This window comes from Curtobacterium sp. Csp1 (assembly GCF_013347185.1).
The window spans coordinates 2,122,694-2,178,659 of record NZ_CP054594.1 but is presented as its reverse complement, the minus strand read 5'-3'; the positions used below and the strand labels follow the sequence as shown (position 1 = coordinate 2,178,659).

Here is a 55,966-nt window from a genome sequence, read left to right as displayed (position 1 = left end):
GCATCGACTGGGTGTTCACACGCGGGGTGACCGGGGTGGACCGGGTCGTGATCGACCACGACGGGCCCGAGACCTGGGCGGCGAGCGACCACTTCCCGGTGGTCGCGACGATCCGGGTCTGACCCGGGGCGATCAGCCCGAGGGCTGGCGCTCGGCGGTCAGCAGGAGCGCTGCGCGTGCACCGGCATCGGGGAGCCGAGCACGCTCACGACGGTGCCGTTCGTCAGGGCGGAGACCCCGTTCGAGCCCGCGTCGTCGGCATCACCGCTGGCCGTGGTGTCGTCGTCCGCTGCGGTCTCGTCGCCGGTGTCGGCGTCGTCGTCCGTCGTCGGTGCCCATCCGGGTTCGAGCAGGAGCTGCCAGGCACGGGAGTCGCCCGAGCCGAAGGACACCTTGTCGGAGCGCGGCGCAGCGCGGAGTTCGTCCCCGATGTCGTCACCGACCTGGACGCCGTCGGGGCCGGACAGGGCGACCGGGTCGCCGGACCGCGAGCGGACGGTGTCCTTGAGCACGCGGATCTCGACGGCGTTGCCCGCCGCGGCCGGGGTCGTCATGGCCGCGACGCGCAGGGCCCCGCCCCACGTGTAGGTGGTCCCGGACGGGAAGCACGCGCCGCCCGAGCCGATCGCGGTCTGCGTCCGCGCGGGGGTGCCGAGCAGCCGGTTCAGCAGGTCCACCGTCGACCGCGAGTCGCGCATGGACACGTCGGCGACGGTCTTGTCCCCGCTGCGGAACACGAGGGACTCCGCGTCGAGCTCGACGGCGTCGACGCGCCGGAGCTTGGCCGTGGAGACGTCGACGGACGGCGTCGCGGACGGTGTGCCGTCACCCGGGAGCTCCGCCGCGGCGGCGGTCGGCACCCCGCCGAGCTGGCTCGGGCCGACGCCCAGCGAACCCGCCGTGACGGCGAGCGCGGCAGCGCCAAGCGCGAGCAGGGTCCGGGGAGTCACCAGCCGACCGTACGACGCCCGACCGGACAGAACGACAGGTGTTACCGAATCGCGTCCTCGTCGTCATGCGTTCGTGACATTCGGGGATGTGTCACGGAACCGCCACGGGGGACACCCCGCTGGACGGGCCCGGGTCCGGTCGTGCGTACCGTCGCCCCCATGACGGAGCAGCAGGGCGGCCGGACGGGTCGCGACCAGTACACGATGCAGGACCCCACGAAGCTCTACGCCGACAAGAAGCCGGACGAGCAGTACCTCCCGGGCGCCGGGACCGACGAGGAGATGGCGCAGAACGTCCCCGCGGACCACGGCGAGGACACCTACCGCGGCTCCGGGCGGCTCGAGGGGCGCAAGGCGCTCGTCACCGGCGGCGACTCGGGCATCGGAGCGGCGGTCGCGATCGCCTTCGCCCGCGAGGGTGCGGACGTCGCGATCGTGTACCTGCCCGAGGAGCAGGAGGACGCCGACCGCATCGTCGGGCTCATCGAGGACGCCGGGCGCACGGCCGTGGCCATCCCGGGCGACATCACGGAACTGGCGTTCTGCGAGGAGCTCGTGCAGCGGGCCGTTGACGGCCTGGGCGGTCTCGACATCCTGGTGAACAACGCCGGCAAGCAGCAGAACGTCGACGACATCACGAAGATCTCGGACGAGGAGTTCGACGAGACCTTCAAGACGAACGCCTACGCCACGTTCCGCATCACCAAGGCCGCGGTGCCGCACCTGCAGCCCGGCTCCACGATCATCAACACGACGTCGATCCAGGCGTACGCCCCCTCGCCGCACCTCGTGCACTACGCCGCGACGAAGGCGACCGTGAACAACATGGCGAAGGGGCTCGCCGCACAGCTCGCGCCGAAGGGCATCCGTGTGAACGCGGTCGCTCCCGGGCCGATCTGGACCCCGCTGCAGCCCGCCGGTGGACAGCCGCCGGAGGCCCTGCCGTCCGCCGGTGAGCAGACGTACCTCGGCCGCTGGGGGCAGCCGGCCGAGCTCGCGCCGGCCTTCGTGTTCCTGGCGAGCGGCGAGTCGTCCTACGTCGTGGGCGAGACGCTGCACGTCGACGGTGGCATGCCCACGCCGTAGTCGCCGCCTGTGACGGAGTGGAGGCGCGGTGCCGGCCGGCACCGCGCCTCCACTCCGTCACAGGGTCGCGTCAGCAGGCGACGGAACGTGCCATCCGCTCGAGCAGCTCCCGCGCCGACATCGCCGCCGTGAGCTCGACCTCGACCGGGTTGATCCCGACCGCGCGCTCGAAGGCCCGTCGACGTGCCTGGTCGGCGATCGGGACCTCGGGGCGCTGCGGGAGCCGGGCGATGGCGTCGGCCGCCGCCGCGAACGCACCGATCGGTGCACCGAGCTGCTGCCACATCGTCCGGACGTCGTGGGCCACCTGCTCGGCGTCGCTCCCGAACTCGAAGCCCGCCGACGCCATGGTCGCCAGTCCCTGTGCGACGGGGTCCTCCGGGGTCATCCCGGCATCGTCGCACGTCCCGTCCCCGAGCGCAGTGCACGTGGTGTAGGTCGATCCCTTGTCCCCCGACATGCCGACACCCGTTACGGGGATTCTGGTGGCCCCCGTGCAGGCGCTTGGATGGGGGTGCGGACAGGACGTCCGCGGCACGACGGAGGGCATGATGCTCGAACACACCAGTGCGGACACGCAGGCGGCTGCCGCTGCGGCCGCGACCCTGCACCTGCGGATCACGATCGTGGGTGCGACCGTCGACCTGCTCCGCGACGTCCCCTTCCACGAGGCGCACGTCGGGCTCGTCGCCGAGCGCCTCGACATCTCGGTCGCGGAGCTCCGACAGCACTTCCCGTCGTGGGACGGTCTCGTGCTCGCGGCGCTGGACCGCTGGAACGGCGCCCGGATGGACGAGGTCACGCGCGAGGTCGGGGACGGCTCGACCGTGGACCTGCTCCGCGCGATCGTCGCCTCGAACGCCGAGGACCCCGCGCTCATGCGACTCCTCGTCGCCCTGCTCTCCGTCGCGGGCAACCCCGCCCACCCGATGGCGACCTACCTGCGGTCCCGCTACCAGCTCTTCTACTCGCAGATCAAGCGGGGCCTGGAGCACGACGTCGCCGTGGGTCGGGCGCCGCACACCATGGACCCGCGCCGCGGAGCCGAGCAGCTGATCGCCCTGTACGAGGGGCTGCAGCTCCAGGCGCTCCTCCGCGCCGAGCTCGACCTGGTCGCGGCGTTCGACCGTGCGGTGGCGCGGCTCGAGCGTGGCTGGATGGAGCGGTACGAGCCGGCGGCGGCGCAGCGCTTCTCGGCGTGGAGCGACGGCGGCAGCTGGGAGATCTGAGCCGACGAGCGCGCGCCTCGGCCGCTGGACGCACTGACCGGCAGGGCGCCGAGGGGCGGCCGGGTAGTCAGTGGGTCTCGCGAACGAAGGAGATCGACATGGCAGCACCGAACCCGATCCAGGTCCAGAAGTACCTCAGCGGCATCGACTACCCGGCCTCGAAGGACGACATCGTCTCGAAGGCCGAGCAGGAGGGTGCCGACGGCGACGTGCTCGAGGCACTGCGGGGCATCCCGGACGGCGACTACGACGCCCCCACCGCGGTGTCGAAGGCCGTCTCGGACGCGGGCTGAGGCGCGCCGAGTCCCGGCGTGGGTGACGAGTCCCGCGGCCCCGTGCCCGGGACTCGTCGCCCAGCCCGAGGCTCGGGGCAGCGCAGCCGCCGGCAGCGACCGTCGCCGCGCGCATCAGCGCGGCCGGGACCCCCGCGGGACGCTCCCGTTGCCGGGGTCGTACCCGGTGTCCCGCAGGACCGGGATCGCCGTCGTGTCGCTGTGGACCGAGTGCACGGTCACCCGTCGCGCCCGCCGCAGTGCACGCCGCGCCCCGGGGGTCGCCACGAGTCCGCCGAGCACCAGGCCGGCGCCGATCCCGAGGGCGACCGACACCGCCGCCACGAAGTCGAGCGCGGCCCCGGACGAGCCGGACATGAAGTTGAGCAGTGCGTTCGACACCGCGACACCGGGCAGCAGCGCGCCGCAGAACGCCGGTACCGCGATCGCCGCCACCGCCGTGCGCATCCGGGCCGCCGCGATGGTGGACAGGACGCCGAGCAGCACCGACGCGACGAACGTGGCGCCGAGGAGCGGCATCCCGAGGTGCCGGAGCTCCCACAGGAACGCACCGGCGGCGACCGAGAACACCACCGCGACGGGGATCACCCGCGCGCTGGCCTGCTGCACGAAGCAGTTCGCCGCCGCGGACACCACCGTCAAGGACAGGGACGCCCAGAGCGGCAGCGGTCGCAGCACGATCCCGGACGGGTCGACCTCGATGCTCAGCCAGTGCAGCACCGCGATGCCGGCCGGCACCCCGACGACGATCGCGGCGATGACGAGCACGATGTAGAACGCCCGGGCGACGGCCATCGCCCGGAAGCCGGAGATGGCGTCCTGCGCCCAGGTGACGAGCGACACGTGCGGCAGGAGCAGCACGACGAGCGCGGCGACCATGGTGGCTGCCCCCGTCGGGGTGAGCACGTCGCCGAAGATCGCGAGGGTGCCGAGTGCCGAGGCGACGGCTGCCTGGGCACCGGAGACGAAGAACTGCGGGAAGCCCCGGCCGGTCAGCCAGCGACCGGACAGGATGATCCCGAGCATCAGGACGAAGGCGCCGAGGCCAGCTCGCCACCCACCGCCCGCCTGCATCGCGATCGAGGTCCCGAGGACCGACAGACCGACGTCCGCCAACCACGACGGCCACCGCGGCGGCAGGCGGAGCACCGCGACGAGGGCGCTCACCGCCGAGGTCATGTCCCGCTCGCCGTGCACGAGGTCGTCCACGATCTGGTTGGCGCGGGCCAGTCGGTCGAGGTCGGAGCCGTCCGACTGCACGGTCCGCACCTTCACGAGGGGCGGGTGGTCGGTCGGCGCGTACTGGATCGTCACCGAGCTGCCGGAGAAGTCGAGGTCGAGGGGCGCGAGGTTCCACTTCGTCGACACCGCGACGACGGCGGTCTCCACGCTGCGCGTGTCCGCCCCGGATGCGAGCATCACCTCGGCCAGGTCGAGGCAGAAGTCGACGATCTGGACCGGCGAGTACTGCTCGCGGGAGCGCGTGTCCGGCGTCACGTCCTCGTAGATGGTGCCGCGCAGCCGGGCGCGCGCGTCGCGGATGTCGTGCTGGGCGAGCTTGCGCACGCGGGGCCGCGGCGGACGCGGGGGCCGTGGGACACCGGGGAGGAACTGCTCGGCCATCCCGCCATGGTGCCAGCCGTCGGCCGCCGAGTCCGGACGTCGGCTGGACGCGGTCAGGGGCGGCGCTGTGCGCTCAGCCGGCCCACCACGAACGCGACGACCACCGCACCGACCGCGACGAGCGCCTGGCCGGCGCGTTCCTGCCACGGGTGCTGGTCCGGGACGAAGGTCGTGTCGGAGAGCGGCGCGTACGCGAACCAGCCGGCGGTCGGGTGCGGGGCCGTCGCGATCAGCAGGATCCCCACCAGGACGGCCGCCAGGCCGGCCCAGCCGGCGATGCGGGTGGGTGACGACACGAGACGACGGAGCACGCGACCCAGCGTATGCAGCAGACGGACGGGAGGCACGGTGCCAGCTGGCACCGTGCCTCCCGTCCGTCACTCGGTGACGTCCCGTGGGACGTGACCGCTACTGCTCGAAGGTCGCCTTGAGCTCGATGTCGACGCCGGTGAGCGCCTTGCTGACCGGGCAGGTCGCCTTGGCCTCGTCGGCGGCCTTGAGGAAGGCGGCCTCGTCGATGCCGGAGACCTCGCCGTTGACGGTCAGGACGATGCCGGTGAGCTTGAAGCCGCCGGCGCTGTCCGGGCCGAGCGAGACGTCGGCCTTGACGTCGAGGGCCTCGACGGTGCCGCCGGCCTCGCCGAGGATCGCGGAGAACTGCATCGCGTAGCAGGCGGAGTGCGCTGCGGCGATGAGCTCCTCGGGGCTGGTGGTGCCACCGGCCTCGTCCGCGGCGCGCTTCGGGAAGGAGACGTCGTAGGTGCCGACCTTGGAGCTGGAGAGCTCGACCTGACCGGAGCCGTCGTTCAGGCCGCCGTTCCAGGCGGTGCGTGCGGTGCGCGTGGGCATTCGCGTTCCTTTCGTGTGGGGGACGGACCCGACCGGGACCGCCGAAGCCGAGTCAATCGGAGAACGATCGTTCTCGCAACCGGCTCTCGGCAAGTGCGCAGGCGAACGCGCAGAACGGACCGGGGCCGTTCAGGCGACGGGCGGCACCGCACGCAGCGCGTCGGCCTGCGCCGGCGAGGTCCGCGCCGCGTACCCGATCCGGCTCTCGCGGACGTGCCACGCCATGCGCTCGGCGGCCTGGTCGACGTCTCCCGCGTCGATCGACGCCAGGATCCGGCGGTGGTCCGGCCACAGGCGCTTGCCACGGGACGAGGTGTCGAGCGCGTAGAGCCACTCGATCTTCCGGGACAGCTGGCGCAGGAGCGTCGCGAGCGTGCTGCTGCCGGACAGCTCGGCGACGAGCAGGTGGAAGCGCTCGTTCAGGTCGACGAGCAGGTCGAGCTCGTCGCGCGCCACGGCGGCGTCCCCGGCGTCGAGGACCTCGCCGAGCTCCCGGCGGACCCGCCACCAGTCCTCGGGCGGGGACGGTGCGTCGAACAGGGTGCGGGCGCGCGTGGCGGCGCGGCGGGCGGTGGCGGTCTCGAGGGACTCCCGGACGGCGAACAGGTCGTCGGCCTCGTCGAAGGGGATGTCGGCGATCCGGGAGCCCGCGTTCGGGCGGGACACCACGAAGCCCTCGCCCTCGAGGCCGCGCAGGGCCTCGCGCACGGGCACCCGGGAGACGCCGTGGCGCTCCGCGAGGAACGCCTCGGTCACCCGGGTCCCGGGCTGCAGCGCACCGGACACGATGTCGTGGCGGATGGCGTCGATGACGCTCGTCCCGTTCAGCACGGGGCCGATCGTCTCACACGGCCGCCTCGGCGAGGCTCCGACGCCCGCGGACCGAGCATCGCGTCGAGCAGGTCCGTCACACGGCCGTCTCGGCGAGGCTCCGACGCCCGCGGACCGAGCATCGCGTCGAGCAGGTCCGTCACACGGCCGCTTCCGCGAGGCTCCGACGCCCGCGGACCGAGCATCGTGTCGAGCAGGTCCGTCACGCGGCCGTCTCGGCGAGGCTCCGACGCCCGCGGACCGAGCATCGTGTCGAGCAGGTCCGTCACGCGGCCGTCTCGGCGAGGCTCCGACGCCCGCGGACCGAGCATCGTGTCGAGCAGGTCCGTCACGCGGCCGCCTCCGCGAGGCTCCGACGCCCGCGGACCGAGCATCGCGTCGAGCAGGTCCGTCACACGGCCGCTTCCGCGAGGCTCCGCCCCGGGATCGCGTCGAGCAGGTCCCGCGTGTACTGCTCCTGCGGGTCGTCGAACACCGCGGCCACCGACCCGCGTTCGACCACCTTCCCCCGTCGCATCACCACGACGTCGTCCGCGATCCGACGGACCACCCCGAGGTCGTGCGTGATGAACAGGTAGCTCAGCCCGAGCCGGTCCTGCAGGTCGTCGAGGAGCGTCAGGATCTGTTCCTGCACGAGCACGTCGAGCGCGGAGACCGCCTCGTCGAGGATGATCAGTTCCGGCTCGAGGGCCAGCGCCCGGGCGATCGCGACGCGCTGCCGCTGCCCGCCGGAGAGCTCGTTCGGTCGGAGCTGCGCGACCTCGCGGGGCAGGGCCACCTGGTCGAGGAGCGTCGCCACCCGCTCGGTCCTGGACGCCCGGTCGCCGACCCCGAACACGCGGAGGGGTTCGTCGATGATCCGCTCGATGGTCGACGTCGGGTCGAGCGACCCGTACGGGTCCTGGAACACCGGCTGCACGCGACGGCGGACGGCCCGGCGCTCCCGCCCCCGGGCGGCGCCGATCGAGAGGCCGTCGACGAGCGCCGTGCCGGACGTCGGGGTCTCGAGCCCGAGGACGATCCGCGCGACCGTGGTCTTGCCGGACCCGGACTCGCCGACCACCGCGGTGGTGGTGCCCCGGCGGACCGTGAACGACACCCCGTCGCTCGCCCGCAGGGTGCCGGCGCCACGGCCGCGCAGCCGGTACTCCTTCACCAGGTCGGACACGACGAGGATCGGTTCCCCGGGGGCGGTCGGCTCCGGCGCGACCCCCGACAGCGCCGGGGCGGCCGCGATGAGCCGCTTCGTGTACTCGTGCTGCGGGTCGCGGAGGATCGCCGCGGGGGCGCCCTGCTCGACGACCTCGCCGTCGAGCATCACCACGATGCGGTCGGTCCGGTCCGCCGCGACGCCGAGGTCGTGCGTCACGAACAGCAGCGTGGTGCCGTGCTGGTCCACCAGGGTCTGGAGGTGGTCGAGGATCTGCCGCTGCACCGTCACGTCGAGTGCGCTCGTCGGTTCGTCGGCGATGAGGAGCTCCGGCTGTCGGGCGAGCGCGACCGCGATGAGGATGCGCTGCCGCATGCCGCCGGAGAACTCGTGCGGGAACTGGTCCGCGCGGCGGGCGGCCTCGGGGATGCCGGCCTCGGTCATGAGCTCGACCACGCGGCGACGGACCGCGGCCCGTCCGCGCAGCCCGCCGGCACGGAGCGCGTCGGCGATCTGCGCACCGACCCGCATCGACGGGTTCAGGTTCGTCGACGGGTCCTGCGGCACCAGGCCGATCCGACCGCCGCGGATCCGCCGCATGAGCGGCTCGTCTGCGTGCGCGATGTCGTCGTCGCCGAGCGTGATCGCCCCGCCGGTGATGTGCCCGGCGCCCGGCAGCAACCGGAGGAGCGCCGCGATGAGCGTCGACTTGCCCGAGCCGGACTGTCCGACGATCGCGACGCGCTCGCCGCGGCGGACGTCGAGGTCGACGCCGTGCAGGACCTCGCGGTCCCCGAACGCGACGCGCAGGTCGCGCACGGCGAGCAGGTGGTCGGCTCCGGTTCCGGACGGGAGGCGCGGTGCGGCCCCGGTGGTCGTCGTCACGTTCTCAGCGTCCTGCGGCATAGCCCTGTGCTCCTCGGGGGTTGGCGGCGGCGCCCAGGACGCCGGTGTCGGGGTCGCGCGTGACGCACGACAGGCGGCCGAGCGACCAGTCGCCGGCGCGGGTGACGACGTGACCGAGCTCCTCGAGCCCGGCGATCACGTCGTCGCCGAGGCGGTCCTCGACGACCAGGCCGCCCGGGGTCCAGGTGCGCGGCCAGAACGAGCCCGGGAAGGACGTCGTGTGCAGCGCGGGGGCGTCGATCGCCTGCTGTGGGGACCACCCGCCGACGATCGTGCGGAGCAGGAACAGCAGCTGCCACTGGTCCTGCTGGTCGCCGCCGGGGGAGCCCATCGCCACGACCGGCTCGCCGTCCTTGAGCACGAGCGTCGGCGTGAGCGTCGTGCGCGGTCGGGCGCCGGGGGTCAGCGTGGACGCCGTGCCCTCCTCGAGCCAGGTCATCTGCAGGCGGGTGCCGAGGCAGAACCCGAGCCCGGGGATCGTCGGGGACGACTGCAGCCAGCCGCCGGACGGGGTCGCGCTGACGATGTTGCCCCAGCGGTCGACGACGTCGATGTGGCACGTGTCGCCTCGCGTCTCGCCGGTCGCCATCACGATCGGTTCGCCGCGGTCCTCGTGCACCGGGTCGTCCTCGGCCGGGGCCGCGACCGGAGTCTCCACCGGGGCCTCGCCGCGGGCGCCCGGGACGGTGGGCTCGCCGACGCCGGCGACCGGCTCGCCACGCGGCGTGTAGGTCTCGCGGAGCGGGGGCGCGACGCCGCCGGGGACGGACACGGCACCCGGTCGGAACGCGTGCGAGGCGCGGTCGCCGATCAGGGCCCGGCGCTCGTCGGAGTAGGCGTCGGAGAGCAGCTCGGCCATCGGGACGTCGCGCTCGCCGTAGTGCACCTCGCGGTCGGCCAGCGCGAGCTTCTGCGCCTCGACGATGGTGTGCGCACCGAGGACGGTGGACGGGTCGAGGCGTTCGTCGTCGAGCGGCTCGAGCAGGCGCAGGGTCTGCAGGAGCGCCGGGCCCTGCCCCCAGGGTCCGGTCTTCGCGATCGTGTGCCCGCGGAACTCGGCGGTGGTCGCCGGCTCGGTGGACGCCCGGAAGGCCGCCATGTCGGCGGCGGTGATGACGCCGGCGTGGTCCGTGCCGGACGCGTGCCGGTGCGGGGTGCGGACGAACGCGTCGACCGCCTGCGCGACGACGCCCTCGGCCCACTCGGTGCGCGCCGCCTCGATCCGGGCGACGCGTGCGTCGCCCGCCGCGTCGGTGTCGACACCGCGACCGGCCTGCACGAGCCCGTCCAGGACGCCGGCCCATGCCTCGTTGCGCACGAGGGTCCCGGAGACCGGCACCGTGCCTCCCGGCAGCCACTGCGTGGCGGAGGTGGGCCAGTGGTCCCGGAACAGGTCCTGGACCGTCGCGATCGTGGCGACCACCCGCGGGGCGACCGGGTGGCCGTCGCGGGCGTAGCCGACGGCGGGGGCGAGCACGTCGGCGAGCTCCCACGTGCCGTGCTCGGCGAGGAGCAGCAGCCACGCGTCGACGGCACCGGGGACGGCGGCCGCGAGGGCCCCCGATCCCGGCACCAGGTCGAGTCCCTCGGACCGGAGGTGCTCCGGTGTCGCGCCGGCGGGGGCCGGTCCCTGGCCCATCAGCACCGTCGGGGTCTTGTCGGACGCGGTGGCGAAGACGGCGGTGACGTCACCGCCGGGGCCGTTCAGGTGCGGCTCGACGACGTGCAGGACGAACGCGCCGGCGACGGCCGCGTCGAAGGCGTTGCCGCCGCGTTCCAGGACCGACTGGGCCGTCGCGGTCGCGATCCAGTGCGTCGCGGCGGCCATGCCGAACGTGCCCTGCAGGTCCGGCCGGGTGGTCTCGGTCGGCGGTGCGGTGAAGGCGGGGTTGGTGGTGCGCATGCGTTACTTCCGGTCCGAGGCGGTGGGGTCGAGGGCGTCGCGCAGGGCGTCGCCGAACAGGTTGAAGCCGAGGCAGACGACGGCGATCGCGACGCCGGGCACGACCGCGGCCCACGGCGCCTGGCCGAGGTACTGCTGCGCGTCCGAGAGCATGATGCCGAGGCTCGGGGTGGGCGGCTGGATGCCGAGGCCGAGGAAGGACAGCAGGGCCTCGCCGATGACCGCGACCGGCATGATCACCGTGGCCTGCACGATGATCGCCGAGACGCAGTTCGGCAGGACGTGCTGCAGGATGATCCGCGCGCCGCCCGCGTCGAGCGTCTTCGCGCTCGTCACGAAGTCGGCGCTCGTGATCCGGAGCGTCTCGCCGCGGACGATGCGGATCATCGCCGGGACGTGCGAGATGCCGATGGCGACCACCGCGTTCGTCAGGCTCGGTCCGCTGATCGCGGCCAGTCCGACCGCGATGATGAGGAACGGGAAGGCGAGTGCGACGTCCGTCAGACGGCTGATGATCGCGTCGAGCCAGCGCCAGTACCCGGCGAGCAGCCCGAGCGGGGTGCCGACGACGACCGCGAGCAGGACCGACAGGACGCCCACGACGAGCGAGACCTGGATGCCGTACAGCGTGCGGGACAGGATGTCGCGCCCGAGGTCGTCGGTGCCCAGGCCGAAGCCGACGGTGAACGGCACCTGGAACGGCAGGTCGAAGTGCGTCGTGGTGGGGTCGTACGGGGCGACGAGCGGGGCGGTGACCCCGGCGAGGACGACGACGGCGAGCATGATGCCGCCGGTCATGCCGAGGCGGTTCGCCCGGACCTGCTTCCAGACGCGACCGCGGCTCGACCCGAGGTCGAACGGCGCTGTGATGGTGGTCATGCGGTGCCCCCCACGCGGATCTTCGGGTTGATGACGGAGTACAGGACGTCCACGGCGAAGTTGATGAGGACGTAGCCGAGGGTGATCACGAGGACGACGGCCTGGATGACCGGGTAGTCGCGGGTGAAGACGGCGTCGAGCGTGAGCTTGCCGAAGCCCGGCAGCGCGAAGATGCGCTCCGTGACGACCGCGCCGGAGATGAGCCCGCCGAGCTGCAGGCCGACGATCGTCACGACGACGATCATCGAGTTGCGCAGTCCGTACCGGAACAGCACGCGCGGGCGGCTGAGGCCCTTCGCGCGGGCGGTGCGGACGAAGTCGGTCTTCATCGTCTCGATCATCGAGGCACGGGTCTGCCGCATGATCACGGCGGCGAGCGAGGTCCCGAGGATCAGGGCCGGCAGCGTCAGGTGGTGCAGGGCGCCGAGGGGGTCGCTCGTCACCGGGACGTAGCCGGACGCCGGGAACCAGCCGAGCCCCGCGGCGAGCCACACGATCGCCTGGATCCCGAGCCAGAAGTTCGGGACGCTCAGGCCGACGAGCGCGGCAGCGTTCGCCATCCACTCGGGCCAACGGCCGCGGTACCGCTCGGCGAGGGTGCCGAGGGCGACCCCGACGACGACCGCCACGACGATCGCGTACAGCGCGAGCCACAGCGTGACCGGCAGGGTCGAGCCGAGCAGCTCGGTGACGGGCGTCCCCGTGCGCGTCGACTGGCCGAAGTCGCCCTGCAGCGCGTTGACCACGAAGCGCCAGTACTGCACGAGCAGGGAGTCGTCGAGGCCGAGGTCCGCGCGGACCGCCGCGAGCCGCTCGGGACTCGCCTCTTCCCCGGCGAGGGCCAGGGCGGGGTCGCCCGGCAGCTGCCGGACCCCGAAGAACACGACGACCGAGGCGAGGGCGAGCGTGAGCGCCGCCTGCCAGAGTCGGGTCACGACGTACCGGATCACTTGCTGCCGCCTTCCACGAACGCCGCCTGGCTGAGTCGGACCACGCCGTCGGCGTAGGTGGAGACCCCGGCGACGTCCGTGCTGACGCCCGTGATGCTCCGGGTCCGGTAGAGGTAGATGATCGGGTCGTCCTGCTGCACCTTCGTCACGAGCTGCCCGTACAGGTCGGCGCGCTCCTGCTGGTCGGTGGCCTGGGCCGCGCGGCTGATCAGGTCGTCGACGTCGGGGTCGGAGTACCCGGGGTAGTTGTTGCCGCCGCCGGTGCCGAGGAACGAGCCGATGTTGCCGTGCGGGTCCACTCGGCCGGACCAGCCGAGCTGGAGCGCCTGGAAGTCACCGCGGGTCTGGTCGTCGAGCAGGGTCGTGTACTCGACCGGCGTGATCGTGATCGCGAAGCCGCCGGCACGGGCCTGGGCCTGCAGTGCCTGGGCGAACCGCACGGTGTCGGGGGTGTTCGTCACCTCCATCTCGATCGGGAACGGTTGCTCGACGCCGGCCTGCTCGAGGAGCTGCTTCGCCCGCTCGGGGTCGTACTCCGGGCACGTCTTGCTCGCGTCCGTCGCGAACACGCTCGAGTCCGGGATCGGCGAGCACGCGACGTCTGCCCACCCGCGGAACACGCTCTGCACGAGTTCGGCACGGTTGATCGACATCGACAGGGCCTGCCGGACCGTCCGCTGCGTGGCGAGCGGGGTGTCGAGCGGCTTCGGGTCCGTGCCGACGCCGTCCTGGTTGGCCAGGTTGATCGTGATGCCCTGGTAGCCGAGCGACCCGGTGCGCAGGACGCTGAGGTCCTTCCGCCGCATGAGCTCGTCGACGTCCTGGGTCGAGATCGAGTCGGCCACCTGCACGTCGCCGGACTTCAGGTTCTGCGCGCGGATGCTCGCGTCCGTGATGATCCGGTAGGTGATCCGGTCGAAGTGCGCGCTCGCCGGGTCGTGGTACTGCGGGTCGCGCTCGACCGTGATGGACGTCTGCGGGACGCGCTCGACGAACTTGTACGGGCCGATGCAGACCGGGTGGTCGCCGAACCCGTCGCCCTCCTGTTCCAGCGCGGTCGGCGACATCACCATGCCCGCACGGTCCGCGAGCGCGGCGGTGATCGGGGCGAAGGGCGTCGCGTAGCGGATCCGGACGGTGTGGTCGTCGACCGCGTCGATGCTCGACACCGGACCCATCTCGCTCTTCCGGCTCGAGTCGTCCTTCGTCAGGTTGCGCTCGAGCGTCGTCACGACGGCGTCCGCGTCGAACGGGGTGCCGTCGGCGAAGCGGTACCCGGTGTGCACCGGGAACGTCACGGTCTTCCCGCCGTCGGAGACCGTCGGGAGCTCGGTCGCGAGCATCGGGACGACGGTGCCCTCGGCGTCGATGTCGTACAGCTTCTGGCACATCGTCTCCATGACGTACCGGGTGTACAGCGACGACGACGTGGTCGGGTCGAGTCGGTCCGGCTCGGCGGAGAGCGCCATCACGAGGTCACCGCCCTCGCGGACCTGCTGGTCGCCGATCGCGACGGTCGTGACGGTGCCGGCGGTCGCGCCGCCGGCCTTCGAGCGTTGGACCGGGACGCAGGCGGTGAGGGCGAGCGTGGCGGCGAGGGCGACGGCGGGCACGGCGAGCATTGTCCGGCGGCGTCGGGGGGAGGTCTGGGACATCGTGTTCCTGGAGCTGCGGTGTGCGTGGCGACTCTTGTGGAGTCACGCTCAGGAGTGCGGTGATTGCATACAATCACGGATCGTCGCTCGCTTTTGTATACGTGACGTTTCGAGCTTGTAACGCTGCGCCTATGCCGCTTGGACTCGTCCTCCGGCACCTCGCTCCGAGGTCTGCGGTGTCCCTCGCTCTGGGGCTCGGTGAGAACCCCTCGAGTTGACGACCGGTCACTTATCCTGAGTGTGAGGACAGGAGTGAACGATGGAGTTCGAAGAGCGTCTCGCTGCGTTGGCCACGAAGGTGCACAACCAACGCCAGGCGATCCAGACCGAGGAGGCCACGAAGAACGCGTTCGTGATGCCCTTCATCTCGACGATCCTCGGGTACGACGTGTTCAACCCCCTCGAAGTCGTTCCGGAGTTCACGGCGGACGTCGGCGTGAAGCGTGGGGAGAAGGTCGACTACGCGATCATGCGCGACGGTGAGGTGCAGATCCTCATCGAGTGCAAGAAGTCCACGGAGCCGCTCAAGATCGAGCATGCATCCCAGCTCTTCCGGTACTTCTCCGTCACGAACGCACGCATCGCCGTGTTGACCAACGGCGAGGTCTACAACTTCTACACGGATCTCGACGCACCGAACAAGATGGACGACCGACCGTTCCTCGTGCTCGACCTAGCCGACATCGACGAGACACTCCTGCCGGAGCTCAGCAAGCTCACGAAGGACGTGTTCGACCTCGATTCGGTGATCAGCGCGGCCGAGGAACTCAAGTACGTCGGCGCGCTGAAGCGTGCCATCGCCGTACAGTTCCGGGAGCCCGAGGAGGACTTCGTCCGACTCTTCGCGTCGCGTGTCTACGAGGGGCGCTTCACCCAGGAGGCGCGCAGCCAGTTCACGACGCTCGTCGCCAAGGCCTCGAAGCAATTCCTCAACGAACAGGTCAACGACCGTCTGAAGACGGCGCTCGGTGCCTCCTACACGGCGCCGATCGAGCAAGCTGCTTCCGTCGAGGCGCTCTCGAGCGAGCTGGTGGTGGAAGAGGACATAGATCGAGACACCGAGATCGAGACCACGCCCGAGGAACTCGAGGGCTATCAGATCGTCAAGGCCATCGCCTGCAGCGAGGTCAAGCCCGAGCGCATCGTGCACCGGGATCAGAAGTCGTACTTCGCCATTCTGCTCGACAACAACAACCGCAAGCCGATCGCGCGCCTCTGGTTCAACGGGAAGAAGCAGAAGTACATCGGGTTGTTCGACGAGGACAAAGTCGAGACGCGACACCCGATTGAGTCGCTCGAGGACATCTACCTGCACGCGGATGCCCTCCGGGTGTCCGTGTCACGCTTGCGCTGAAGTGAAGGCGGTTCACGAACCCTCCGGCCGGGTGTTCCCCCCGACGAGGTGGAAGACGAGCTCCGGGCAGGTTCCGGGCGTTGAGGCTGGGCCGGTTGCGGCGCACGACTCTTCCATTCGAGGAGCACTGTTCGGGATGTGGCGTCAGGTGGCGCAGTGCCCGTGGCGGCCAAGTTCTCGTGCTTCTCCGGCTCCGCCCACGCGCTCGTGCCGCATGGTGCGCCGCGCAGATCGACGGACAGCTCCGCACCTGTGGCGGGCGTGTACGAGCACATCCATGGTCTGACGGGTGTCCCGGTGCCCGAGTCGCGACGGTCGGCCGTCGACTCCGCTCCGACCGGACAGTCGCGAACGCAGTACGCCTACGGCGCTCCTGTGGGCGGTGTCGTCGGCCTTCGTGCTCTCGCTTTGCAGGTCGGTGCCGACGAGCACTTCGGCCGTCGCGAGAAGATCCGGTTCGGCGGCATCGATCACTGGTGGCATGAGCTGGCCTTCGCTCCCACCGGGAACGCGTTCAGCGCGCTGACGGCATCCATCGAGACTCAGGTCACGAAGCACCGCGCGTACTACGTGGAGGGGCTGGCGAAGTACAACGCGTACCCGGTGGCTGAAGGGAAACGCTTGGAGCTGACGCTTCTGGACGCGTCCGGACGAAGCGACGATGCGATCAGCGTGTTCATGCCGAACTCGCACCACCTGGGAGCGCTCACGTCGGCTGTGGCGGCTGGCACACCATTTGCGCTGTTCTCGTCCGAGGCATTCGTGAAGAACACCGGACGTGCGGCACTCAGCTTGGCGGATGACTCCCAGCTGCTGCCCCTGTCCGGCTGATCTGCGCCTGACGGACCCGGCCGTTCCTCGTGTCGGACGATCCATGGCGACGAGTACCGTGGCGGTGATGCAGACATGCGACGCCGAGGCGGTCCTCGCCGCCCTCGCGCGGACCCCGGGGGACGTGGCGGCGGCGCGGCGGGTCGCCCGGCAGTTCGCGGACCTCGACGCGGGGGAGCGGTCCGCCCTGCTCTGGAGCGAGGACCCCGGCGCGCGGCTCGTCGCGGTGGTGCTCCTCGTGCAGGCGATGCGGGCGCGGCCGGACGCCGAGCTGACGGACGAGTTCCTCGCCGCGGCGAAGGCGGAGCGCTTCGACGACACCACGCTCGTCGACCTCGCGGCGGAGGAGCTCGTCGGTGCGCCGCTCGTCGGCGGTTCGACCGGCCCGTTGTTCGCGCTCGTGAAGTCCGACGTGGCGATGGTGCGCCGGATCGCGGTCGTGGCGACCCTGGCGTTCGCGAAGCAGGGCGACGCCGAGGTCCCGCTCGGGATCGTCGGGCGGCTCGTCCGCGAGCGCAGCGACACCGTGCAGTCGGCGCTCGGGTGGGTCCTGCGCGAGACCGGCAAGCGGGCCTCCGAGCCGGCGCTCGTGGCGTTCCTCGAGCGGCACGGGCGGTTCCTGACCCCGGCGGCACGGGCGACCGCGACCGAGCACCTGCCCCCAACCGAGCGCGACCGGCTGCGCGCCTGACCTGTTCGCGCGGGGCCGGAGTCAGTGGGAGAACACGTCGTCGAGCGTGTAGGTCGCCAGGCCGCGCTGCTCGAGCAGGGCGTGGAGCCTCGGCAGCGCGCCGATGGTGCCGGGGTGGTTGGCGTGCCCGATGACGATGTGCGCCGGCTGGAACCACTGCTCCGCGAAGCCGACGATCTGGTCCGAGGTGATGTCCCCGGAGTCCGCGAGCGTCCCGTACCAGAGCAGCGGGGTGGTGTAGCCGACGGCCGCCGCCGCCCGGTCGACCCGGGCGTCGTGGTAGCCGAACGGCGGCCGGAAGTACGGCTTCGCGTCGACGCCGTAGGTGTCCTGGATGAAGGCGTGGTTCCGCGTCAGCTGGTCCTGGACCGCCTGGTCGCCGAGCTTCGTCAGGGCGGGGTGATCCCACGTGTGGTTCCCGAGCTGCACCTGCCCGGAGGCGACGAGCGGCCGCAGCAGGTCGGCGTGCTCGGTCCACGCGGGCCGCGCGCCGTTGACGAAGAAGGTCAGGCGCGTGCCGGTCTCGGCCGCGAACCGGGCGTACGCGGCGACGACGTCCGACGATGCCCCGTCGTCCACCGTCCACGCGATCCCGGGTGTCCCCGCTGGCAGACCCGTCACGGTCCCCCGGGGCAGCGGCACCTTCGTCAGTGCCGGACGGGTCGGTGTCGGTGTCGGTGTCGGTGTGGGCGTGCCCGTGGGTGTCCGGGTGGCTGTCGGCGTCGGGGTCGCGCTCGTCGCCCGCCGGCGCGGCTCGGATGAACACGCGGCGAGCGCCCCGGCGGCGAGGAGCGCTCCGGCCCCGGTGAGCAGGCTGCGGCGCGTGGTGCGGTGGTCCATCGGAGCCAGCGTGGCGGGTGGGCGGCACCGGGCGCATCGGCGGACGGGCGGAGACCGACTGGCCGATCGGCCACGTTCGAGCCCATCGCGCCTGTGATCGGAGGCGGATCCGCGCGTCGGGTGGCGGAAGGAACGGCTTCCGACGCGCGGATCGGTCTCTCACGCGCGGATCGGCATCCGATGCGCGGATCGGTCTCCCACGCGCGGATCGGGCAGGGCGCGCGGGCGGGGCTGGGAACGCGCCACGGGGCGGGCGGGTACCGACGAGGGGGAGACGAGCCGTGCCTCCCGGCCGGCCCGACGCGACCACGAGAGGAACGCGACGTGCGCGCACTGACCTGGCAGGGCACCGAGAAGGTGTCCGTCGAGACCGTCCCCGACCCGACCATCCAGGAGCCGACCGACGCGATCGTGCGGATCACGTCGACCGCCATCTGCGGCTCCGACCTGCACCTGTACCGCGTGCTCGGCCCGTACATCGACAAGGGCGACGTCCTCGGGCACGAGCCCATGGGCATCGTCGAGGAGGTCGGCTCCGCCGTCACGAACCTGAAGGTCGGCGACCGGGTCGTCGTCCCGTTCAACATCTCGTGCGGCCACTGCTGGATGTGCCGCCACGGCTTCCAGTCGCAGTGCGAGACGACGCAGGTGAAGGAGTACGGCACCGGCGCCTCGCTCTTCGGCTACACGAAGATGTACGGCCAGGTCCCCGGCGGGCAGGCCGAGTACCTGCGCGTGCCGCACGCCGACTACGGCCCGATCAAGGTGCCGGACACCGGCGCGGACGACCAGTGGCTGTTCATGAGCGACATCATCCCGACCGCCTGGCAGGCCGTGCAGTACGCGGACGTGCCCGAGGGCGGGACGCTCGCGGTGCTCGGCCTCGGCCCCGTGGGGCAGTTCGCCGCGCGGATCGGCAAGCACCTCGGCTACCGGGTGCTCGCCGTCGATCCCGAGCAGGTCCGCCGCGACCTCGGGGCGAAGCACGGCATCGAGGTGTTCGACCTGTCCGACGACGTCGTGCCGCAGCTCGTCGACCTCACCGACGGCCGCGGGCCGGACGGCGTGGTCGACGCGGTCGGCATGGAGGCGCACGGCAACCCCGTCGCCGGGTTCGCCCAGCGCGCGGCCGGCCTGCTGCCGGACAAGCTCGCGCAGAAGGCGATCGAGACCGCTGGCGTCGACCGGCTCGCGGCGGTGCACGCGGCGATCGACCTCGTCCGACGCGGTGGCACGGTGTCGCTGTCCGGCGTGTACGGCGGGATGGCCGACCCGATGCCGATGATGACCCTCTTCGACAAGCAGATCACGATCCGCGAGGGACAGTGCAACGTCCGCCGCTGGGTCGACGACCTGATGCCGCTCGTGTCCGACCCCTCGGACCCGCTCGGCACGCTCGACCTGACCACGCACCGGGTGTCGCTCGAGGACGCCCCGCACATGTACTCGGTCTTCCAGAAGAAGGAGGACGGCTGCATCAAGGTCGTCCTCGACCCGTCGCTCGCACCCGCGGCGGCGTGAGGGTCGGGCACCGCTGATGCGCGTCGTCGTGGTCGGGGCGACCGGGAACGTCGGGACCGCCGTGCTGCGGCGGCTCGCGGCGGCCCGGCTCGCCGGTGACGGTCGGGCCGGCTCCGACGAGGGCCTGCAGGTCGTCGGGGTCGCCCGGCGTCTGCCCGACGCCCGGGTCGCACCGTACGACGTCGCGGTCTGGCACACCGTCGACGTCGGCGGCGACGGTGCCGTCGAGGAGCTCGCCGCCGTGTTCCGCGGTGCCGACGCCGTCGTGCACCTGGCGTGGGCGCTCCAGCCGACGCACGACATCCCCACGCAGCACCGGACCAAGGTGCGGGGCACGGCGAACGTGCTCGCCGCCGTGGCCCGGGCCGGGGTCCAGCAGGTCGTCGTGGTCTCCTCGGTCGGGGCGTACCGCGGGGTCGACGTGGACGGCAAGCGGACGCCGGTGGACGAGTCCTTCCCCACGACCGGCATCCCGACGGCGACGTACTCGGTGCACAAGGCCGAGAACGAACGGGCACTGGACACGTTCGAGCGCGAGCACCCGGACGTGGTCGTCACCCGGCTCCGGCCCGGGCTGGTGTTCCAGCGGTCGGTGGCCGCGGAGCTCCGGGGCCTGTTCCTCGGGCACCTCGTCCCGATGTCGGTCGTGCGTGCGGCCCGGTTCGCGGTCCTGCCGTTGCCGCTGTCGTTCGTGTTCCAGGCCGTGCACGCCGACGACCTCGCCGACGCGTTCTGGCGGGCGATCGACCGGCGGACCGCCGGCGCGTTCAACATCGCGGCGTCGCCGGTGCTCACCCCGCCGCGGATGGCCCGGGCCGCCGGGATGCTCGGCGCGGTGCGGATCCCGCTCCGCCTGCTGCGCGGGGTCGTCACGCTGACCTGGCGGCTCCGGCTCCAGCCGACGGACGCCGGGTGGCTCGACATCGCAGCCGGCGTGCCGGTCATGCAGACCGACCGCGCCCGGAACGAGCTCGGGTGGGCGCCGCAGCACACGGCGGAGGACGCCCTGCGGGAACTCGTCGGCGGCTTCGCCGACGGCGCCCGTGTGCCCGCGTCCGGACCCCTGCGCGGGTGAGCGCCGCGTAGCCTGAGGGGGTGCTGCTGCCGACGGACTTGCTCGGGGACTGGGACCTCGCACGGACCGTGGACGACCGCGCCGCCGGTGTCCGCGGCATCGTCACCGGCCGCACCACGCTCTCGCTCACCGGTCCGGACGAGGTGCGCTGGGACGAGTCCGGCGTGATGCGGTTCGGCGGTCGGGAGACCCCGGTGTCCCGGACGCTGCTCGTCCGCCGCGGCGCCGACGCGCACTGGAGCGTGCACTTCATCGACGGCCGGGTCTTCCACGACTGGGTGTGGGGCGCGGCGGTCGAGCACGCCTGCGCGCCGGACGACTACACCGGCGTGCTCACGGGCGACGCCCGACGGTGGACGGTGCGCTGGCAGGCCCGGGGTCCCGCGAAGGACTACCGGCTCGACAGCGTGCTGACCCCGGCGGCGTGACCCGGGCTCACCGGACCTGGACGTTCCGGCAGCCGAAGTCGATGGTGCTCGACCCCCAGTACGGATCACTCGCTGTCAGACACAGGCGGTGCGTCCCGGCGCTCATCGCGACCGTCCCGGCGAAGCCGCGGTTCCCGCTGACGTGCAGGGCACGGTTCACGTCCGCGCGTCGAACGGTGGTCGTGAAGCGGTCCGTGTAGACGCCGTCGACCTGGGCCGTCACGGTCATCGGGTCGGCCAGCCGCTCGAGTTCCACGACCCAGCCCGCGACCTGGACCCCACCGGACACCGGCAGCACCCGGTCGAGGTTGCCGCGCACGGGGACCAGCGTCGTGCCGCTGTACCGCGCGTTCCATGGCGCGTCGGGATCGGACTTCCCGCGCACGACGGTGAACCCCCAACCCGTGAACCCGGACGAGGCGAAGTGCTGGCGGGCGGTCGTCGTCATGGTGACGCTCTGGCCGGGACGCAGCGCGCCGGTCACGCAGGTGCCGGTCCGCTTCTGGGTGGACAACGAGCAGGTGCCGCTCGTCGACGTCACCTTCGCCTGGTCCCACGCCGACAGGATCGCCGCGTCCGGCGGGTTCGACCCCTGGTTGTACTGGAACGCCATCGTGACCGGTCCGGCGGTGGCACGGGTCCCGGTGTTCGTCACCGTGAACGACCACGTGGCGGTGTTGCCGTACGCGACCTCCGTCGAGGTCGCCGTGTCCACCTGCAGTCCGGCAGGGTCGTCGGCAGCCCACGCCGGGGTCCCGGTCACCACTCCGCCGACGAGTCCTGCGAGGACGACGAACACGGCGATGCGTGGCGCTGACCGACGGCTGATGGCCTGCTCTCCAGTTGTCATCTGCCGAAGCTACTGCCCGACGTGCTCGCCGGACCGGAGTCCCGTGTACCCCGCGGGGCCGCGTGCTCGAGCGTCGCACCGGACCGGCACAGCGTCGATCCGGCCTGACGCAGCGGCGGACCGGACCGGCAGACTGAGCGCATGGCACGATCGACCGGCACCGACGCCCCGCGGATCACCCTGACCGAGCCGACCGACCTGCAGGACTGGTCGCCGGCACCCGGCGACCTGGTCACCGGCGACCGGATCGAGGCGAAGCGCATCGCGATGCTCGACGTCGCCGGGGAGCGGCTGCCCGACCTCGAGCTCGAGGAGTGTGTCGTCGGGACCCTCCGCGCCGACGGCACCGATCTGCGCGGCCTGCGCGTCCGCGACTCGGTCGTCGAGACGCTCGACGCCCCGGTGTTCCGCGCCTCGAGCAGCGCCTGGCGCGAGGTCCGGGTCGCCGGCGGCCGGGTCGGGTCGGCCGAGCTGTACGACGCGACGCTGAACGGGGTCGAGTTCGTCGGCATGAAGCTCGGGTTCGTGAACCTCCGCGGGTCGACGCTCACCGACGTGGTGTTCCGCGATTGCGTGCTCGACGAACTCGACATCGCCGACGCCCGACTGCTCCGCGTGTCCTTCGAGGGCACACGCATCCGCTCCGCCGAGGGTTCGAACACCCGCATCGACCACGTCGACCTGCGGGCCGCCGACCTGGACCGGGTGGAGCGGCTCGAGGGGTTCCGCGGGGCGACGATCGGTGCCGACCAGCTGTTCGCCCTCGCGCCGCTCCTGGCCGCGCAGGCTGGTTACCGCGTGGACTGACGCGCGCCGCCGGCCACCCCCGCCAGTCGGCCGCCGCCGGCTCGCCCGGTCCGCTGGCGGGCGGGGAGTTCATGCGCCGGGCGACAACTCACGGGCCGCGGACGGCGTGAACTGTCGCTCAGCCCGAAACCTCCGCGCTCAGCCAGCGGCCGCAGCGGCCGCACCCCCGCCCTCGCCGCCACCCCCGCCATCGCCGCTGCCAGGTCCGCCTGCACCAGGTCGCCGTGCACCGCCGCCCCCGCCTGCGTCCCCGCCGCGGCCGACGCGATCACGGTCGCCATCGGCGCCGTCACGTTCCCCGCCGCGTACACCCCGCGCACGCCCGTCTGCCCCGCGGCGTCGACCACGAGCGCGCTCCCGAACCGGGAGCCGTCCACGACGACGTCCTCCGCCACCAGGCCCAGCCCGGCCAGGAAGTCGACGCGGGCCTCGGCGGTGCTGGCGGCGGCGAGGGCGTCGAGCGGGACGACCTCGCCCGAGCCCGTCTCCACCCCGGTCAGCACGTCGCCCGAGGAGACCACGCGGGCTACCGACCCCGAGACGATCCCGATGCCACGGGCCGTGAGACCAGCAACGGCGGTGTCGTCGACGAGCGCCGGGTCGGTCACGAACGCCGTCACCCGGTCGCTCAGCGCCCGGAACATCAGCGCGTGGTGCACCCCGTTCGGAGTCGTCACCAGGATCCCGATGCGCTGGTCGCGGATCTCCCACCCGTGGCAGAACGGGCAGTGCACGACCCCGCGCCCCCACTGCTCGGCGAGCCCCGGGACCTCCGGCAGCACGTCGACGGCGCCGGAGGCGACGACGAGCCGCCGCGCGGTGACGATCGCGCCGGAGTCGAGCGTGACCGAGAAACCGACCGGGTCGGTCCCGTCACCATCCGTGGCGGACGTGGCCACGATCCTCCCGGCCGTGACCTGCACACCGTAGGCGGTGACCTCGTCCCGTCCGATGCGGGTCAACTCGGCGGGGGCGACGCCCTCGCGGCCGAGGTAGTTGTGCGCACCGGCCGCCGGTGCGTTGCGGGGCTCGCCCGCGTCGACGACGAGGACGGAGCGGCGGGACCGCCCCAGGATCAGGGCGGCGGACAGGCCGGCGGCCGAGCCGCCGATGACGATGACGTCGAAGTGATCGGACATGACCACAGCGTGCGGCGCGCTCGACCAGATCAGCAACGAATCTTGCCGGTCTGGCAACATGGCCGGCATGGCACACGGCCGGGAGGATCGGATCACCCCACGCACGACGGCCCAGGTCGTCGACGCGGTGGGTCCGCGCCTGCGCGCGCTCCGCGAACGGCGTGACGTCACGCTCGCGGCGCTCGCCGCGGAGACCGGCATCTCGGTGTCGACGCTCTCGCGGCTGGAGTCCGGTCAGCGGCGACCGACCCTCGAACTGCTGCTGCCGCTTGCCCGGGCGTACCAGGTGCCGCTCGACGACCTCGTCGGGGCACCGCAGACGGGCGACCCGCGCGTCCACCTGCGCCCCGAGCGGCACGGCGGGCGGGTGGTGATCCCGCTCACGAAGCGGACCGGGGGCGTGCGCTCGTTCAAGCAGCTCATCCCGCCGGAACCCGCGAACAGCGATCGGACACTGAAGACCCACGAGGGCTACGAGTGGCTCTACGTCCTGTCCGGGCGGCTGCGGCTGCTGCTCGGCGACCGGGAGTTCGACCTGGGGCCCGGCGAGGTCGTCGAGTTCGACACGCACACGCCGCACTGGGTCGGCAACACCACGGACGAGGTCACCGAGGTGCTCTGCCTGTACGGGCCCCAGGGCGAGCGGGCGCACGTGCGGTCGCGACCGGCGGCCCGGGCGGACTGAGCCGGGCGCTTCGCTCGCCGGGCGGATCAGCCGGCCGGCGGGGCAGCCGGTCGGTGGGGTCAGCCGAAGACGTGTGCCGTCACGTCGTCGAGCAGGCCGTCCGTCGGGGTGTTCGACTGGCTGATGCGGATGCCGATGTCGCCGCGGGTGAAGTACGTGTCGCCGTCGATGACCGGGTACTGCGAGTTCTGCGAGACCTTCTGGCAGCGGTATCCCTCGGCGACGTGTGCGCAGTCGTAGCCCTTCGCGGGCAGCGCCTGCAGTGCACCGAACGCGCGGGACGAGTCGACCACCACCACGTCGATCACCAGGTTCGTGATGTCCGCCCGTGGATCCCGCCAGACGCACGACAGGTGCTTGCCGTCGGCCTGCAGGACCGGCGTGAAGGCGTCCTTCGGGCGGGACCACGAGTCGCCGACGACCTTCGGGTCGTTCAGCGGAGCCTCGGCGAACTTCCACTTGCCGGCCGTGATCAGGTCGGAGCACTCGGACGGCACCGTGCCGCCGTCGTGGTCGACGCCGGGGACCGGGGTGATGGTGGACGTCGGCCGCGGGGTGCTCGACGGAGTCTGCGAAGCCGTGGCGCTCGGGGTGCTCGTCGCCGACGGCGTGGTCGACGTCGTCGGCGTGGACGAGGCCGTCGGCGTGTTCACGACGTCCGGTCCCTCGGTGCAGGCGCTCAGGACGAGCGCGGCGCCGATCCCGATCGTCGCGAGCAGTGTCGTGGTGCGTGCGGTGCGCATGAGGTCCCCCGGTCTCGGCGGCTCGGACGTTCTCGTGCCGCGGTGCTGCCGACGCTACCGACGGTGCTGAGCCGCTGGAGTCGCCGGTACCGAACCGTTGCCGGTCCGAGACGGGATCGTGACCGTGGTCGTCCGTCGTCCGTCGGACGGCGCGGGGTCCGGGTCAGGGGCGCCAGACGACCGTCGGTTCGAGCAGGCGGTGCCCGGTCGGTGCGGGCAGGACCGACCTGCCGGTGCCCATCAGCAGGTCCAGCGCCGCCGCGGCCGCGTCACCGAGGGGCTGCTCGACGCTCGAGATCCCCAGGGCCTCGGCCACCGGGGTGTCGTCGTACCCGACCACCGGGACGTCCGGGCCGAGGGCGAACCGTGCCCCGAGCGCCAGCGTGTCCGATGCGCAGACGACCGCGTCGACGGCGGCCCCGTCCGCGATCGCCCGGGTGACGACCTCGGTCGCCGCGGACACGTCGTCCTCACAGACGAGCTGCACCTGGTCGGGCAGACCCGCCGCGGCGAGGGCGTCCTGCCAGCCGTGGCGCCGCTCGTCGCCCTGCCCCGAGGGACTCGGCCACCCGAGGAACCCGATGCGTCGGTGCCCCGCCCCGAGCAGGTGCGCGGTCGCCGCCCGGAGCCCGGCCCGCCCGTCGACGTCCACCCACGGCAGCACGTCGGCGCGCTCGGCCGACTGCCCCCACGGGCGTCCGAACAGCACGAACGGGACGTCCCGGTCGGCGAGCCACCCGGGCCGAGGGTCGCCGTGGAACGTCGAGGTGAGCACGAAGCCGTCGACGTCGGACCCCTCGACGAGCCGCTCGATGTGCGTCAGCTCGTCGTCGACGTCCCGCGCGGTGAAGAGCAGGATCCGCATGCCCCTCGCGTCCGCGTGCTCGACCAGGGCGTGCAGGAAGCGGTCGAGCACCGCGCCGGAGATGCCGTGCACGGGTTCGAGGCGGACGCCCAGGGTCGAGCTCTGCCGGGTCCGCAGCCGCCGTGCCGAGGCGTGCGGGCGGTAGCCGAGGGTCTCGATCGCCGAGCGCACCCGGTCCAGGGTGTCCGGACGGACGACCTCCGGCCGGTTCAGCGCGTTCGACACGGTCTGCCGGGAGACACCGGCGACCGCGGCGACGTCGGCGACGGTGGCGGGCTGCGACATGGGCTTCACCGTAGCGCCTCGTCGGTGTATCGTGATGGCGTTTGATCGATCAAATTGAACGATCCAACGATTACTCGACGAGGAGTACCCGATGCAACGACCCATGTCACGACGCACAGCTCGCGCGCTGACCGCAGGGGCGATCGCCCTGACCGCAGCGCTGTCCCTCTCCGCCTGCGGCTCCGGCTTCAGCGGCTCCGGTTCGGACTCGGGGTCCGGGGGGCTCACCTCGAGCGACAAGTCCCTCTCCGTGCTCATCGGCTCCTCCGGTGACGCCGAGACCGCCGCGGTCAAGAGCGCGGCCGCCGCCTGGTCGAAGTCCTCCGGGACCGGCGTGAGCGTCCAGGCCGCCAACAACCTCGACCAGCAGCTCGCGCAGGGGTTCGCCTCCGGCAAGCCCGCCGACGTGTTCTACGTCAGCACGTCGTCGCTCGCCGGGTACGCGGCGAACGGCTCGCTCCTGGCCTACGGCGACCAGCTGCAGGACCAGGGCGACTTCTACCCGACCCTGACGAAGTCGTTCACCGTGGACGGGAAGCTGTACTGCGCGCCGAAGGACTTCTCGACCCTGGGGCTGTTCATCAACAAGGCGGACTGGAAGGCGGCCGGACTGACCGACGCCGACGTCCCGACGACGTGGGACCAGCTGAAGACGGTGTCCGAGAAGCTCACCCGGGACGGTCGCGTCGGACTCTCGACCAGCCCGCAGGTCGAGCGCCTCGGGGCGTTCATGGCCCAGGCCGGCGGCGCCCTGACGAACGCCGACCAGACGAAGGCGACCGTCGACTCCGCCGCCAACGTCCAGGCGCTCGACTACGTGAAGGGCCTGCTCGACGACGGCTCGATGAAGTTCTCGAGCGACCTCGGCGAGAGCTGGGGCGGCGACGCGTTCGGGAAGAACAAGGCCGCGATGACCATCGAGGGCAACTGGCTCACCGGCGCGATGTCCTCGAGCTACCCGAGCGTCGACTACCAGGTCGTCGCACTGCCGAAGGGTCCGAAGGGCGCCGGCACCCTGCAGTTCACGAACTGCTGGGGCATCGCGAAGGACTCCCCGAACCAGAAGGCGGCGCTGTCGTTCGTCGAGAAGATGACGAGCACCGACCAGCAGCTCACCTTCGCGAAGGACTTCGGCGTGATGCCGAGTGTCGAGTCCGCTGCGAGCACCTGGAAGCGCGACTACCCGCAGTACGCGGCGTTCCTCGACCAGGCCGACGTCGCCCAGGGGCTGCCGAACAAGGCCGGCACGTCGGACGTGGTCGCCGACTTCGACTCGAAGCTCGGCTCTCTGCAGAAGACCGACGTGCAGACCCTGCTCGAGGGCGTCCAGAAGAACATGGCCGCTGCGCTGAAGGGCTGACCGCGATGTCCCGGAAGAACCGCCGCGAAGCCGTCTCGGGCTGGTTGTTCACCGCCCCGACGGTGATCGTCCTCGGCCTGTTCCTGCTCGTGCCCGTCCTCATGGCCGCATGGGTGAGCGTGTCGAACTGGCGCGGGGTCGGCAGTCCGTTCTCGTCCGACGTGTCCTTCGTCGGCGGCGAGAACTACGCGAAGATCCTCGGCGGGGGCGGGCTCGACGAGCAGAACTTCGGCACGGCCCTGCGGAACAACCTCTGGTACGTCGTGTTCGTCGTGCCGCTGCAGACCGCCGTCGCCCTCGGCCTGGCCGTCCTCGTGAACGGACGGGCGCTCAAGGGGCGGGGGTTCTTCCGGACCGCGTTCTACTTCCCGTCCGTCACGAGCTCGGTCGCGATCACCGTGCTCTGGCTGTTCCTGTTCTCGTCTTCCGGTGCGGTGAACACGATCATCGGGTGGATCGGGGTGCGCGGACCGAACTGGTTCAACGAGCCGACCGGCATCTTCCACCTCGGGGCGGGGCAGCCTCCGGCCTTCCTCGCCGACCACACGATGCTCGGCATCTCGTGGTGGGAGTGGACCGCGGGGCCGTCGGTCGCGATGAGCGCGTTCATCCTGCTCGCCGTGTTCACCACGAGCGGCACGTTCATGCTGCTCTTCATCGCGGCGCTGCAGAACCTGTCCGCCGACGTCGACGAGGCCGCGATGATCGACGGCGCGGGCGCCTGGACGCGCTTCTGGCGCGTGACGCTCCCGCAGCTGCGCCCGACGCTCTTCACGGTGCTCACCCTCGGGCTGATCGGGACGTGGCAGGTCTTCGACCAGATCTACACCGGCACGAAGGGCGCCCCGGCGAACACCACGCTCACCCCGGCGTACCTGTCGTACACGTCCGCGTTCCAGAGCCAGCAGTGGGGTGTCGGTGCGGCGATCGCCTTCATCCTGTTCGGGATCATCGTCGTCTTCACGCTGCTGCAGCGCTGGGCACTGCGGGACCGCCCCGTCTCACGACGGCGGATGCGCTGGATCGAACAGGGAGGGTCACGATGACCGCCGCACCCACCTCGGCACGGACGGGAGGCACGGTGCCGGACCTCCGCGCCGCCACCGTCGCACAGGCGCCCGGCCCGGGCCGGGGGCCCCGCCGCCTCACCGGTCGCGGGATCGTCCTGCTGGTCGTCGGCGTGGTCATCGCGGTCGTCTACCTGCTGCCGTTCTACGTGGCGATCGTCAACTCCTTCAAGACGGACGAGGACGCCTCGCTCCACCCGCTCGCCCTCCCCACCACCTGGACGGGCGCCGCGTTCCGGACGCTCTTCGAGAACTCCGACTTCGGCGTCTGGACGATGAACTCGGTGATCGTCGCCGTGGTCGTCACGCTCGGTCGGATCTTCTTCGACTCGCTCGCCGGCTACGCGCTCGCGCGCATCCGGTTCCCCGGACGCCAGACCGTCTTCGCGCTCATCGTCGCGGTGATGGCCGTGCCCGCCGTGGTGCTGCTCATCCCGAAGTTCCTCGTGATCAACCAGCTCGGCATGTACGACTCGTACTCGGGCATGATCATCCCGCTGCTCGTCGACGCCGCCGGGGTGTTCATCATGAAGAACTTCTTCGAGTCGATCCCGGTCAGCGTCGAGGAGCAGGCGAAGATCGACGGCGCCGGGGTGTTCCGCACCTTCTGGTCGATCGTGCTGCCGATGGCCCGCCCGGCCGTCGTGACGATCACGATCCTGTCGTTCCAGGGGTCGTGGAACGAGCTCCCGCACTTCATCGTGTCGGCGTCCTCGCCCGGACTGACGACCCTGACCAAGGGCGTCGCCTCGCTGGCCTCCGGCGCCCTGAGCGCCGGGAACCAGTTCCCGATCAAGCTCGCCGCCGCCTTCGTGATGACGATCCCCGTCGCCGTCGCGTTCTTCGTGTTCCAGCGGCGCATCATGAACACCAGCGACGGGGCGGTCAAGGAGTGACCATGACGACGACCACCACGCCGCCCGACGCCGCCGAGCAGGCCGCCCACGCGGTGCCGCGGCAACCCCTGCTCCACGACGAGGTCGTCGTGCTCGCCGCGCCGACCCAGGCGTGGTCCGACCGGCACGGCGACGTCGGCACGAACCCCGTGCACGGTTACTGGACGGGCGACCAGCGCGTCGTCTCGGCGGTGACGCTGACCGTCGCCGGGTCGTCGGTGGAGCCCGTGGCGACGGTGCCGGCCGGCGCCCGCGAGGTCGTGTTCACCGGACTCCTGCGTGGGCTCGACGGCCCCGGAGCGGACCCGGACGTGCGGCTCGACCGGATCCGGACGGTCCGCGTCGACGGCGTCCACGAACGCCTGCGCATCACGGACCGGCTCGCCCCCGGGCAGCCCGCGGCCGAGCACTCCGGACACACCGGACGGACCGTGACGGTCCGGATCGTGCCGGACGCGAGCGGGATGGACGCCGTCAAGGCCGGCGCACCGCCGGTGCCGGTCCCGGCCGTGCTCGCGGCCGACGGCGGCGGGACGGACGCGGGCCGTGCCTCCTGGACGGCGGGATCGGTGTCCGTGACCCTGCGTGCCGACGGCGCCACGGTCACCACCGACGGCGACGCCGTCGTCCTGACCTGGAGCCTGCCGCACGCGCGGACCGTCGAGGTCGCGTGGGACTGCCGCGTCACGGCCCCGGACGCCGTGGCCGTCGGCGCCACCACGCCGCGGACGTTCCACGCGCCGCAGGGCGTTCAGGACGACCGGCTCCGCCGATGGCTCGACCGCGCCGTCGAGGACCTCGACGCGCTGCGGCTGCGCCGGCCGGAGGGGGAGTTCCTCGCCGCCGGGGCACCGTGGTTCTTCACGCTCTTCGGGCGCGACTCGCTCTGGGCCGCCCGGTTCCTGCTGCCGGTCGACATCACGGTGGCCGGCAGCACGCTCCGGGTGCTCGCCGCGCTGCAGGGCACGCGCGACGACCCCGCCACCGCCGAGCAGCCCGGGAAGATCCCGCACGAGCTCCGGCAGGCATCGCTGCCGGTCGACAACGACGAGATCTCGCTGCCGCCGCTGTACTACGGCACCGTCGACGCGACCCCGCTGTGGATCTGCACCCTGCACGACGCCTGGCGGGCCGGCCTGCCGGAGGACCAGGTCCGGGCGCTCCTGCCCGCCCTCGGGCGCGCCCTGGCGTGGATGCGGGACTCCGGCGACGCCGACGGGGACGGCTTGCTCGAGTACGTCGACGAGTCCGGCCGCGGGCTGGCCAACCAGGGGTGGAAGGACTCCGGCGACAGTGTGCAGTGGCGCGACGGACGGCTCGCCGACGGCCCGATCGCGCTCTGCGAGGTGCAGGGGTACGCGCACGAGGCGGCCGTGCACGGCGCCGACCTGCTCGACGCGTTCGGGCTGCCGGGGGGACCGGAGTGGCGGGCGTGGGCGGCGCGCCTGGCCGACCGCTTCCGTGCGACGTTCTGGGTGACGGACGCGGTCGGGCCGCACCCGGCGATCGCCCTCGACGCCCGGAAGCACGCCGTCGACTCGGCGACGAGCAACATCGGCCACCTGCTCGGCACGGGACTCCTGGACGAGCGCGAGGAGGCCGTCGTGGCCGCCCGGGTCGTCGCACCGGACATGGCGAGCGGCTTCGGTCTGCGGACCCTGTCCACGACGGCCTCGGGCTACTGGCCGCTGAGCTACCACGGCGGCTCGGTGTGGGCGCACGACACCGCGGTGGTCGTCGCCGGGCTCACCCGTTCGGGCTTCCGGGACGAGGCGCGGGCGCTCGCCGAGCAGCTGCTCGCGGCGGCGGTCGCCTTCGACTTCCGGATGCCCGAGCTGCACGCGGGAGACGCCGCCGCCGAGGTGTCCCGACCGGCGCCCTACCCGGCGGCGTGCCGACCTCAGGCGTGGAGTGCGGCGGCGGTGTTCCCGGTGTGGGTCGCGCTGCGGTGAGGGCGTCGGGCGCTCAGCGCTGCGCCCACGCGCTCCGCAGCCGCGCCCGCAGTGCGACCCGGAAGCGACGGGCCCAGCGCCGGGGCGGGTTCGCCCGGCGGCCGTTGACCCGGAAGGTGTGGAACGCGCGGCGGGTCCGGCGGACCACCGACCCGAAGCCCGAGAACGGTCGCGAGGACACCTGCACGAGCAGCCGCCGCGACGCGACCACCCGGAGCGCCGGGTCGATCGCCATCGACAGGTCGACGTCGTCGTGCACCTCGGGGTCGTCGCGGTGCACGCGGGAGCGCGCGGCGGTCCACGTCGCGCGGTGCATCGCGGTCGCGGAGCCGAACAGCGGCGGTCGCCCGAGCGCCGCCCACATCAGCACGAAGTACGGGCGCATGTAGAGCACGTCCCACACCTGCTGGACGAGCACGCTGCCGTCGTGCGGCCGGCCGGGCCCGGTGACCGCGACGACGCCGGGACGGCCGAGCAGCCGGAGCGCCTCGGCGATCCAGCGGGGCGGCGGCACCGAGTCCGCGTCGAGCCGGACGAGGACGTCGCCGGTCGCCGCGTCGTAGCCCCGTGCCGAGGCACGGGCGATGCCACGCACCGGCTCGACGAGCACGCGGGCGCCGGCGGCACGGGCCACCGCGGCGCTGTCGTCCCGGCTGCCGTTGTCCACGACGATCACCTCGGCGGCGGGATGGCTCTGCGCGGCGAGCGCCTGCAGGCAGCGCTGCAGCAGGAGGGCGTCGTCGAGCACGGGGACGACGACGGAGACACGCTGCACCCCTGTGATCCTGCCGGAGACGCGCTGGACGCACGCGCGGTCGGACGGAAGGATCGTGGCGGCGCCGCCACGATCCTCCCGTCCGTCCACCGGCCACGTCGGGACTGAGCGTGCCCTCAGCCCGTCTCGGGACGACCGTCCGCGCGACGGGCGTTGACTGGGGGCATGCAGTTGACGAAGTACAACCACGCCACGGTCGTCCTCGAGCGGGACGGCGTCACCCTCGTCGTCGACCCGGGCACGTTCACGCCGGAGGCCGCGGACCTCGTCCGCTCGGCCACGGCCGTGCTCGTCACCCACGAGCACTTCGACCACCTCGACGTCGACGCCGTCCGCGCCGGACTCGCCGCGAACCCGGACCTGGTCGTCCGCGGCCCGCAGCCCGTCGTCGACCAGCTCGGCGCACACGACGGACGCGTCGGAGCGGTCGCCGCGGGCGACGCCTTCACGGTCGGCCCCTTCGCGGTCCGGGTCTTCGGCGAGCAGCACGCCGTGATCCACCCGGACGTGCCGGTCATCCCGAACGTCGGCTACCTGGTCGACGACGCGGTGTTCCACCCGGGCGACGCGTACCTGGTCCCCGGGGTGCCGGTACCGACCCTGCTCATGCCGACGAGCGGGCCGTGGACGCACATGGCCGAGGCGGTCGACTACGTCCGCACGGTCGCGCCGGCGCGGATCGTGCAGATCCACGAGACGATGCTCAGCGACCTCGGCCAGCAGTCCACCGCGCGGTTCCTCGGGCCGGAGGCGCTCGGCAGCGTCCCGGTGACGATCCTGCCCGCGGGGGAGAGCATCACGGTCTGAGTCGCGCCGGTCCCAGTCGCGTCGGGCTGAGTCGTCGCTCCCGGTCGGGGGTGCACGCTGGACGGATGGCTGATGCTCCCTCGACCGCGGTCCTGTTCGACATCGACGGGACCCTCGCCGACTCCAACTACGCGCACGTCGATGCCTGGTGGCGGGCGTTCCGCGCCGTGGGGGAGTCCGTGGACGCGTGGCGCATCCACCGTGCCATCGGGATGGACTCCGGACGGCTGCTCGACGAGCTGCTCCCGGAGGCCGGCGACGACGTCCGCGACCAGGCGGAGCAGTTCCACACCGCGTACTACGCCGAGCACGTGCCGCAGCTCCGCCTGCTGCCGGGGGCCCGCGAGCTGCTCGAGGATGTCGCCCGCCGCGGACACGCCGTCGTCCTCGCCACGAGCGCGCCCGAGCACGAGCTGGCCGCGCTGCGGGAGCTGCTCGACGCGGCCGCGTGGGTGACCGCCGAGACGAGCTCGGAGGACGTCGACGAGGCGAAGCCCGCGCCCGGCATCGTGCAGGCGGCGCTCGACAGGGTCGGGGTCGACGCGGAGCACGCCGTGATGGTCGGCGACGCGATGTGGGACGTCGAGGCGTCGGCGAAGGTCGGGCTGCCGTGCGTCGCGGTGATGACCGGTGGCATCGGCGGCGACGAGCTCCGGCGAGCGGGAGCGGCGGCCGTGTACGACGACGCCGCGGCGGTGCTGCGGGCGCTCCGCGACGGCGAGGGGCCGATCGCCGCGCTGGCCTGAGCGGGCGGATGCTGGTGCGGCGGTCGCCGGGCCGCCGCGGGTCCCGCCCGTGGGAGGATGGTCGATCGTGATCACGATCGAGCGCGTCGCCTGGGAGGACCCGCGTGGTGTGGCCCTCCGCGCCACCATGGACGAGGAGATGCACGAGCGCTACGGCGCCGGGCACCGGGACGAGGACCCCGCCGTCACCGCCGAGCGCGACCGCGTGCTGACGGTCGACCCGGCCACCGTGATCACCTCGCTCCTCGCCGTCGACGAGGACGGCACGCCCCTCGGGCACATCGCGGTCCGGTGGCTCGGTGACGAGGTCGAGCTGAAGCGCCTCATCGTCCTCGCCGCCGCCCGGGGCAAGGGTGCCGCGACCGCCCTGCTGTCCGAGGGTGAGCAGGTCGCGCGCGAGGCCGGTGCCGCCCGGGTCATCCTGCAGACCGGGGACAAGCAGCCCGAGGCCGTCGCGCTCTACCGGAAGACCGGCTGGCAGCAGATCGACGTGTACGAGCCCTACGCCGCCACCATGCCCTGGTCCTACTGCTTCGCGAAGGCGCTGTAACCGGGCGGTAGCCCAGCTGTCCCCCGACCACTTGTTGCACTTTCAGTATCAGAGTGCAATTCTTGCTCGGTGAGCACCACCGAACGCACCCGCGCGCTGCGCCGACGCATGGTCGTCGAAGCACGCCGGGCGACCATCGAGCACGGGCTGCACGGCTTCACGATCGAGCAGCTCTGCGAGACGGTCGGGGTCTCCCGTCGCACGTTCTTCAACCACTTCGCGTCGAAGGACGACGCCGTGCTCGGCATCGAGCAGGGCGCGACGGAGGAGCTCCTCGCGGCGTACGCGTCCCGGTCCCTGATCCCGACCGAGGTCGGCCCGCTCGGGTCGATCGTCGCGCTCGCGATCGAGCAGATGCACGTCGTCGGGCTCGACCGTGCCGACGAGGCCCTGGTCCGCCGCGTGTTCGAGCGGGAGCCGGTGATGGTGGCGAAGTTCCTCGCCGCCGCCGACGTCCAGCTCGCCGCGGTCGGTCGGGCCGTCCGGCAGCGGTTCGGCTGGACCGACCCGGGCGACCGGCGCGCCCAGCTCGTCGCCGAGGCCGCCGCGGGCCTCCTCAAGGTCACCGCCGGCACCTACTTCGACGACGCGTTCGACGAGTCCACGGGCCCGACGTTCGACGCGTTGCTCACCGAGAACCTCCGCCAGTTCAGGGCGGCCGTCACCACCACCGGACAGGACCACACCGCATGAGCGCGACCGCGCAGGGCACGAAGCGTGCGCGACCCGGATCCGACGGGCCGCTGCTGCTGACGCAGCGCCGCATCTGGATCATCTTCTCCGCCCTGATCGCCGGGATGCTGCTGTCGAGCCTCGACCAGACCATCGTCTCCACGGCGATGCCGACCATCGTCGGGGAGCTCGGCGGCGTCGCGCACCAGGCCTGGCTGACGACGGGTTACCTGCTCGCCTCGACCATCGTGATGCCGATCTACGGCAAGTTCGGCGACGTCCTCGGCCGCCGCAACCTGTTCCTCGTCGCGATCGCGCTGTTCACGATCGCGTCGGCCGGGTGCGCCTTCGCGGGCGACTTCACGCAGCTCGTGGTGTTCCGCGCGATGCAGGGCCTGGGCGGCGGCGGTCTGATGATCCTGTCGCAGGCGATCATCGCCGACATCGTGCCGGCCTCGGAGCGCGGCAAGTACCTCGGGCCGCTCGGCGCGATCTTCGGGCTCTCGGCGATCGGCGGCCCGCTGCTCGGCGGCTTCTTCGTCGACCACCTCACGTGGAACTGGGCGTTCTACATCAACATCCCCGTCGGCATCGCCGCGTTCTTCGTCGCCTGGTTCGCGCTGACCCTGCCGACCAAGAAGGCCGAGAAGAAGATCGACCTCCTCGGCGTCGTGCTGATGTCCGCCGCGACGACCTGCCTGGTGTTCTTCTCGGAGTTCGGCGGCAGCAAGGACCACGGCTGGGACGCCCTCGAGACGTGGGTCTGGTTCGCCGGCCTTGTGGTGGCGGCCGCGCTGCTCGTCCTCGTCGAGTCGCGCGTCGAGGACCCGGTGCTCCCGATGTCGTTCTTCCGCAACCGCACGTTCCTGCTCGCGACCGGCATCGGTCTCGTGCTCGGCATCGGCATGTTCGCCGCGATCGGCTTCGTCCCGACGTTCCTGCAGATGGCGTCGGGCACCTCGGCCGCGGTCTCCGGCCTGCTCATGCTGCCGATGATGGTCGGCCTGATCGGGACCTCGATCGCGTCCGGCAACCTCATCACGAAGACCGGCCGCTACCGGCTGTTCCCGATCGCCGGCACGGTGCTCGTCGCCCTCGCGATGCTCGCCATGACGCAGCTCGCCGCGGACACCCCGATCTGGCTGATCTGCACGTACCTGTTCGTGTTCGGCGCGGGCCTCGGCCTGATCATGCAGGTCGTCGTCCTCGTCGCACAGAACGCCGTCCCCGCCGAGCAGGTCGGCACCGCGACCTCGACGAACAACTACTTCCGCGAGGTCGGCGCCTCCCTCGGCACGGCCGTCTTCGGTGCGCTGTTCACCGCCCGGCTCACCACGTCGCTCACCGACGTCTTCCGGGGTGCCGGGGGTTCGGCGACCGACGCGGCGTCCTCGGCCGGGAGCATCGACCCGGCCACGGTCGCGAAGCTGCCCGAGGCCGTGCAGGACGGCATCGTGAACGCCTACGCCGACTCCCTGGCGCCGGTGTTCTGGTACCTGCTGCCGTTCCTCGCGATCGCGTTCCTGCTCGCGCTGTTCCTGCCGCAGATCACGCTGTCCGACACGGCCGGCATGGTGGCCCGCGGTGAGGCCGTCGGCGGCGACGAGGCCGACGAGCTCGAGCGGGCCCAGCGGGCCGGCCGGGCGGCGGGTGTGGAGTCGAACGTGGATGCCGACGCCGGAGCGGACGCCGCCGGGTCGCCGAGACGCCGCTGAGTCACCGAGACGCCCCCGTTCCCGGGGGTGTCTCGCCGTTCCGGGGGCGTCTCGCCCTGACGGGGCCGTCCCGCGCCGGTCGCGGGGCCGGCACCCACCGGACGGGAGGCGCGTGGCGGGCCCGCCACGCGCCTCCCGTCCGTCCGCGCCCCCACCCGAACGGCGCGAGACGCGCGCTGGCGGACGCGACTTGCGCCCGCGGACGCGAGTCGTGTCCGCTGAGCCGAGTCTCGGCCCTGCCGGGCGCGCGGTGCGCGCCGTTCAGCCGCCGGTGCTCGCCCGCCGCACCAGGCGCGTCGGGAGCGCGACCGGCTCGGCCGCCGTGCCGTCGACCGCCGCGAGCAGCCGGAGGGCTGCGGCGCGTCCGAGTTCCGCTCCCGGCAGTGCGACGCTCGTCAGGGCCGGCGCGGTGACGGAGGACGAGGGCAGGTCGTCGAAGCCCGCGACCGCGAGGTCCTCCGGGACCCGCAGCCCGGTCGCGGCGGCGACGCGAAGCACGCCGTACGCCAGGGTGTCGGCGGCGGCGACGACCGCGGTGACGCCGTCCTCGTGCCAGGCCTCGAGTGCGTGCTCCGTCGCGGCTGCGGCGGCGTCCACCGTCAGGTCCGCCCGGGCGCCGAGCTCGGACACGGTGATGCCGGCGGCTTCGCAGGCCTCCTGGAACAGACGGTGCCGGACGCCGAAGGTGGCGACCCGTGCCGTGCCGTCGAGGTACGCGACCCGCTCGTGCCCGCGCTCCCGCAGGTGCGCGACGAGTTCCGCGACGCCGGAACTGAGGTCGTAGTCGACCGCGACGGCGCCGGCCGGGGCGTCCGGGGCGTCGAGCAGCACGACGGGGACGGCGGCGTCGAGCGACTCACCGGCGGCCGGGGCATCGACCAGGATGCCCGCGGGCCGGAGCCGCTCGAAGCGCCGGAGGTCGCTCGTGGCCGGCTGCGCCCCGCGCTCGGTGACGGAGAGCACGAGCTGGTACCGGTCGCCAAGGGTGTCCCGGACGCCCCGGATGACCTCGGCGAAGAAGGGGTTCGACAGGTCGGGGGCGATGAGCACCACGAGGTCGCCCGTGCCCCGCGCCAGGGAGCTCGCCGCGTGGTCGACCACGTACCCGAGCTGGTCCACGGCGTCGCGCACCCGCGCGGCGATCGGGGCGGAGACCCGGCCACGGTCCTTGCCGTTCACGACGAGGGACACCGTGGCGATGCTCGTGCCGGCGCGTTCGGCCACCATCGCCGCGGTCACACGGCGGGCCGGGACGGCGGAGGATGGCACCCGTCGAGCCTAGCGACGCACGCGGCCCGGCAAGCCGAGAACCGCTCGGGGAGTTGACGTCAAACGCTTGACGTGTTTTCATGTCAAACGCTTGACGCGCCGTGCCGGAGTTGGTTCCTCCACGACGCGGACCCCACCGCGTCAAGCACAGACCTCCCGGTCGTCCAGCACCCCCCGATGAAGTGGAGCCCCACGGTGTCCGATGCGACGAAGCAGAAGATCATCCTCGACTGCGACCCCGGCCACGACGACGCCGTCGCCATGATCCTGGCGCACGGCAGCCCGGCGATCGAACTGCTCGCCGTGACGACCGTCGTCGGCAACCAGACCCTGCCGAAGGTCACCCGCAACGCCCTCGCCGTCGCGCGCATCGCCGGCATCACGGGGGTGCCCTTCGCCGCCGGCAGCCCGCGCCCGCTGCTCCGCGAGATCGAGGTCGCCCCGGAGATCCACGGCGAGAGCGGCCTCGACGGCCCGATGCTCCCCGAGCCGGCCTTCGCCCTCGACGAGCGGCACGCGGTCGACCTGATCATCGACACGGTCATGGCGCACGAGCCCGGCACCGTCACGATCGTGCCGACCGCGGGTCTGACGAACATCGCCCTCGCCGTCCGCAAGGAGCCGCGCATCGTCGAGCGCGTCAAGCAGGTCGTGCTCATGGGCGGCGGCGTGCACGTCGGCAACTGGAGCGCGGTCGCCGAGTTCAACATCGTCATCGACCCCGAGGCGGCGGACATCGTCTTCCGCGCCGGGTGGGACGTCGTCATGGTCGGCCTCGACCTCACGCACCAGGCGCTCGCCACCCCCGAGGTCGCCGCGCGCATCGCCGCCGTCGGCACCGGCCCGGCCGCGTTCGTCGGGGAGCTGCTCGACTTCTTCGGCAAGGCCTACGAGGACGCGCAGGGCTTCGACTCACCGCCCGTGCACGACCCCTGCGCCGTGGCGTACGTCATCGACCCGACGATCGTCCGCGCCGTGAAGATGCCGATCGCGATCGAGACCACGGGCACGCACACGCTCGGCATGACGGTCGCCGACCTCCGCGCACCGGCGCCCGAGGACTGCCGCACGAGCGCCGCGATGGAGCTCGACCACGAGCGGTTCTGGGACCTGGTCGTCGACGCCCTCGAGCGGATCGGCGAGACGCCGGACACCGGGTGGACGCCCCGTGCCGGCGCCGACGCCGAGACCGTCGCCACGGAGGCCTGAGCACCGTGACGACCACCTCGACGAAGAAGTCGACCGGCGCCCTCATCGCCGCCCTGCTCGCGGCGTGCATCGCGTTCCAGCTCAACGCGAGCATGCTCAGTCCGGCCCTGGTCACGATGGCGCGCGATCTGCGTACCGACGACGCCACGATCGGCCTGTCCCAGACGCTGTTCTTCACGCTCGCCGCACTGTTCTCGCTGTTCCTGCCCCGTCTGTCCGACATCGTCGGGCGGAAGCGCGTGCTCCTCGGCATGCTCGCGGTCATGCTCGTCGGCAGCATCGTCGCCGCACTCGCCGTGAACGTCCCGATGCTCTTCGCCGGCCGCATGATCCAGGGCGTCACCGGCCCGGTCGTGCCGATCGGCCTGCTCATCCTGCGCAACGAGATCGCCGACCCGAAGCGGTACGGCGCGGCCCTCGGCCTGCTGACCGCTGTGAACGGCGGCATCGCCGGCGTCGACGCGCTCGCCGGCGGGTGGATCGCCACGAACTTCGGCTTCCGCGGCATCTTCTGGGTGATCGCCGTCGTCACCGTCGTCGCGACCGTGATGGTCGCCGCGTGGGGCGTCGAGTCGAAGCCCTCGGCCGGCACCCGGATGGACTGGTGGGGCGTGCTGCCGCTGGTCGTCAGCGTCGGTGCCCTCCTGACCGCGTTCAACGAGGCCGGCAAGCTCGCGGCCGCGGACTGGGCACTCGTGGTCGGCGCGGTCGTGCTCGCCCTCGTCGCGTTCTGCGTGTTCTGGGCCGTCGAGTCCCGTGTCCGCGAACCCCTGGTCGAGACGCGGTTCCTCAAGCGTCGGGCGACCTGGGCGCTCCTCGTGACGACCCTGCTCACGATGACCGGCGTCTTCGCGGTCGTGAACGGCCTCGTGACGAGCCTCGCGCAGAACCCCGAGGTCGGCTTCGGCATGGAGCCGGACCTCGCCTCGCTCGCGTTCCTGACGCCCTACGCGCTCGTCGGTTGGGTGGTCGGACCCTTCGCGGGACGGCTCGCGCCGACCCTCGGCTACCGTGCCGTGCTCCGCGTGGGCCTGGTCGGCAGCATCGTCGCCACGGTCGTGATGGCGATCGTCGGCGTGCACTCGCTGCCGGTGCTCGTGGCGGCGACGGTCCTGATCGGCATCACCTACGCGGGCATCGCGAACATCATCCTGAACGGCCTCGGCATCGTGCTCTCGCCGGACTCGAACCCCGGGTTCCTGCCCGGTCTCAACGCCGGTGCGTTCAACCTCGGCGCCGGCATCAGCTTCGCGGTCCTACCGGCGCTGCAGATCGCCCTCGGGACCGGAGGGTCCGCCGGGACCTCCGGGTACTCGGGTGGCATGCTCCTCGGAGCCGTGATCACCTGCGCGGCCCTCGCCACGTCCTTCCTCATCCCGCGCCCGGCCTCGGCCGAGACAGGAGCCACCGCATGAGCGGCATCGTCGTCGTCGGGAGCCTCAACGCGGACCTGGTGGTCCGCACCGAGCGCTTCCCCCAGCCCGGTGAGACCCTGCACGGGTCCGACCTCGCCACCCTGCCCGGCGGCAAGTCCGCCAACCAGGCGGTCGCAGCCGGGAGGCTCGGGGGCACCGTGCGCATGATCGGTGCGGTCGGCGACGACGGGAACGGTCGACTGCTCCGCGACTCCGTCGCGGCTGCCGGGGTCGACACCACGCACGTCGCCGTCCGTGAGGGCGTGCCGACCGGCACCGCCGTCATCACGGTCGACGCCGCCGGAGAGAACACCATCGTGGTCTCCGGCGGCGCGAACGCCACGCTCACGCCGGACGACCTGCCCGCCGACGCCTTCGACGGCACCGGGGTGCTCGGCCTCTGCCTCGAGGTCTCGATCGACGTCGTGCTCGCGGCCGCCCGCGCCGGACGGGCCGCGGGCGCCACCGTGCTGACGAACCTGTCGCCCTTCGGTGCCGTGCCGCAGGAGCTCCTCGACCTGACCGACGTGCTCCTCGTCAACGAGCACGAGTCGGTCGCGCTCGGAGACCACGGTGTCGCCCGGTCGATCGTGACGCGGGGTGGCGAGGGCTGCGTGGTGCACGACGGGGACGCCGAGTCGGTCGTGGTCGAGGCCGTTCGGGTCGACCCGGTGGACACCACGGGCTGCGGCGACGCGTTCATGGGGGCCGTGGCGCTCCGACTCGACGCGGGGGACTCCCTCGTCGACGCGGCCCGGTTCGCCGTCGGCGTCGGGGCGTACGCCGCGACGGAGCCGGGCGCCCAGGCGTCCTACCCGACCCCCGCCGAGCTGGAGCGCTTCCTGCGGTCCTGACCCGCGCCTCCCGTCCGCCCTCCCCGCCCCTCCCACTAGCGTGGTGGCATGCGCGTGGGAGTCCTCGACATCGGGTCCAACACCGGCCACCTGCTCGTGGTGGACGCCCACGGCGGGGCGGCGCCGCTGCCGGCGTCCTCGTTCAAGCAGCCGCTCCGCCTCGCCGAGCACCTCGACGAGACCGGCGCGGTGACGCCCGCCGGGGTCGACGCCCTCACCGTGTTCGTCGCCGAGTCGGTCCGTGTCGCCGAGGACCGCGGGTGCGAGGACATGCTCGCGTTCGCGACCTCGGCCGTCCGCGACGCCGTGAACTCCGACGCGGTGCTCGCACACGTCGAACGGGAGACCGGCGTCGAGCTCGCCGTGCTGTCCGGTGGCGACGAGGCCCGGTTGACCTTCCTGGCCGTCCGCCGCTGGTTCGGCTGGTCCGCCGGACGCCTCGCGGTCTTCGACATCGGCGGGGGCTCGCTCGAGATCGCCGGCGGCGCGGACGAGGCACCCGACGTCGCGTGGTCGATGCCGATCGGGGCCGCCCGCCTGGCCCGCTCGTACTTCGCGGACGGGACCCCAAGCGACGACGACGTCCGCCGGATCCGCCACGAGATCCGGGTCGCGATCGCCCGCGACGCCGGGCTGCTGCTGCGCGCCGGGCGGCCGGACCGTGCCGTCGCGACGTCGAAGACCTTCCGCTCGATCGCCCGGATCTGCGGGGCCGCGCCGTCCGGGGACGGGCCACTCGTGCCACGGGCGCTCGACGGCGCCGAGCTGCGGCGGTTGCTGCCGTCGCTCCTGACCAAGTCGGTGACCGAGCTCGCGGCGCTGCCGGGGGTCTCGCCGAGCCGGGCGCACCAGGTCGTCCCGGGAGCGCTCGTCGCCGAGGCGTGCCTGGACATCTTCGACCTGCCGGCGCTCGAGATCTGCCCGTGGGCCCTGCGCGAGGGCGTGATCCTGGAGCGCCTCGACCAGCTGTCGGTGCTCGGCTGAGGGTGCTCGGCTCGCGCTACCGCTCGCGCGGCGGGGCGAGGAGCCACGGGCGGACGAGCTTCGTCACTGACGGGAGCACCCAGAAGGTCATGATCGGCGTGAGCACGAGCGTCGTGATCAACACGCGGGGCAGCACGGCCAGGTGCCCGAACGCCGGCACGAGCCAGCCGACCAGGTAGGTGAAGGCCAGGTTCACCGGGAAGAAGCCGAGCCAGATGCTCACGGCCTGCTTCCACCGCGGCGGGGCGCTCGAGGCGGGTGCGTCCTGCGGGGCGTCGAACCAGCCCTCGATGCCCGTGCGCTTCTCGACCCGGGACTCCACGACGAGGTCCCGGCCGCGGTCGAGCCACCGGAGCCGGTCGTCGGAGTTCTCCCACGTGGCGAGCTGCTCGTGGTCGGCGAACCGGTAGAGCATGTGCCACTCGTGGCTCGTGGCGTGCGACCGGACCCACCCGGAGCCGAGGAAGCCGGGGTAGCGGTTCGCCAGGTTCACCCCGGACTGCACCCAGGCGGTGGCGTCGGGGATGCGGTCGGGTTCGACGAGGCGGGTGATGGACACGGTGACGGGCGGGCCGGCGGTCACGGATGACGACTGCGGGCTCCAAGGCTCTTGTGGAGTCATGTGGACAGTGTCGCGGAGTCGTGTTTCGGGTGCGTGACGCCGCAGTAGGTTCTGGGCATGAGCGACGTCAGCGGTGGAGCCCGGGACACCGAGCGCGGACGGCACGAGACCCCGACCGAACGCTGGGACCGGAACTGGTCGGACATCCAGCAGGAGCTCCGGATCGTGCAGACGGGGACGCAGATCCTCGCCGGGTTCCTGCTGACGCTGCCGTTCCAGCAGCGGTTCACGATGCTCAGTCCGAGCGAGGAGGTCGTCTACCTCGTGCTGGTGGCGCTCGCGGTGGTCATCACCGTCGTCGCGCTCTCCGCCGTCTCCGCGCACCGGCTGGTGTTCCGGCAGCGGCAGAAGCACGACCTGGTGCGCGCCGGGAACGCGCTGCTCATCGCGGCGCTCGCGGCGAGTGCCCTGCTGTTCTCCGGCACGGTGCTGTTCGTGTTCGACGTCGTGATCGGGGACGTCGGCGGCGTGGTCGGGGGTGTCGTGGTGTTCGTCGGGACGGCGGCGCTGTGGGTCTCGATCCCGCTCGCGCTGCGGAGGACGAGCCGGGACGGCTAGCTGGCCTGCTTCTTCGCCGCCGGCGCCTTCTTCGTCGCGGGGGCCTTCTTCGCCGCCGGCTTCTTCGCGGCGGTCTTCTTCGTGGCCGGCTTCTTCGCCGGCGCCTTCTCTGCCGTCGCCGTCGCAGTCGCCGTCGCCTTCTTCGCCGTGGACTCGCCGCCCGCCTTCCGCGAGCCGGACGACGGACGCGACCCCGATCCTCCCGACCGCTTCTTGTCGACGGACGCCCGCAGGGCGGCCATCAGGTCGATGACGTCGCCACCCTCGTCGTCGTCGTCGGAGGACGCCTGCTCGCCGAACGTCTCGGCGGTGTCGACGTCGTCACCGGCCTCGAGCTTCGCGTCGATGAGCTGCTGCAGTTCCTCCTGGTAGGCGTCGGTGTAGCGGTCGGGGTCGAAGTCGGTGGACATGCTGTCGACGAGCGAGGACGACATCTTCAGCTCGTTCGCGCTGACCTTGACCGATGCGTCGAGCGACGGGAACTCGGCCGCCCGGACCTCGTCGCCCCACAGCAGCCCCTGCAGCAGGACGACGTCGTCGTGCACACGGAGCACGCCGAGCCGGGTCTTCTGCCGGAGCGTGAACTGCACGATCGCGAGACGATCGGTCTTCGCCAGCGTCTCCCGGAGCAGCACGTACGCCTTCGGGGAGCGGGAGTCCGGCTCCAGGTAGTACGACTTCTCGAACATCATCGGGTCGACCTGGTCGACGGGCACGAACTCGAGGACCTCGATCTCGTGCGACTGCTCCTGCGGCAGCTGCTTGAAGTCGTCGGCGGTGAGCACCACGGTCTTGTCGCCGTCGTCGTAGGCGCGCTGGATGTCGGCGTACTCGACCTCGTGGCCGAACTCGCACACGCGCTTGTACCGGATGCGGCCCTTGTCCTCGTCGTGGACCTGGTGCAGGGAGACGTCGTGGGTCTCGGTCGCCGCGTACACCTTGATGGGCACGTTGACGAGCCCGAACGCGATGGAGCCCTTCCAGATCGACCTCATGCGCAACATGATGCCCGCGGGGGTGCGGACAGGTCCTCAGTTCCGAGCGGATCGGCAGGTGTGGACGGGCGGCCGAGGGCGTAGGGTCGCGGGCATGACGGGGGACCAAGCGACGACGCAGCGGACCGACGGCTCGCGGACGGTGGACGACGACCGCATCGACGCCGTGGGGTGGTGGCAGCTGGTCGGGCTGGCGATGGCGGGCGCGGTCGTGCCGGGGATCGTCCTCGCGACGCTGCGTGGCCCGATGCCGTGGACGGCCGCGATCGTGCTCGGGCTCGCCCTGGCGGTCGCACTGCCCGCGTCGCTGGTGTGGAACTGGTCGCGCCGTGGTGGCCGGGCCGCGGTGGCGACGACCCGGCGGTGGGTCCGGGACGGCAGCGTGCCGTCGGACGTCCCCGACGCGGTGTGGCGGCCCCGCGTGCAGCGGTGGCTGAGCGACCTCGGGCGCCGGCGGGTGAGCGGCTGGTTCGCGATCGTGGCCGCCGTCCTGTGGGCGCTCACCGCGCTGGCCGGGTCGACCGACAACTGGGGGCTCGTGCTGGTGTGGGCCCTCATCGCCGCGGTCGGGCTCCTGGGGGACCGGGGCGACCGCGCTGCAGCGGAACGCCTGCTCGCTGCGCCGGCCCGCACGCCCGATCGGGCCTGAGACCCGCGCCCTCCCGCGTGCCCGATCGGGCCTGAGACCCGCGCCCTCCCGCGTGCCCGATCGGGCCTGAGACCCGTTCCCTCCCGCGCGAGCACCATGGGCCCATGAGCCAGCTCGACAAGCAGGACCCGCGTTCGCAGTTCCCCCGACCGCCGTTCCCGCCGCAGACCCAGCAGGGGTCCGGGCTGGCGAGCGCGATGGACCCGCAGCCCGACCACGGCGAGACGAGCTACCTCGGCACGGGACGGATGCCCGGCTACCGCGTGCTCGTCACCGGCGCCGACTCCGGCATCGGCCGGGCGGCGGCGATCGCGATGGCGAAGGAGGGCGCCGACGTCGCCCTGAACGCCCTGCCCGAGGAGCGCGAGGACCTCGAACAGGTCCGCGACGTGATCGGCGACCTCGGGCGGAAGGCCGTGCTGCTGCCAGGTGACCTGACCGACGAGGAGTTCTGCGCCACGCTGGTCCGGGACGCCGTCAGCGAGCTCGGCGGGCTGGACGCCCTGGTGCTCGTCGCAGGGCACCAGCAGGTGCACGAGGACGTCACCGAGCAGTCCACCGAGGACTTCGACCGGACGATGAAGGTCAACCTGTACTCGCTCTTCTGGCTCGTCCGCGCGGCCGTCCCGCACATGGCGCCGGGGAGCGCGATCGTCACGACGAGCTCGGTGTCGGCGTACCAGCCGCAGGACCGGATGATCGACTACGCCGCGACGAAGTCCGCCATCATCACCTACACGAACGGTCTCGCCCGGCAGCTCGCGGCGCGGGGGATCCGCGCGAACACGGTCGTCCCCGGACCGGTGTGGACGCCGCTCCAGCCGGTCAGCTACCCGGGCGACGAGATCGCGGCCTACGGGCAGGACACCCCGTTCGGGCGCCCGGCGCAGCCCGTCGAGCTCGGCGGCGCGTACGTGTACCTGGCGGGCCCGGAGTCGTCGTACACGTCCGGCAGCACCCTCACGGTGGCGGGAGCAACCGGAGTCGCGCTGTGAGCCCGGTCTCCCGGCGCACGACGGTCCAGGTCGGGGACCGCCGCATCGCACTGTCGAACACCGACAAGGTCCTGTACCCGGAGACCGGGACGACCAAGGGGCAGGTGATCGCCTACTACGAGCGGGTCGCGCCGTGGATCATCCCGCACGTCAAGGACCGTCCGGTGACGCGGAAGCGCTGGGCGAACGGCGTCGACGGCAAGGTGTTCTTCGAGAAGAACCTGCCGGACTCCGCGCCCGACTGGATCCGGCACCACACCATCGCGCACAGGGAGCACGACACCGAGTACCCGGTCGTCGACGACCTGCCGACGCTCGTGTGGATGGCGCAGCAGGCCGCGCTCGAGCTGCACGTGCCGCAGTGGCGGTTCGGTCCTCGCGGTGGCCAGCAGCACCCAGACCGGCTCGTGCTCGACCTGGACCCGGGTGAGGGGGTCGGCCTGCCCGAGTGCGTCGAGGTCGCGGTCGCCGCCCGTGAGCTCCTGCAGGGCATGGGCCTCGACCCCTACCCGGTGACGTCCGGCTCGAAGGGCATCCACCTGTACGCGGCGCTGGACGGCCGGTCCGCCGCGCAGCACGTCTCGGAGGTCGCGCACGAGCTCGCGAGGGCGCTCGAGCAGGACCTGCCCGACCTGGTGCTGTCGTCGATGAGCCGAGCGGAGCGCGCCGGCAAGGTCTTCGTCGACTGGTCGCAGAACAACGGCAACAAGACGACGATCGCGCCGTACTCGCTGCGCGGCCGGGACCGGCCGACGGTCGCCGCACCACGCACCTGGGACGAGCTCACGTCGCGTGGGCTCGCCCAGCTCACCCTGGACGAGGTGCTCGACCGCCTGGAGGAGCGTGGGGACCGCCTGCACCCGGTCGCGTCCGCCTCGCTGTCGGTCGGGAGGCCCGACTCGGGTCACTGGGACGGTGACCGGACCCAGCGTGCGAACGACGCGGAGCAGCCTGGTCGCGACCGCCTCGCCGCGTACCGCGCGAAACGGGACGCCTCGAAGACACCGGAGCCGGTCCCCGAGGACGCACCGACGGTCCGGAAGGACGGCACACCGACGTTCGTGGTCCAGGAGCACCACGCGACCCGGGACCACTACGACTTCCGGCTCGAGCACGACGGGGTGCTCGTCAGCTGGGCGCTCCCGAAGGGCGAGCCGACCGACCCGGGGAAGAACCACCTCGCGGTGCAGACCGAGGACCACCCGCTCGAGTACGGCGGCTTCGAGGGCACGATCCCGCACGGCGAGTACGGCGCCGGCACGGTCACGATCTGGGACGACGGCACCTACGAGCTCGAGAAGTGGCGGGAGGGCGAGGAGGTCATCGTCACCCTGCACGGGCGGACGAACGGGAACCGGCGACTCGCGCTCCTGCACACCCGTGGCCGCGGTCGCGGGAAGGACGGCGACGAGAAGAACTGGTTGATCCACCGGACGAAGGAGCAGCCGTCGCGGACGCCCGACGAGGGCGGGGCCGCACCGAGCAGGGGCTCGAGCTCAGCGTCGGACGGGGCTGGGGCGACCACGCCGACCGAGCGGCGCCCGATGCTCGCGTCGCCGGTGTCGGGCACGCCGTCGTTCGACCCCGACGCGTGGGCGTTCGAGATGAAGTGGGACGGCGTCCGGGCGCTCGCCACCGTGCGGGACGGCGCCGTGACGCTCCGGAGCCGGAACGGCAACGACCTGACCGCGCAGTACCCCGAACTCCAGGAACTCGCCGACCGAGCAGGGGTCGACGGGGTGTTCGACGGCGAGGTCGTGGCGCTCGACGACGCTGGCCGCCCGTCGTTCCAGCGGCTGCAGGACCGGATGGGACTGACGCGGAAGCGCGAGGTCGACGCGGCGCAGGCGACCGCGCCCGTGCACTTCCTGCTCTTCGACGTCCTCGAGGCCGACGGACACGACCTCGTCCGGCTCGGCTACGACGCCCGTCGGGACGCCCTGACGACGGTCGTCGACCCCGGCGGTGCGATCGAGGTGCCGCCGGCGTTCGACGGGGACTTCGACGCGGCCGTCGCGGAGTCCGCCCGGCTGCGGCTCGAGGGGGTCGTGGCCAAGAATCGGCGCTCCCGGTACACCGAGGGGCGCCGGTCCGAGTCGTGGGTGAAGGTCAAGCACCTCGCCGCGCAGGAGGTCGTCGTCGGCGGCTGGAAGCCCGGGGCCGGTCGCCGCTCGGGTGGGATCGGCTCGCTGCTGCTCGGGGTCCCCGGGCCGGACGGACTCGAGTACGTCGGCAAGGTGGGGACCGGGTTCCGCGACCGCGACCTCGACGAGATCGCGGACGTGCTCCGCTCCCGGGTCCGGAAGACCTCCCCGTTCGTCGACGTCCCCCGACCGGACGCCCGGGACGCGCACTGGGTCCGCGCCGACCGGGTCGGCGAGGTCGTGTTCGCCGAGTGGACGGCGGACGGGCGGCTGCGCCAGCCGTCGTGGCGGGGGTGGCGGCCGGACAAGGACCCGGACGACGTCGTCTGCGAGGCCGGACCCGACACGTGAGGAGACGACCCGTGCGCCGGATCAGGGAACGCACGGGCCGCCGTCGAGGCACCGCGACCGGGACTTCAGGGAAGCCCGGCCACGGTGCGTCCGAGGCCCGGGTCACCCACGATCCCGGACCGCCGGGACCCCCACGGTCCCGGAACACACTGCTGTGACGAGTCGAGTCGCCGGATCGTCACACCCGATCGGAAGTTCTTTCCGCGGCATCGTCCCGCACACGGACGGACCGCCCGGGAGCAGGTGCTCCCGGGCGGTCCGTCGATGTCGTGCGGTCCGACCGTCAGTGCCGGTCGTCCGTCAGTGCCGGTCGTCCGTCAGGCGGCGGGGGCGGGACCGTCCGCCGGGGCGGCGTCGTCCGCCGCGGGCAGGTCCTCGTCGATGAGTTCCTCCTGCTCGGGCAGGTCGACCTCGGCTGCGGCTGCCTTCGCCTCGTCGATGGACTCCTGCGACCGGCGGAGGAGGTCGTCGTCTGCTGCTGGTGCGTGATCCGTCATGACGGTGACGCTACGCCGGCGCCCCTGTGTCGGCGTCGCGCCGCGGCAGGTGCATCCCGGTCGTCGTGTCGATCGCGGGGCCGACGGCGGGTGCGGACGACGGCTCGAAGTCGACGGCCGAGGTCGGCGCCGGGGTCGACGGCATCGCCGGAGCCGCCGGTTGCCCGACCGCGTCGGCCGCGTCGAGCACGGCGCGGGTGGCGGCGGCGGCCGTCCGGAGCGCGTCGGCCAGGGGCATCGCCCGGTGTGCGTCCGTCCGGACCTCGACGCCCCAGGGTTCGTCGTGCCCGAGGTCGCGGGTGATCCGGACCAGGCCGGGCAGGTCCCACGCCCCGGCACCGGGCAGGTGCCGTGCGGAACGGGCTTCCTCGGCCAGGGTCAGGCCCGCCGGTGTGTGCAGGAGCCCGTCGCTCAGCTCCACGGCGCCGAGGACCCCCGGGGTGAGCGCCTGCGCGATCGAGGCGAGCGTCGACCCGCCACGGAGCGTGTGCATGGCGTCGAGGAGCACGGCGCCGTTCGGGTGGCCCGCGGCCGTGACGAACCGCGCCGCCCGCTCGAGCGTCGGCAGGTTCGACCACGGTTCCGGCTCGAGCAGGAGCTGCGCGCCGACCTTCTCGGCCTGTGCGGCGAGGTCCACCCAGTCGTCGACCATGGCGACGGGCGACACGGCTGCGACTCCGCTGTCGGCGCGGGCGACGACCTGCCACGCACCGAGCGCGGACGCGGCCTCGAGCAGGACGCCCCGGTCGGCCTCGTCGTCGGTCGAGCGCTGCGGCGACGACCACCATCGGTCGAGGGGGCCGAGCTGGACCCAGACGATCCCCGCCCGGTCGAGCACCCGCCGGAGCGCGGCGAAGCCCGTGGTCGCCCGCACCTCGTGCAGGTCGTCGAGCGACAGGGACAGCCCGGAGAACCCGGCGTCCCCGACCGCCCGGACCCGTTCGGCGACGGGAGCGTCGCCGGCCCAGGTCCCGGACGTCGCGAGCAGGTCGTGTTCCTGCACGGTGCACCTCCTGGCTCCGGACACCCGCCGTCGCCCCGTCGCAGTGCTGGTGTCCTGGTGATCCCGGCGCAGCTGGTCCCCGCGCGCCGTGCACCATGTGTACGCCGTCCACCTCGACGGGCTCCCAGCGGGCTCGCGCCGGGCGGCGGCTCAGACGATGCGCGTCGTGACCGAGCCGACCCTGGCGATCCTGCCCTCGAGCCGCTCACCGCGCGCCAGGGGTCCGACGCCGTCCGGGGTCCCGGTCATCAGGAGATCGCCCGGCGCGAGGGCGACGAAGCGCGAGAGTTCGGCGATCGTCTCGGCGACCGACCAGATCTGGTCGGCGAGGTCCCCGGACTGCCGCAGCTCGCCGTCGATGTGCAGCGTGACCGCTCCCGTCGTCGGGTCGACGTCCGCCGCGGGGACGAGCCGGCCGATCGGTGCCGAGGCGTCGAACCCCTTCGCGAGGTCCCACGGCCGACCGAGCCGCTTGGCCTCGGCCTGCAGGTCCCGCCGGGTGAGGTCCAGCCCGACCGCGTACCCCCAGACGAGCTCGAGCGCCCGGTCGGCCGGCACCTCGCTGCCACCCGCTCCGAGGGCGACGACGAGTTCGACCTCGTGCTCGAGCCGGTCAGTCTGCGGCGGGTACGGGGTGTCCCCGTCGTCCGTCACCAGGGCGCTCGCGGGCTTGGTGAAGAAGAACGGCGGCTCGCGGTCCGGGTCGTGGCCCATCTCACGGGCGTGCGCGGCGTAGTTCCGCCCGACGCAGTACACGCGGCGGACCGGGAAGCGGCCGCCGGTCGAGGTCGGCAGCGTCGGCTGCTCGGGCGGGTCGATGACGAGGTCGGACACCCGCCCACCCTGCCACGTGGGCGGCCAGGACGGGGGCCCGTCGCCGACGGGTGGGCTGACGCGGCGGGTCGGGGTCCTCCGAACAGCGGACTGAGCGGCCGTCGCGGTCGGTGCTAGCGTCCGGACGTGGCCACAGGGGACCACGCCCGGTCGGCCGGGCTCGGTCGATCGCGACATCTGATGAGGGGATCCACGATGAACGTTCCTGCACGACGGTCAGCGCAGCGGGTGGGGCGGGCGAGGCGACTCGGCGCCCTGCTCCTGATGGCGACGACCGTGGTGGCGACGACCACGGTGATCGGCGGGCCCGCGCAGGCTGATCCGTACGGTTCGCCGCTCACCTTCGGCTGTGGCAGCAAGACAGCCCAGATCAACTGGAAGAGCACCGGCACCGTGCGGCTCTTCGGCGGTCCGGACCGAGAGACGGCCGGCAACAACCTGCTCCGGGAGGTCACGAAGAGCGGCTCGTACAGCTACAACTCCGGGTACCGCACGTTCACGTTCCAGTTCGGTGCGACGAACGGCCACATCACGAGCATCAAGGAAGTCTGCGTGTCGCAGTCGTAGAGCGGCACCGCCTCCGGTCCCGGCCCGGCGTTCCTGACGCGCGGGTCGGGCCGGAGACCACCTCGGCAGCTGCGTCTGCAGGCGGGCGGACGCGATCATCCCTCGCCGACGCTCGCCTCCCACCGCAGCCGGCGTGCCCGTGCGCGTTCCTCGCGCTCGCGCCACTCCCGACGGGCAGCCGCCAGCCGCTCCGGGCCGCCCTCGGCGCGCAGGAGCGGGCCGTAGTGCGGATCGGCGAGTAGCGAGGGGTAGTTCCGTTCCATGCGGTCGAGCCGCCGCTTGAACTCTCGGTCGTCGATGTCAGAGATCATCGTCCTGCTCCTCTTCGTCCGGCTGCCGGTGTGCGGCCGGTTCGTCGAGGCGCGCGAGCGCCTCTTCAACCCACTTGTCGTCGTGGTGACCCAGGACCGGGTCATCAGCGCCTGGGCCATCAGTGCCGCGCGTTCGCGCTCCGTGACGTCTGCGGAGAGCGCCCGGTCGGCGACCCACGACCAACGCTGCCACCACAGGTCCCGATGCACCGAGAACTCTGCATTTCGCCGGGTCCGCCGCCCCTCGACCACCGTCACGACGATGCCGATCGCCGCGATCACGGCGCCGGTCAGCGCCCCGACCAGTCCTGACACCCCGATGCCCATGGCCCCACCCTGACGACACAGGACCGGCCACGCGTCGGGCGTGACCGGTCCTGTGGAGGCGAGTCGTGCCTCCAGGCCGTGTGGAGGACGACGGACGTGCGTCAGGCGCCGGGGGCGGCCCCCTCGGACTCGCCCGCACCCGGGTCGCCGCCGGTGCCGCCGTCGGTCGGCTCGTCCTGCGGCCACCCCGCGAACTGCCACCCGGCGACCGACGGGTGGTCCTCACCGCGGGAGTACGCGAACGCGCGGGCGGCGTCACGGGCCTCCGAGAGGGTCGTGAGCAGGTCCGCGTGCGCCGTCGCGTCCACCCGGCTGAGCGCGTCGTGCGCCAGCGCGAAGCGGTCCATGTCGTTGCGGATGAGCATGTCGAACGGCGAGGTCGTCGTGCCCTGCTCGAGGAACCCGTGCACGTGCAGGTCGTCGTGCCCGTGCCGACGGTACGTCAGCTGGTGCACGAGCGACGGGTACCCGTGGAAGGCGAACACCACCGGCGTCCCCGGCAGGAAGACCTCGTCGTAGCGTTCGTCGCTGACGGGGTGCTCGTGCTTCCGCGGGTCACCGAGGGACAGCAGGTCCACGACGTTGACGAAGCGGACCCCGACCTCCGGCGCGTGGTGGCGGATGATGTCGGCGGCCGCGACCGCCTCGACCGTCGGGACGTCCCCGGCGCTCGCGATCACGACGTCGGTGCGACCGACGGTCTGCTCGGTCCCGGCCCAGTCCCACACGCCGAGCCCGGCCGCGGCGTGCGCGGTCGCGTCCTCGAGCGACAGGAAGACCGGCTCCGGGTGCTTGCCGGCCACGATGACCTCGATGCGGTCCGTCGTCTCGAAGGCGTGCGCGGCGACGGCGAGCAGGGTGTTCGCGTCCGCCGGCAGCTTGATCCGGACGAGGTCCTGCTGCTTGGACGCGACGACGTCGAGGAACCCGGGGTCCTGGTGTGAGAAGCCGTTGTGGTCCTGGCGCCAGACGTGCGACGACAGCAGGATCGACAGGTTCGACACCGGTGCGCGCCAGTCGATGTCGGTCGACGACTCGAGCCACTTGGCGTACTGGCCGACCATCGAGTCGATGATGTGGGCGAAGGCCTCGTAGGTGTTGAGCAGACCGTGCCGCCCGGTCAGGACGTAGCCCTCGAGCAGCCCCTCGAGCAGGTGCTCGGAGAGGACCTCGATGACGCGGCCGCGGGCGCCGAGGTGTTCGTCGCCGGGACCGCGGCGCGCACGCCAAACCCGGCTCGTCACGTCGAAGACCGCGTCGAGCTTGTTCGAGATCGTCTCGTCCGGGCCGAACAGCCGGAACGTCGAACCGTTCCGCGACGTCAGCTCGGCGAGCCACGGACCCAGCGTCGCCGTGGCGCTGGCGTCCTCGCCGACCGGCACCGCGTACGGCTCGAGCGGCGGCCGGTCGAGGGCCGTGCGGACGAGTCCGCCGTTGGCGTGCGGCGTCGCGCTCATCCGGCGGTCGCCCTCGGGACGGATCGTCGTGAGGATGCCGATCGGACGACCGTCCGCGTCGAAGAGCTCGTCCGGGCGGTAGGAGCGCATCCACTCCTCGAGCTGCTCACGGTGTCCGGCGTCCTCGCGGACCGCGGGCAGCGGCACCTGGTGCGCACGGAAGGTGCCCTCGACGCGCTCGCCGTCGACCTCCTGCGGGCCGGTCCAGCCCTTCGGCGTGCGGAGCACGATCATCGGCCAGCGCGGGCGGAGGTCCGCGGCACCGGCCGGCTGCCCGGCCGCCGCGCGCTCGGCCTGGGCCCGTGCGGCGGCCTGGACGTCGTCGATGGCGGCGAGGGCCCGGCGGAGTGCGCCGTCGAACAGGGCGTGCACGGCGTAGGGGTCGTCGCCGACCCGGGCGGAGTCGACGACGATCGGGTCGTACCCGAGGCCGCGGAAGTACGCGGTGAGGTCCTCGTCCGGGATGCGGGCGAGCACCGTCGGGTTCGCGATCTTCCACCCGTTCAGGTTGAGGATCGGCAGGACCGCGCCGTCGGACACCGGGTCGAGGAACGTGTGGGCCTGCCAGGAGCCGGAGAGCGGGCCGGTCTCGGCCTCGCCGTCGCCGACCACGCACGCGACGACGAGGTCCGGGTTGTCGAGCGCCGCGCCGTACGCGTGGGCGAGGGAGTAGCCGAGCTCACCGCCCTCGTTGATCGAGCCCGGCGTCTCCGGGGCCGCGTGCGAGGGGATCCCGCCGGGGAACGAGAACTGCCGGAAGAACCTCCGCAGGCCGTCGGGATCCGGGGTGATGTCGGGGTACAACTCGCCCCAGGTCCCCTCGAGCCAGGCGTTCGCGTTCATTGCCGGTCCGCCGTGCCCGGGGCCGCAGACGTAGAGCAGGTCGCGGTCGGTCTCGGTGATGAGCGCGTTCAGGTGCGCGTACACGAGGTTCAGTGCGGGGGAGGTGCCCCAGTGCCCGAGCAGCCGGGGCTTGACGTCGTCCGGGTCGATCGGGCGCGTCAGCAGCGGGTTGTCGAGCAGGTAGATCTGTCCGACCGTGAGGTAGTTCGCGGCGCGCCACCAGGCGTCGATCGCCCGGATCCGGTCCGTGGTCGCGATGTGTGCGGGGGCCATGCCCCCACGCTACGGAACGGGGGACAGGAACCGCCCAGGAAATCGGTCCAATCCGTTCGGTGGGGGGTGTCGAACCACCAGTACAACCCGGGAAGATCCCGGAGCGCTCACCAGCCGCAGTCAGCTGGTTCTCCACCCCCATGTGGGGTGTGTTCGGCGCGCATACAGGGAAATCGCGCCGAGCGCGACCACGAAAGGAACGAACTCATGCGTAAGAGCCTGAAGACCTCGATCACCCTCGCCACCACGGGCGCCCTCGTGCTCGGTGGCGCCGCGTTCGGTGTGTCCGCCGCGCAGGCCGACGGCACCGTCCACACCGTCTCCTCGTCCTCGTCGAAGATCCCCGGCCCGGTCGCGTCGGTGCCGGAGGTCAAGGGCGGCAACACCGCCGTCGCACTCGACAAGGGCTTCACCGACGCGCTGACCTCGCTGGGCCTGACCCCGGGTGTGTCGGGCAACGCGAAGCTGGAGAACGGGTCGGTGTCGTTCCCGATCACGGCCGGTTCGGTGACGTACTGGTCGCCGGACGGCAACTACCGCCCGTACGTGCAGGGGCTGCTGAACCACGACGACTCGGGCCTGACGCTCAAGGCCGGTGACACGACGGTGACGCTGGAGAACTTCGTGGTGAACCCGGGTTCGTCCAAGCTCTACGGTGACGTGCTGGTCAACGGGCAGGTCGCAGCGTCCAACGCGTACTTGTTCTCGCTGCACGGTGGCACGCTCAAGCCGCTGCAGCTCGAGGGTGACAACGCGATCCTGACCGGCACCACGGTCCACGTCTCCGACGACGCCGCGAAGCTGCTCAACAGCACCTTCAAGACCGACGCGGTCAAGGGTGGTCTCCTCGT

General features: G+C 72.4%; 56 protein-coding genes (1 of these 56 only partly in view). 31 read left to right on the top strand and 25 right to left on the bottom strand.

The features are described from left to right. A protein-coding gene (locus tag HUN58_RS10425; RefSeq protein ID WP_180225817.1) for an endonuclease/exonuclease/phosphatase family protein crosses the window boundary here: on the top strand, positions 1–122 show its end. 661 nt of this gene lie to the left of the window's left edge; the window shows 122 of its 783 coding nt (coding positions 662–783); its start codon lies off the left edge, out of view; its stop codon occupies positions 120–122. 36 nt (positions 123–158) lie between these two features. Here the strand turns inward: HUN58_RS10425 and HUN58_RS10420 are convergent, their stop codons facing one another. After that, entirely contained in the window at positions 159–950 is a 792-nt protein-coding gene (locus tag HUN58_RS10420) for a hypothetical protein (protein WP_141859874.1), read from the bottom strand. A gap of 204 nt (positions 951–1,154) precedes the next feature. On the opposite strand from HUN58_RS10420, the gene HUN58_RS10415 reads away from it, so the two are divergent. After that, positions 1,155–2,036: an SDR family oxidoreductase gene (locus tag HUN58_RS10415; RefSeq protein WP_167510169.1), complete on the top strand. Its 882-nt coding sequence runs from the start codon at positions 1,155–1,157 to the stop codon at positions 2,034–2,036. Between the two features lie 70 nt (positions 2,037–2,106). Here the strand turns inward: HUN58_RS10415 and HUN58_RS10410 are convergent, their stop codons facing one another. After that, positions 2,107–2,424: a hypothetical protein gene (locus tag HUN58_RS10410; RefSeq protein ID WP_180225816.1), complete on the bottom strand. Its 318-nt coding sequence runs from the start codon at positions 2,422–2,424 to the stop codon at positions 2,107–2,109. A 160-nt stretch (positions 2,425–2,584) separates the two neighbouring features. Between HUN58_RS10410 and HUN58_RS10405 the strand changes: the two genes are divergently transcribed. Continuing rightward, positions 2,585–3,265 (top strand): TetR/AcrR family transcriptional regulator, encoded by a 681-nt coding sequence (locus HUN58_RS10405; protein WP_058742617.1) that lies wholly within the window; start codon positions 2,585–2,587, stop codon positions 3,263–3,265. Positions 3,266–3,363: 98 nt separating this feature from the next. Continuing rightward, a complete protein-coding gene (locus HUN58_RS10400; RefSeq protein WP_058742616.1) occupies positions 3,364–3,558 on the top strand; it encodes a DUF2795 domain-containing protein in 195 nt (64 codons plus the stop codon). Between the two features lie 114 nt (positions 3,559–3,672). Here HUN58_RS10400 and HUN58_RS10395 read toward each other — a convergent pair whose 3' ends face one another. From HUN58_RS10395 to HUN58_RS10355, 9 genes are all read right to left on the bottom strand, one after another. Beyond that, the gene (locus tag HUN58_RS10395; protein ID WP_180225815.1) at positions 3,673–5,181 is read right to left on the bottom strand and encodes a threonine/serine exporter ThrE family protein; all 1,509 of its coding nucleotides are present in this window, start codon (positions 5,179–5,181) and stop codon (positions 3,673–3,675) included. 53 nt (positions 5,182–5,234) lie between these two features. Then, positions 5,235–5,492 (bottom strand): hypothetical protein, encoded by a 258-nt coding sequence (locus tag HUN58_RS10390; RefSeq protein ID WP_114850705.1) that lies wholly within the window; start codon positions 5,490–5,492, stop codon positions 5,235–5,237. A 97-nt stretch (positions 5,493–5,589) separates the two neighbouring features. Continuing rightward, the gene (locus tag HUN58_RS10385) at positions 5,590–6,030 is read right to left on the bottom strand and encodes an OsmC family peroxiredoxin (RefSeq protein WP_058742613.1); all 441 of its coding nucleotides are present in this window, start codon (positions 6,028–6,030) and stop codon (positions 5,590–5,592) included. A gap of 129 nt (positions 6,031–6,159) precedes the next feature. Continuing rightward, positions 6,160–6,861, bottom strand: a complete 702-nt coding sequence (locus tag HUN58_RS10380) for a GntR family transcriptional regulator (RefSeq protein WP_229666918.1) — start codon at positions 6,859–6,861, stop codon at positions 6,160–6,162. A gap of 391 nt (positions 6,862–7,252) precedes the next feature. Beyond that, a complete protein-coding gene (locus HUN58_RS10375) occupies positions 7,253–8,896 on the bottom strand; it encodes an ABC transporter ATP-binding protein (protein ID WP_254631445.1) in 1,644 nt (547 codons plus the stop codon). A 4-nt stretch (positions 8,897–8,900) separates the two neighbouring features. Further along, entirely contained in the window at positions 8,901–10,820 is a 1,920-nt protein-coding gene (locus HUN58_RS10370; protein ID WP_254631444.1) for a gamma-glutamyltransferase family protein, read from the bottom strand. Positions 10,821–10,823: 3 nt separating this feature from the next. Next, a complete protein-coding gene (locus HUN58_RS10365; RefSeq protein ID WP_180225813.1) occupies positions 10,824–11,699 on the bottom strand; it encodes an ABC transporter permease in 876 nt (291 codons plus the stop codon). Next, positions 11,696–12,649 (bottom strand): ABC transporter permease, encoded by a 954-nt coding sequence (locus HUN58_RS10360; RefSeq protein WP_180225812.1) that lies wholly within the window; start codon positions 12,647–12,649, stop codon positions 11,696–11,698. The genes HUN58_RS10365 and HUN58_RS10360 overlap by 4 nt, the downstream gene beginning before the upstream one ends. Beyond that, positions 12,646–14,271 carry an ABC transporter substrate-binding protein gene (locus HUN58_RS10355; protein WP_180226072.1) on the bottom strand — a complete coding sequence of 542 codons (1,626 nt, stop codon included), beginning with the start codon at positions 14,269–14,271 and terminating at the stop codon, positions 12,646–12,648. The genes HUN58_RS10360 and HUN58_RS10355 overlap by 4 nt, the downstream gene beginning before the upstream one ends. 292 nt (positions 14,272–14,563) lie before the next feature. On the opposite strand from HUN58_RS10355, the gene HUN58_RS10350 reads away from it, so the two are divergent. From HUN58_RS10350 to HUN58_RS10340, 3 genes are all read left to right on the top strand, one after another. Beyond that, the gene (locus HUN58_RS10350; RefSeq protein ID WP_180225811.1) at positions 14,564–15,658 is read left to right on the top strand and encodes a type I restriction endonuclease; all 1,095 of its coding nucleotides are present in this window, start codon (positions 14,564–14,566) and stop codon (positions 15,656–15,658) included. Between the two features lie 162 nt (positions 15,659–15,820). Next, positions 15,821–16,489: a hypothetical protein gene (locus HUN58_RS10345; RefSeq protein WP_141859898.1), complete on the top strand. Its 669-nt coding sequence runs from the start codon at positions 15,821–15,823 to the stop codon at positions 16,487–16,489. Positions 16,490–16,556: 67 nt separating this feature from the next. Continuing rightward, complete coding sequence (locus HUN58_RS10340) at positions 16,557–17,180, top strand: DNA alkylation repair protein (protein ID WP_167509970.1); 624 nt, start codon at positions 16,557–16,559, stop codon at positions 17,178–17,180. Positions 17,181–17,201: 21 nt separating this feature from the next. Here the strand turns inward: HUN58_RS10340 and HUN58_RS10335 are convergent, their stop codons facing one another. Continuing rightward, positions 17,202–18,020, bottom strand: a complete 819-nt coding sequence (locus tag HUN58_RS10335; protein WP_180225810.1) for a polysaccharide deacetylase family protein — start codon at positions 18,018–18,020, stop codon at positions 17,202–17,204. 324 nt (positions 18,021–18,344) lie between these two features. On the opposite strand from HUN58_RS10335, the gene HUN58_RS10330 reads away from it, so the two are divergent. The 3 genes from HUN58_RS10330 to HUN58_RS10320 are packed head-to-tail and all read left to right on the top strand — an operon-like array spanning position 18,345 to position 21,044. Continuing rightward, the gene (locus tag HUN58_RS10330) at positions 18,345–19,541 is read left to right on the top strand and encodes a zinc-dependent alcohol dehydrogenase (RefSeq protein WP_174779114.1); all 1,197 of its coding nucleotides are present in this window, start codon (positions 18,345–18,347) and stop codon (positions 19,539–19,541) included. Positions 19,542–19,557: 16 nt separating this feature from the next. Continuing rightward, positions 19,558–20,616: an NAD-dependent epimerase/dehydratase family protein gene (locus HUN58_RS10325; RefSeq protein WP_180225809.1), complete on the top strand. Its 1,059-nt coding sequence runs from the start codon at positions 19,558–19,560 to the stop codon at positions 20,614–20,616. A 20-nt stretch (positions 20,617–20,636) separates the two neighbouring features. Next, positions 20,637–21,044, top strand: coding sequence for a DUF6314 family protein (locus HUN58_RS10320; protein WP_114850718.1), 408 nt, complete (start codon positions 20,637–20,639; stop codon positions 21,042–21,044). A 7-nt stretch (positions 21,045–21,051) separates the two neighbouring features. Here HUN58_RS10320 and HUN58_RS10315 read toward each other — a convergent pair whose 3' ends face one another. Beyond that, positions 21,052–21,894 (bottom strand): hypothetical protein, encoded by an 843-nt coding sequence (locus HUN58_RS10315; RefSeq protein ID WP_180225808.1) that lies wholly within the window; start codon positions 21,892–21,894, stop codon positions 21,052–21,054. Between the two features lie 141 nt (positions 21,895–22,035). Between HUN58_RS10315 and HUN58_RS10310 the strand changes: the two genes are divergently transcribed. Next, positions 22,036–22,701: a pentapeptide repeat-containing protein gene (locus tag HUN58_RS10310; protein ID WP_180225807.1), complete on the top strand. Its 666-nt coding sequence runs from the start codon at positions 22,036–22,038 to the stop codon at positions 22,699–22,701. Here HUN58_RS10310 and HUN58_RS10305 read toward each other — a convergent pair. Continuing rightward, positions 22,686–23,840 (bottom strand): NAD(P)/FAD-dependent oxidoreductase, encoded by a 1,155-nt coding sequence (locus tag HUN58_RS10305; RefSeq protein WP_254631443.1) that lies wholly within the window; start codon positions 23,838–23,840, stop codon positions 22,686–22,688. The two genes, HUN58_RS10310 and HUN58_RS10305, sit on opposite strands and share 16 nt — an antisense overlap. 67 nt (positions 23,841–23,907) lie before the next feature. On the opposite strand from HUN58_RS10305, the gene HUN58_RS10300 reads away from it, so the two are divergent. Beyond that, positions 23,908–24,525: a helix-turn-helix domain-containing protein gene (locus tag HUN58_RS10300; RefSeq protein WP_152999508.1), complete on the top strand. Its 618-nt coding sequence runs from the start codon at positions 23,908–23,910 to the stop codon at positions 24,523–24,525. 59 nt (positions 24,526–24,584) lie between these two features. Here HUN58_RS10300 and HUN58_RS10295 read toward each other — a convergent pair whose 3' ends face one another. Together HUN58_RS10295 and HUN58_RS10290 are read right to left on the bottom strand one after the other, a co-directional pair. Continuing rightward, entirely contained in the window at positions 24,585–25,268 is a 684-nt protein-coding gene (locus HUN58_RS10295) for a hypothetical protein (RefSeq protein ID WP_208745494.1), read from the bottom strand. 163 nt (positions 25,269–25,431) lie between these two features. After that, positions 25,432–26,418 carry a LacI family DNA-binding transcriptional regulator gene (locus HUN58_RS10290; protein ID WP_058742077.1) on the bottom strand — a complete coding sequence of 329 codons (987 nt, stop codon included), beginning with the start codon at positions 26,416–26,418 and terminating at the stop codon, positions 25,432–25,434. Between the two features lie 103 nt (positions 26,419–26,521). Between HUN58_RS10290 and HUN58_RS10285 the strand changes: the two genes are divergently transcribed. From HUN58_RS10285 to HUN58_RS10270, 4 genes are read left to right on the top strand one after another with little or no spacing between them, the layout of a single operon-like run. Next, positions 26,522–27,778 (top strand): extracellular solute-binding protein, encoded by a 1,257-nt coding sequence (locus HUN58_RS10285; RefSeq protein WP_144805383.1) that lies wholly within the window; start codon positions 26,522–26,524, stop codon positions 27,776–27,778. 5 nt (positions 27,779–27,783) lie between these two features. Next, a complete protein-coding gene (locus HUN58_RS10280) occupies positions 27,784–28,824 on the top strand; it encodes a carbohydrate ABC transporter permease (RefSeq protein ID WP_058742075.1) in 1,041 nt (346 codons plus the stop codon). Further along, on the top strand, positions 28,821–29,741 hold the full coding sequence (locus HUN58_RS10275) for a carbohydrate ABC transporter permease (protein ID WP_114850726.1): 921 nt from the start codon (positions 28,821–28,823) through the stop codon (positions 29,739–29,741). The genes HUN58_RS10280 and HUN58_RS10275 overlap by 4 nt, the downstream gene beginning before the upstream one ends. Before the next feature lie 2 nt (positions 29,742–29,743). Next, entirely contained in the window at positions 29,744–31,693 is a 1,950-nt protein-coding gene (locus HUN58_RS10270; RefSeq protein ID WP_180225792.1) for an amylo-alpha-1,6-glucosidase, read from the top strand. Between the two features lie 13 nt (positions 31,694–31,706). Here the strand turns inward: HUN58_RS10270 and HUN58_RS10265 are convergent, their stop codons facing one another. Then, positions 31,707–32,468, bottom strand: a complete 762-nt coding sequence (locus HUN58_RS10265) for a glycosyltransferase family 2 protein (protein ID WP_114850728.1) — start codon at positions 32,466–32,468, stop codon at positions 31,707–31,709. 165 nt (positions 32,469–32,633) lie between these two features. Here HUN58_RS10265 and HUN58_RS10260 point away from each other — a divergent pair, with 165 nt between their 5' ends. The 5 genes from HUN58_RS10260 to HUN58_RS10240 all read left to right on the top strand — a co-directional run bounded on the left by HUN58_RS10260 (position 32,634) and on the right by HUN58_RS10240 (position 36,958). Then, complete coding sequence (locus HUN58_RS10260) at positions 32,634–33,275, top strand: MBL fold metallo-hydrolase (protein WP_180225791.1); 642 nt, start codon at positions 32,634–32,636, stop codon at positions 33,273–33,275. Between the two features lie 65 nt (positions 33,276–33,340). After that, a complete protein-coding gene (locus HUN58_RS10255; protein WP_180225790.1) occupies positions 33,341–34,021 on the top strand; it encodes an HAD family hydrolase in 681 nt (226 codons plus the stop codon). Between the two features lie 67 nt (positions 34,022–34,088). Beyond that, complete coding sequence (locus HUN58_RS10250; protein ID WP_254631442.1) at positions 34,089–34,571, top strand: GNAT family N-acetyltransferase; 483 nt, start codon at positions 34,089–34,091, stop codon at positions 34,569–34,571. A gap of 69 nt (positions 34,572–34,640) precedes the next feature. Continuing rightward, complete coding sequence (locus HUN58_RS10245) at positions 34,641–35,264, top strand: TetR/AcrR family transcriptional regulator (RefSeq protein ID WP_254631441.1); 624 nt, start codon at positions 34,641–34,643, stop codon at positions 35,262–35,264. Then, positions 35,261–36,958: an MDR family MFS transporter gene (locus HUN58_RS10240; RefSeq protein ID WP_180225789.1), complete on the top strand. Its 1,698-nt coding sequence runs from the start codon at positions 35,261–35,263 to the stop codon at positions 36,956–36,958. Before HUN58_RS10245 ends, HUN58_RS10240 begins: the two co-directional genes overlap by 4 nt. Positions 36,959–37,219: 261 nt before the next feature. On the opposite strand, the gene HUN58_RS10235 is transcribed toward HUN58_RS10240, so the two are convergent. Beyond that, positions 37,220–38,227 (bottom strand): LacI family DNA-binding transcriptional regulator, encoded by a 1,008-nt coding sequence (locus HUN58_RS10235; RefSeq protein ID WP_254631440.1) that lies wholly within the window; start codon positions 38,225–38,227, stop codon positions 37,220–37,222. Between the two features lie 177 nt (positions 38,228–38,404). Here HUN58_RS10235 and HUN58_RS10230 point away from each other — a divergent pair, with 177 nt between their 5' ends. From HUN58_RS10230 to HUN58_RS10215, 4 genes are read left to right on the top strand one after another with little or no spacing between them, the layout of a single operon-like run. Further along, on the top strand, positions 38,405–39,436 hold the full coding sequence (locus HUN58_RS10230) for a nucleoside hydrolase (protein ID WP_114850732.1): 1,032 nt from the start codon (positions 38,405–38,407) through the stop codon (positions 39,434–39,436). Continuing rightward, positions 39,433–40,851: an MFS transporter gene (locus tag HUN58_RS10225; protein ID WP_208738930.1), complete on the top strand. Its 1,419-nt coding sequence runs from the start codon at positions 39,433–39,435 to the stop codon at positions 40,849–40,851. Before HUN58_RS10230 ends, HUN58_RS10225 begins: the two co-directional genes overlap by 4 nt. Next, entirely contained in the window at positions 40,848–41,705 is an 858-nt protein-coding gene (locus HUN58_RS10220; RefSeq protein ID WP_180225788.1) for a ribokinase, read from the top strand. The genes HUN58_RS10225 and HUN58_RS10220 overlap by 4 nt, the downstream gene beginning before the upstream one ends. A 48-nt stretch (positions 41,706–41,753) precedes the next feature. Further along, the gene (locus HUN58_RS10215; RefSeq protein ID WP_141859934.1) at positions 41,754–42,689 is read left to right on the top strand and encodes a Ppx/GppA phosphatase family protein; all 936 of its coding nucleotides are present in this window, start codon (positions 41,754–41,756) and stop codon (positions 42,687–42,689) included. A gap of 16 nt (positions 42,690–42,705) precedes the next feature. Here the strand turns inward: HUN58_RS10215 and HUN58_RS10210 are convergent, their stop codons facing one another. Next, positions 42,706–43,311 (bottom strand): antibiotic biosynthesis monooxygenase, encoded by a 606-nt coding sequence (locus tag HUN58_RS10210; protein ID WP_180225787.1) that lies wholly within the window; start codon positions 43,309–43,311, stop codon positions 42,706–42,708. A 57-nt stretch (positions 43,312–43,368) separates the two neighbouring features. Here HUN58_RS10210 and HUN58_RS10205 point away from each other — a divergent pair, with 57 nt between their 5' ends. Continuing rightward, positions 43,369–43,869 carry a DUF6328 family protein gene (locus HUN58_RS10205; RefSeq protein WP_114850736.1) on the top strand — a complete coding sequence of 167 codons (501 nt, stop codon included), beginning with the start codon at positions 43,369–43,371 and terminating at the stop codon, positions 43,867–43,869. Here the strand turns inward: HUN58_RS10205 and HUN58_RS10200 are convergent. Further along, on the bottom strand, positions 43,866–44,864 hold the full coding sequence (locus tag HUN58_RS10200) for a Ku protein (RefSeq protein WP_180225786.1): 999 nt from the start codon (positions 44,862–44,864) through the stop codon (positions 43,866–43,868). The two genes, HUN58_RS10205 and HUN58_RS10200, sit on opposite strands and share 4 nt — an antisense overlap. Before the next feature lie 94 nt (positions 44,865–44,958). Between HUN58_RS10200 and HUN58_RS10195 the strand changes: the two genes are divergently transcribed. From HUN58_RS10195 to HUN58_RS10185, 3 genes are all read left to right on the top strand, one after another. Next, complete coding sequence (locus HUN58_RS10195; RefSeq protein WP_180225785.1) at positions 44,959–45,513, top strand: hypothetical protein; 555 nt, start codon at positions 44,959–44,961, stop codon at positions 45,511–45,513. A gap of 104 nt (positions 45,514–45,617) precedes the next feature. Further along, positions 45,618–46,508 carry an SDR family oxidoreductase gene (locus tag HUN58_RS10190; protein ID WP_180225784.1) on the top strand — a complete coding sequence of 297 codons (891 nt, stop codon included), beginning with the start codon at positions 45,618–45,620 and terminating at the stop codon, positions 46,506–46,508. After that, the gene (locus tag HUN58_RS10185; RefSeq protein ID WP_180225783.1) at positions 46,505–49,003 is read left to right on the top strand and encodes an ATP-dependent DNA ligase; all 2,499 of its coding nucleotides are present in this window, start codon (positions 46,505–46,507) and stop codon (positions 49,001–49,003) included. The genes HUN58_RS10190 and HUN58_RS10185 overlap by 4 nt, the downstream gene beginning before the upstream one ends. Positions 49,004–49,320: 317 nt before the next feature. Here HUN58_RS10185 and HUN58_RS10180 read toward each other — a convergent pair whose 3' ends face one another. The 3 genes from HUN58_RS10180 to HUN58_RS10170 form a co-directional block, all read right to left on the bottom strand. Next, on the bottom strand, positions 49,321–49,500 hold the full coding sequence (locus HUN58_RS10180) for a hypothetical protein (RefSeq protein ID WP_114850741.1): 180 nt from the start codon (positions 49,498–49,500) through the stop codon (positions 49,321–49,323). A 10-nt stretch (positions 49,501–49,510) separates the two neighbouring features. Continuing rightward, entirely contained in the window at positions 49,511–50,503 is a 993-nt protein-coding gene (locus HUN58_RS10175) for a sugar phosphate isomerase/epimerase (RefSeq protein ID WP_147281459.1), read from the bottom strand. A gap of 150 nt (positions 50,504–50,653) precedes the next feature. Beyond that, positions 50,654–51,337, bottom strand: a complete 684-nt coding sequence (locus HUN58_RS10170) for a fumarylacetoacetate hydrolase family protein (RefSeq protein WP_217488511.1) — start codon at positions 51,335–51,337, stop codon at positions 50,654–50,656. A gap of 195 nt (positions 51,338–51,532) precedes the next feature. Between HUN58_RS10170 and HUN58_RS10165 the strand changes: the two genes are divergently transcribed. Then, on the top strand, positions 51,533–51,904 hold the full coding sequence (locus HUN58_RS10165; protein WP_141859951.1) for a hypothetical protein: 372 nt from the start codon (positions 51,533–51,535) through the stop codon (positions 51,902–51,904). A 95-nt stretch (positions 51,905–51,999) separates the two neighbouring features. On the opposite strand, the gene HUN58_RS10160 is transcribed toward HUN58_RS10165, so the two are convergent. Both HUN58_RS10160 and HUN58_RS10155 read right to left on the bottom strand, forming a co-directional pair. Continuing rightward, positions 52,000–52,542: a hypothetical protein gene (locus HUN58_RS10160; RefSeq protein WP_141859953.1), complete on the bottom strand. Its 543-nt coding sequence runs from the start codon at positions 52,540–52,542 to the stop codon at positions 52,000–52,002. 101 nt (positions 52,543–52,643) lie between these two features. Continuing rightward, entirely contained in the window at positions 52,644–55,115 is a 2,472-nt protein-coding gene (locus HUN58_RS10155) for a phosphoketolase (protein ID WP_180225781.1), read from the bottom strand. Positions 55,116–55,322: 207 nt separating this feature from the next. Between HUN58_RS10155 and HUN58_RS20240 the strand changes: the two genes are divergently transcribed. Next, on the top strand, positions 55,323–55,966 hold a 644-nt coding region (locus HUN58_RS20240), incomplete at its 3' end, for a hypothetical protein (protein WP_217488510.1).

Excerpts from the sequence above, each read along its gene's own strand:
- HUN58_RS10395 (WP_180225815.1), bottom strand. The coding sequence starts at position 5,181 with ATGGCCGAGCAGTTCCTCCCCGGTGTCCCACGGCCCCCGCGTCCGCCG.
- HUN58_RS10215 (WP_141859934.1), top strand. The coding sequence starts at position 41,754 with ATGCGCGTGGGAGTCCTCGACATCGGGTCCAACACCGGCCACCTGCTC.
- HUN58_RS10335 (WP_180225810.1), bottom strand. The coding sequence starts at position 18,020 with ATGGACCACCGCACCACGCGCCGCAGCCTGCTCACCGGGGCCGGAGCG.
- HUN58_RS10240 (WP_180225789.1), top strand. The coding sequence starts at position 35,261 with ATGAGCGCGACCGCGCAGGGCACGAAGCGTGCGCGACCCGGATCCGAC.
- HUN58_RS10290 (WP_058742077.1), bottom strand. The coding sequence starts at position 26,418 with ATGTCGCAGCCCGCCACCGTCGCCGACGTCGCCGCGGTCGCCGGTGTC.
- HUN58_RS10370 (WP_254631444.1), bottom strand. The coding sequence starts at position 10,820 with ATGCGCACCACCAACCCCGCCTTCACCGCACCGCCGACCGAGACCACC.
- HUN58_RS10385 (WP_058742613.1), bottom strand. The coding sequence starts at position 6,030 with ATGCCCACGCGCACCGCACGCACCGCCTGGAACGGCGGCCTGAACGAC.
- HUN58_RS10270 (WP_180225792.1), top strand. The coding sequence starts at position 29,744 with ATGACGACGACCACCACGCCGCCCGACGCCGCCGAGCAGGCCGCCCAC.
- HUN58_RS10255 (WP_180225790.1), top strand. The coding sequence starts at position 33,341 with ATGGCTGATGCTCCCTCGACCGCGGTCCTGTTCGACATCGACGGGACC.
- HUN58_RS10405 (WP_058742617.1), top strand. The coding sequence starts at position 2,585 with ATGATGCTCGAACACACCAGTGCGGACACGCAGGCGGCTGCCGCTGCG.
- HUN58_RS10415 (WP_167510169.1), top strand. The coding sequence starts at position 1,155 with ATGCAGGACCCCACGAAGCTCTACGCCGACAAGAAGCCGGACGAGCAG.
- HUN58_RS10305 (WP_254631443.1), bottom strand. The coding sequence starts at position 23,840 with ATGTCCGATCACTTCGACGTCATCGTCATCGGCGGCTCGGCCGCCGGC.
- HUN58_RS10295 (WP_208745494.1), bottom strand. The coding sequence starts at position 25,268 with ATGCGCACCGCACGCACCACGACACTGCTCGCGACGATCGGGATCGGC.
- HUN58_RS10400 (WP_058742616.1), top strand. The coding sequence starts at position 3,364 with ATGGCAGCACCGAACCCGATCCAGGTCCAGAAGTACCTCAGCGGCATC.
- HUN58_RS10365 (WP_180225813.1), bottom strand. The coding sequence starts at position 11,699 with ATGACCACCATCACAGCGCCGTTCGACCTCGGGTCGAGCCGCGGTCGC.
- HUN58_RS10350 (WP_180225811.1), top strand. The coding sequence starts at position 14,564 with ATGGAGTTCGAAGAGCGTCTCGCTGCGTTGGCCACGAAGGTGCACAAC.
- HUN58_RS10300 (WP_152999508.1), top strand. The coding sequence starts at position 23,908 with ATGGCACACGGCCGGGAGGATCGGATCACCCCACGCACGACGGCCCAG.
- HUN58_RS10230 (WP_114850732.1), top strand. The coding sequence starts at position 38,405 with ATGAAGTGGAGCCCCACGGTGTCCGATGCGACGAAGCAGAAGATCATC.
- HUN58_RS10195 (WP_180225785.1), top strand. The coding sequence starts at position 44,959 with ATGACGGGGGACCAAGCGACGACGCAGCGGACCGACGGCTCGCGGACG.
- HUN58_RS10155 (WP_180225781.1), bottom strand. The coding sequence starts at position 55,115 with ATGGCCCCCGCACACATCGCGACCACGGACCGGATCCGGGCGATCGAC.
- HUN58_RS10180 (WP_114850741.1), bottom strand. The coding sequence starts at position 49,500 with ATGACGGATCACGCACCAGCAGCAGACGACGACCTCCTCCGCCGGTCG.
- HUN58_RS10275 (WP_114850726.1), top strand. The coding sequence starts at position 28,821 with ATGACCGCCGCACCCACCTCGGCACGGACGGGAGGCACGGTGCCGGAC.
- HUN58_RS10280 (WP_058742075.1), top strand. The coding sequence starts at position 27,784 with ATGTCCCGGAAGAACCGCCGCGAAGCCGTCTCGGGCTGGTTGTTCACC.
- HUN58_RS10160 (WP_141859953.1), bottom strand. The coding sequence starts at position 52,542 with ATGGGCATCGGGGTGTCAGGACTGGTCGGGGCGCTGACCGGCGCCGTG.
- HUN58_RS10410 (WP_180225816.1), bottom strand. The coding sequence starts at position 2,424 with ATGACCCCGGAGGACCCCGTCGCACAGGGACTGGCGACCATGGCGTCG.
- HUN58_RS10190 (WP_180225784.1), top strand. The coding sequence starts at position 45,618 with ATGAGCCAGCTCGACAAGCAGGACCCGCGTTCGCAGTTCCCCCGACCG.
- HUN58_RS10165 (WP_141859951.1), top strand. The coding sequence starts at position 51,533 with ATGAACGTTCCTGCACGACGGTCAGCGCAGCGGGTGGGGCGGGCGAGG.
- HUN58_RS10205 (WP_114850736.1), top strand. The coding sequence starts at position 43,369 with ATGAGCGACGTCAGCGGTGGAGCCCGGGACACCGAGCGCGGACGGCAC.
- HUN58_RS10355 (WP_180226072.1), bottom strand. The coding sequence starts at position 14,271 with ATGCTCGCCGTGCCCGCCGTCGCCCTCGCCGCCACGCTCGCCCTCACC.
- HUN58_RS10315 (WP_180225808.1), bottom strand. The coding sequence starts at position 21,894 with ATGACAACTGGAGAGCAGGCCATCAGCCGTCGGTCAGCGCCACGCATC.
- HUN58_RS10200 (WP_180225786.1), bottom strand. The coding sequence starts at position 44,864 with ATGAGGTCGATCTGGAAGGGCTCCATCGCGTTCGGGCTCGTCAACGTG.
- HUN58_RS10310 (WP_180225807.1), top strand. The coding sequence starts at position 22,036 with ATGGCACGATCGACCGGCACCGACGCCCCGCGGATCACCCTGACCGAG.
- HUN58_RS10340 (WP_167509970.1), top strand. The coding sequence starts at position 16,557 with ATGCAGACATGCGACGCCGAGGCGGTCCTCGCCGCCCTCGCGCGGACC.
- HUN58_RS10220 (WP_180225788.1), top strand. The coding sequence starts at position 40,848 with ATGAGCGGCATCGTCGTCGTCGGGAGCCTCAACGCGGACCTGGTGGTC.
- HUN58_RS10325 (WP_180225809.1), top strand. The coding sequence starts at position 19,558 with ATGCGCGTCGTCGTGGTCGGGGCGACCGGGAACGTCGGGACCGCCGTG.
- HUN58_RS10285 (WP_144805383.1), top strand. The coding sequence starts at position 26,522 with ATGTCACGACGCACAGCTCGCGCGCTGACCGCAGGGGCGATCGCCCTG.
- HUN58_RS10210 (WP_180225787.1), bottom strand. The coding sequence starts at position 43,311 with ATGACTCCACAAGAGCCTTGGAGCCCGCAGTCGTCATCCGTGACCGCC.
- HUN58_RS10260 (WP_180225791.1), top strand. The coding sequence starts at position 32,634 with ATGCAGTTGACGAAGTACAACCACGCCACGGTCGTCCTCGAGCGGGAC.